The sequence below is a fragment of the Faecousia sp. genome (assembly GCF_048519415.1).
Taxonomy (GTDB): domain Bacteria; phylum Bacillota; class Clostridia; order Oscillospirales; family Oscillospiraceae; genus JAZOXB01.
Map to the genome: position 1 here is coordinate 1 of NZ_DBFZUT010000057.1, position 55,318 is coordinate 55,318.

Consider the following 55,318-nt stretch of genomic DNA (forward strand, 5'->3'; position numbering starts at 1 on the left):
TATTCCTCCTATTTGAACGGCAATATAAAAATAGCCGGGATGCCCCGGTCTGTCAACACACCCCAAGAGCAGATTTTACACCGCAAGGGCACACTTTTTAATTTTACCCATACCTTGTATCAAACTCGGTATGATTATTTCAAGCACATCCCAATCATGTTCCGGCTTCATCATTTTTACCGCAAATTCGATAATGGGGCGAGGGGTAAAATACTGACCAAAGTCGCCCTTGAAAAAGCCGTCCATAAACTGCTCGAAGGCGACACCCTTCACATCGAGGTCGGTTTTATTCAGGTTTATAGACTCAAGGTGAGATACGACTGTACGGAGGACGCGGTCATCGACCTTGATTGAATCCGTGAATACTTCCGGGTCTTTGACTTTCTGCTCATTGTAAAGCGCGTTGATACGTTCCGCCAGCTTGGAAGAAGGCTCGTGCGTTTTGATCTGGAACTGATACGGTTCTCCTTTTTTCCGGGGCTTTTGCTCATCACTAATTTTGACAAATATCAGTTTGCAAAGCTCACCGAAGGCCGTCGGTGGTGACAGCCTGCCGCCGCCCCAAAGCGTATTGTGGCATTTCTTGATAGCAGTAATCAAATCTTCTCTGGCAACCGGCTGGATATCAGGGGCCTTCTTTTTCTTGCCGTCTACATCTGTATATTCTCCACCTCTGTAAAAGCGGAATGCTTGCGGTTTTCCATAGGCTTTTGGAAGATCGGCAATGATATTATTCTCTCGTTCGAGAATGCCGGTACTATCGTCCGAGAAATCCAACACCCGACGAGTAGCGCCAGCAATAATAACCACATAGCTTGCACGAAGCTTTACCCACGTTGCGTTGCCTACACCCTGCTCAATTGCCTGCAAGAACTCCGCATCTGTAACGCCATCTCGTTTGCACTCTACAACCGCATACGGTTTTTTGCATTCATCATCAGAGAAAATGACAATATCCGCACGGTCCGTCGGTACACGATCCGGGATCGTCACCTCAACCTTAATGCGATGTGCTGGGTAGTCGTATTCGTAGATCAGTTCCGCCCAGAATTCAGCCCGAACTTTTTCCTCGGGATCGTTATAGTTTTCTGTGTGATTATCAGACGTGACATAGATGATCTTCTGCTTATTTTCCGGGCCGGTAATAATGGCATATCCATCTTTAATTGCCCTATCAAGGTAAGTCATATTTGCTTCCTCCAAAATTCTCTGTATGTTGGTAGCGTATTAATTCATTTCTTGTTGCGTTGGCACATTTTCCAAAAACATCACATCATAAATCGGCAGATACGTGATCTTGCCGTTCGTCGTGATCTCGCGGGCGTTGGACAGAACATAGGCCTTTTTCACATGATAATCGTCGTTCTTTACGAAGGTATTCAGGGCGCTGTGGACGGTGTAGTCCTTACCGGACTTGACCTCGATGGGAACGGCGGATAGGCTGTCGTAATCGTCGATCAGATAATCCACCTCGCCCTTGCTGCGGTTATCGTAATAGAACAGCTTGAAGCCGTGCGCGACCAGCTCCTGGGCCACCACGCTTTCATACACGGAGCCGAGATTGATCCCCGTCTCATCGTCCAGGATCGCACGGATATTGCTGCCATACAAAACGTCCGTCAAAAGCCCTACGTCGTTCAAATAGAGCTTGAGCAGGTTTTTGCCGATGGACTGCGTAAGGGGAAAGACGGGGGTGGTAATCGCGTTGACGTCCAAGGCGATCCCAGCGGAGATCAGATATTCAAACTCATCCTGATAGTCGGAAAAACGCTTGCCGCGCTTGTCCTCGATGTCCTGAAAGACCACTCGTTTCTTCTTGCTCTCCAGATTGGAGGGGATCATATCGTAGATCCTGCGGATCTTCAGCTTCCTGCTGTTGTCCGCCTCGTACTTTGACGCGTCATCAGCATAGAACGCGCGGATATCCCGATGGATCGTCCGCACCTTGACGATATTGGTGTCTGCAATAAAGGAGTTTACAGCATCGGGCAGCCCGCCGATCAGCAGATACTTCTTGAAAAGATCCATTACCTTCTCATGCATGGCGGCATCCAGACTCTCACCGGTAAGGAACTTCTCATGCATCATATCGATGGCAAACCGATTAAACCCGTTTGCCAGCAGAAACTCCTCAAAATCCAGCGGGAACATGCGCTTGATCTCAATACTCCCGATGGGGATCGAGGTGGTCTTCTTCAAGGTCACGCCCAGCAGCGACCCGCTGGCAATATAGGTGTACCTGTCGTCCTGCTTCAAAAACTTGAGCATGGTCAGCAGGTGCGGATACGCCTGGATCTCATCAAGGAAAATCAGCGTGTTTTTCTTCTCTCCCATTCTCTCGCCGGCGATCGTGCTGACCTGAAAATAAAAGTCCTTGACGGTGCGGACCTGCTCAAACAGCCTGGGGCCGTTGTAATCCTCCGCAAAGTTCAGCTCGATATAGTTCTCAAAGAGCTGCTGCCCAACGTGGCGTATAATAAACGTCTTTCCGATCTGCCGCGCCCCGTCGATAATCAGCACCTTATTGGAATCGGATTTCAGATAGCTTTCAATATACGGCTGGATTTTTCGATATAACATTGCGCACCTCCGCACTTTTCAGCATAGTCAACGCGCCGGAAAACACATAATTCAATTGGTTGCACATCTCGTGATACACACATTTCAATATCTATTATACTCATAAAAACGCACAAATCAATAGCCGGTGCAAAATAAATATATCCCGTTGTCAAGACTGCAAATCCGATTATTGCACATTGGACTCTAGTGTAGCGCCGGGCTATCATATACGCGAAGGAAGACCAGAAACAATGCGTATATGAAGGAGGCGCGGTATGGAAAACAGGTTTGCTGCGGCGCGGAGGAGATATCTGCGCACACACATGGACGGGATCTACACAGGGATGCTGCTGACGGGGACTCTGGAGCCGCATCTGGAGGAGATCGGCGAGTCGGCACAGGCAATGCTCGACCGGATCGTGGAGCAAATGAAGAAGGCCGAAGGCGTCACCGAGCAGCTGAAGGCTGCGGATCAGATGGAATGGGTCGGACGGATGAACAGTATCCGCAGCCGCGCGGAGGAGGTTGTCTTTTCTGAGCTGGTTTATTGCTGAGGCGTGGTGATGTTCAAGTATAGAAGAAATCGAGTGTTAGCACTCTGCGCCGGCGAGCGACGGCTGCTGACAATGGCCCTGTTGTCCTTTCGGAACAAGCTGGTAGCAAGCGGCAAGCCCACCGAGGATATCAATGAGCTGCTGATCCGGCTGCTACGGTAAAAACTGAATACGAGAAATGAGCGTCTGCTTCTGAAAAGAGGCAGGCGCTTATTTTTATGGCATCAATTTTGCAGCCACACCGATGAAATCCGGAATGGACATGGCATCAATTTTGATGCCATAGACGAAAAATGGCTCCATTTCGGAGCCACGAGCAGTCCTGCATAGGAAAATGGCTCCAATTTGGAGCCAAAACAAAAGAATTTTTCAAGGGGGTTAATTTTTTGGCCTTCTCGCTGCCTACCAAGTGAGGGGAACTTTGAAAAAGCTCTGCACAAGCTCGGCTTTTTATAATTTACCAGCTCAAAAGAAAAAATTTTGAAAAGCAGCGGGAAAATCCGAAAAAAATTCGGCAAAGGGAAAGTGAGAGGAGCTTCTAAGCTTCCCCCGTGTACCTCGACAACTGAATAGCCGTTACCGAGACAGATATGACTGTGCGACGATCGCAAAAGAGCGAGCACGGCGACGCCGCGGAGGCCCCGGGGCAGGCATATAAAAACGATATCGGAAGAACGGCGCCAAACAAAAACACAGTTACCAGCGAAAGAAAGAAGGTGAAACACATGAACAAGCTACAACTGATCGATGCCGATACCCTGTATTATAAACCTCTTGCCCACCCCAAAATGCTCATCGACGGTGTTCTCTCCGACGGGCTCGCCATTTTAGCGGGAGACTCCAAGATCGGCAAGAGCTGGATGGTGCTGTGGCTGTGCCTGCAAATCAGCCGCGGCGAGGCGGTGTGGGGGCTGCCCACCAGAAAAACCGATGTGGTATATCTGGCCTTGGAGGACCGGGAATGGCGCGTTCAGCAGCGTATGCAGGAGCTGACGGATTCTCCGCCGGAGAATCTCCGCTTCGGCTTTTCCTGCGGCCGGCTGGGCACGGAGCTGGAGGGGCAGATCGAGGAGGCTCTGCGGGAATTTCCCTCCACGGGCCTGATATTCATCGATACCCTTCAAATGGTGCGGGACAATGTTTCCGCAAAGGTCAATGCCTATGCCCAGGACTACAAGGATCTGTCCGGCCTGAAAAAGCTCGCCGATGACCACGGCATTTGCATCTTCGTTGTCCATCACACCCGAAAGGAGCGGGACAGCAGCAATATCTTCAACGATATGACCGGCTCCACAGGCATTTTGAGCGTGGCGGATACGGGGATGATTCTCCGCAAGGATGACCGCTTCGGCGATTGCGCCACCCTCTGCATTACGGGCCGGGATGTGGAGGAGAAGAAGCTGAAAATGCAGATGCGGGGCGTCCGATGGGAGATTACCGAGGCGCTCAGCGCCGACGATTTGCGAAAGGAACGCATCCCGGACTTTGTTTTTCAGGTGGCGGATTTCCTTTTGGCGCACAGGCGCTTTCGGGGCACAGTGTCCCAGCTGCTTGCCGCCGTAGGTAATACGGAGCTGAAGCCCAATCTCGCCAGCAAGCATCTGACCCGTCATTACAGCGATGTACTGCTGCCCCTGGGAATCACCTGCGAGTATCGTAAAACGGCGGCTGCCCGGCTGGTGCTTTTGGAGCTGCATGACGGTGCTGACGGTCATGACGGTTCCTCCGGGAGCGAGAGACTTGCGTCACTGCGGAAACAGAATGACGGAACCTTCCGGCTTCCCCAAGCATCGTCACAAGCGTCATCTGCGTCATGGGAGGAGGCGGAGGGCGATGAGGAATTGCCGCTTTAAGGGGTACGGGGCTATACACCGCTTTTTTATCCGTAAGGATAACGAGCATGGGATTTGTGTAGCCATGCGGCACCCAATTCCCCCGTATCTGCCGATACGAAAGGGGCGCGCCCCTGTAACCCCGCTGAAAGGATGTGATATCTATGCGGACTCGAACAGAGGAAATCAATGTGCGGGTCTATAAAACCGAAAAGAATACCATTCGCAGAAAGGCAAAGAAATGCGGCATGAATATGTCGGAATATCTCCGAACCTTGGGAACCGGTGCAGCGGTGAGAGAGGCTCCGCGCTGGGAGCTGATGCTGGCGTATCAGAAGCTGACAACGCTCCACGATACCGTCCGCTACGAGCTTGCCATGAGGGACTTTGACGAGGCCCTGACCGAGATTGAGAGCCTGCTTCTGCGCGCCTATCACGGGAAGGAGGATGCCGATGGCGGTGACGAAGATCTGGGCGATTCATGACAGCGTCAGCCGTGTGGTGGACTACTGCACCAACCCCAGCAAGACCAAGCTGAGTGACCTGGAGCAGGTGCTGCTGTATGCTGCCGACAAAGAAAAAACCCTGGATGAGGGGGAGCAGCAATACGCCGTCACCGGAATTGGCTGCAGGACGGAGTCTGCCGCAAGGGAGATGGCTGCCGTGCAGAGGCGCTTCGGCAAAGCCGGCGGCAATGTGGCCTACCACGCTTACCAGTCCTTCAAGACCGGTGAGGTTACGGCGGAGGAATGCCATCGCATCGGCGTGGAGACGGCGCGGCGGCTTTGGGGGAACGACCGGCAGGTGCTTGTTGCCACCCACTTCAACACCGGCACTTATCACAACCACTTCGTTGTGAATCCGGTGAATATGTGGACAGGCAAAAAGCTGGAGGCAAAATACGAGGTCTACTACAAGCTGCGGGATATGTCTGACCGTGTCTGCAAGGAGCATGGCCTGTCGGTGGTGAAAAATCCCCAGCGGCATAAAACGGCGCGGTCGGTCTACTTTGCCGAAAAGGACGGCGAGCCCACCCGCTACAACCTCATGCGGCGGGCACTGGACGAGGCGCTGACGATATCGAGCAGCTGGACGGAGCTGGGCGCCGTGCTGCGGAAAAAGGGCTATGTGTTCGTGTGCGATCCCTACCGCAGGTACGCCACCATCCGCTCTCTAAGCGCTAAAAAGTGTATGCGCACTTTCCGGCTGGGAGCCGAATATGACAAGGAGGCGCTGCAGGACAGGCTGCTGGAGAACCAGCGGGACATCCGTGTGACCCGGCGCTATTTTGAATTCATGAGGCCCTACACACGGGAATATGCCAGGAAGAATCCGCCGACGGAAGAATACTACCGGCAGCGGGATTTTTATCTGCATTTGCCCCGCGTCAACGGGTATTTGAGCTTCTTCCGCTGTGTGGCAATCGTGCTGGGCGTTGCGCCGCTGTACGAAAAGGAATATCGGCAGCCCCTGTCGGCGGAGTGCCGGGAAGCTTGCCGCAGGCTGGATCGCTTCACCGCCGAGATAACGCTGGTGTGTCGGGAGCATTTGGACACGCCGGAGGATGTGCAGAGGTTTCTTGCACGAATGGACAAGGAGATGGATGCAATATCCGCTGCACGCAGCAAAATCCGCAATAAACAGCGAGGCTGCGCCGATCCTGTGGAGAGGGTCGAGCTGAAAAAGTCCTGCGCCGCCTGCACCGCAGAGCTTTCCCGGCTTCGGAAGCAAAAGCAAACCGCCTATAACATGATTGAGGATAACCCAAGGCTGAAAGACCTCTTGGCGTGTGAATTGGATGCGTGGGTGGAAAACGACCCCTACCTCTCCCCGCGGGAGAAGCAGGCGCTGCGAAATCAGCGGCTGTCCCAAGAGGAAAAGACGATTATGCGATGAAAGGAAGGATTCGATGAAGAACGACAGATTGATTGATTTGGGGCTGACCGGGTACGAGGAGCTTTTTATGAGCACGGAGGAACGGCTCGATGCGAAAAAGCCAAAGGTAGAGGCAATCCCGCTGGCTGCCCTCACACCCTTTCGAAATCACCCCTTCAAGGTGAAGGAGGACGAGGAAATGGCGCAGCTCATGCGGAGCATTGCCGATGCCGGCGTGCTCTCTCCGGCACTGGCAAGGCCGCTGCCTGACGGCGGCTATGAGCTGATCTCCGGCCACCGGCGGCTGGCAGCGTGCAAGGCGCTGGGGATGGGCACCATGCCGGTGATTATCCGTGACCTGACAGACGAGGAGGCTGTTATCACCATGGTGGACAGCAACCTGCAAAGGGAGCATATTCTCCCAAGCGAAAAGGCGTTCGCGTACAAGATGAAATACGATGCCATAAAACGCTCGCCGGGTCGAAAAGAAAATGGTGACCAACTTGGTCACCAAATCAAAAGTATTGATTCTCTTGCTGAAAATTCACCGGACAGCCGCAACCAAATCCAACGCTACATCCGCCTCACCAACCTAATCCCCGACATCCTGAAGCTGGTGGACGAGGGCAAGATCGCCCTGACTCCGGCGGTGGAGCTGTCCTATTTGCAGCCGTCCGAACAGGAGATGCTCTTCTCCGTGATGGACAGCGATGAGGTAACGCCGTCCTTGTCCCAGGCCCGGCGGCTGCGGCGCATGAGCGAGGCGCAGACTCTCACGGATGACGCGGTGCTGCAGCTTCTGTCCGAGGTTAAGGGCAATCAGGTGGAATATGTGAAGGTGCCGGTAGACAAGCTCCGCAGCTTTTTCCGCCCGGACACCTCCATGAAGCAGATGACCGAGACACTTGGATTTTTACAACAAACACTTGGCGCGGCAGCGCAAAGGCCGGGACGCCCGGTGAAAGGAGATTTTACAATGAAAGAAATCATAAAAGAAATCATTGAATTCGATTTGGACGAAGGAAGAATGGACTATCTGGATGATATGATTGACGTGTTTTCCAAAGACGGCTGTGAAATGGTGGATATCCTCTTCGACAGATTCCTAAAGAAATACTACGCTGATATTGATGTCAGCAACGAACGAATGACCATCAATCTCACTGACGAAGAAGGACATGTATTGTCCTTTAATCTGAGCCAAAGCGAGGTCCATTATGTGCTTCACATGGTCGAAAGAAGGCTCAACAGCTTTATGCGCGACGACGGAGGAGGTGGTTTCAGTGACGAAGACTGAGCTGCAGACCATGTATGAGGTGATGTTCACGGATTACCCCGACATTGTGAACGTTGCCCAGGTCCAGTCCATGCTGAAAATCAGCCGCCATCTGGCCTACGAGCTGATTGGCGACGGGTATATCCCCGGCATGAAAATCGGCAATGCATACCGCGTACCGAAAATCAATGTGATCCGCTACGCACTCTCGGCGGGAAATCCGCAGCCGGCGGCGTAGCCGGGATTTGAACCTGTATGGCACATTGGACGGGCATTCCCGCCGGGCGTATAATAAAAACGGTCCGAAAGGGTGCCCGTTCATGTGCTATCCGCAAAGGAGGTAGAGTTTATGATAGCAGGACACCTGCAAATAAAAAACGACAATTACTACATGGTGCTGAATTACACGGACGCCAACGGCAAGCGCAGGCAGCCGTGGATTCCCACAGGACTTCCCGCAAAGGGAAACAAGCGCCGCGCCGAGAAGCTGCTGCTGGACACCCGCCAGAGCTTTGTCCCGCCGGTTGTGAGCAAGGAGAACGAGGATATCTCCTCCGATATGCTGTTTGCCGACTACATGGAGCTGTGGCTGGAGATTATCCGCAGCTCGGTGGAAAAGACCACCTTTTCCTCTTACACGCAGATGGTAAAGGGAAAAATCGCACCGTACTTTCGGAAAACCGGCATCAAGCTGGGCGAGCTTCAAGCCAGGCATATTCAGAGCTTCTATCTGTACGAGCTGAAAACCGTGTCTGCCAGCACGGTCATCCACGAGCACGCCAATATTCACAAGGCTCTGAAATATGCCGTCAAGATGGACCTCATTCCGTACAACCCCGCCGACAAGGTGGAGCGTCCGAAGAAGCAGAAGTATATCGCGGATTACTACCGTTTGGAGGAGCTGGAGCAGCTCTTTGAGGCGACAAAGGATCACCCCTATTCTCTGCTGATCCAGATCACCGCGTTTTACGGGCTCCGGCGCAGCGAGGCTCTGGGCCTGAGATGGGACGCCATCGACTTTGAGCGCAATACCATCACCATCAGACACATCGTAACAAATGCCAAGATAGACGGCAAGTATGAGATCGTCCGCGAGGATCGCGCCAAGACGAAATCCAGTCTGCGCTCTCTTCCTCTGGTCGACAATATCCGGGAGAAGCTGCTGGCCTTGAAGGAGCAGCAGAAGGAAAACAAGAGGATCTGCGGCAACTGCTACAACCGGGAATACGACGGCTATGTGTTCGTGGATGTAATGGGGAACATTTTTAATCCCCGGAATCTCAGCAGCAATTTCAGCAAGCTGCTGGAATTGAAAGGTCTGCGGCATATCCGCTTCCACGATCTCCGGCACAGCTGCGCCTCGCTGCTGCTTGCCAACGACGTGCCCATGAAGCAGATCCAGGAATGGCTGGGCCACAGCGATATCAGCACCACGGCAAACATCTACAGCCACTTGGATTATAAGTCCAAGCTTACGTCCGCAAACGTAATGGACAACGTCCTGACCCTGCCGGAAACCGAGGCCGTCGGATGGCAGACATGACTTCTTGCCGAAAATCATGTGCAGCAATGGCAGATTAGCAAAAAGAAAAGCCCAGTCATATGGGCGCAAAGCCTTGATATGACTGGGTTTTTCGCTGGCGGAGGGCGTGGGATTCGAACCCACGGACGGTTTTTGGCCGTCAAACGATTTCGAGTCGTTCTCGTTATGACCTCTTCGATAGCCCTCCGTATATCTCAACTGTTTTCCGTGCGCTGAGAAAATGCAAGAAAAACACGCAAGAACAATATGAAATTTTGAAATTCGATCCGGCGAAAACCCTTATAAATCAAGGGTTTTCAGCGGAGAAAACGGCCAGAGCCAACGCGCATTTCGAGTGCTGCACCTTCGACCACTCGGACAACTCTCCGTGTCTATTTTCGTCCGGTTTTCTTTCCGGAAATTTGCTCAAAAATTCGGTGGGGAGAAAACAGGAGAGAAAGCAAAAAATATTCGATTTTGAGATTTTCGGTGTTGAGAAGCATCAAGGAGAATCGAGGGGACGAAAATCACAGATCCCGCCGAAATTTCGAGTCAGTCCCGTTATGACCACTTCGATACCGCTCCGTATTGCAGACGCAGCAAAGCTTCGCAAATATTATAACAGCAGGCAGGGCAAAAATCAAGTCCGGATTTTTCTCCTGCACAAATCTCTGGCTTGCCTAACTCCGTTTTTCGTGTTATAATAATTCTATTCATACGAAAGGGATGTTCAGGGCCTATGAAGATTCAGGAATCCGCCGAGAATTATCTGGAGACCATTCTGGTGCTCAAGGAGCGTAAGGGCCTTGTGCGTTCCATCGACATTGCAAATGAGCTGGAGTTTTCCAAGCCGAGCGTCAGCATCGCCATGCGCAACCTGCGTGAAAACGGCTATGTCTCCATGGACGCGGGCGGCTTTATCACGCTGCTTCCGGCCGGACAGGAGATTGCCGAGCGCATTTACGAGCGCCACCGCCTGCTGACGAAGTGGCTGACCGGCCTCGGGGTCGATCCTGCGATCGCCTCGGAGGACGCCTGCCGCATCGAGCATGTGATCAGCGCAGAGAGCTTTGCCGCCATCAAGGCGCATGTCCAGAAACACGACGCAGAATAATTCGGAAATACTAAAAACAGGGATCGGAGGCTTTCTCCGGTCCCTGCTTTTGCAGAACGCCCCACCGGCCCGGCCGGTGGGTATGATTTCAAAGAGCCTCGCAGAGTTCGCCGCCGCAGGCAGCAGAGTGCAATCTAGTCGTTTTGCAAACCCTGCGGGATTGTAAAACAGGAGCTTATTCTTTCAGCAGGCGGCGGCGGGCGAGGTTGATCGTGCCCTCCTGCATGTGGTTCATCCAGCTCAGGCTCTTGCCGCAGCCGTAGGCCGCGCAGGAATCCGCGTCGTCCGCGACAACGCACGTCATCTCCGTGCGCTCGCACAGCAGGCGGTCCATGCCGAAGAGCTGGCTGCCGCCGCCCGTCAGGACGATGCCATTGCGCGCAATGTCCGCCACGAGCTCCGGCGTGGTGCTCTCGAGCACATCGAGCACCTTGTCCATGATCTGACGGGCGGGGCGGCGCAGGACCTCCATGAGCTCCTCGGATGCCAGCGTGGCCTCGCGGGCAAGGCCGTTCTTGAGGTCACGGCCCTTGACGGTCATGGTCAGTGCCTCCGGACGGGGCGTGACGCAGCCGATGGACATCTTGATCTCCTCTGCAACGGTCGTGCCGATGAGCAGGCCGTAGCGGCGGCGCAGATGGCGGATGATGGCCTCGTCGAAGGCCGCGCCCGCCACCTTGAGCGAGGCGGACTGCGCAATGCCGTTCATGGTCAGTACGCCGATATCCGTCGTGCCGCCGCCGATGTCGACGACCATCCGGCCCTCGGGCGCGGTGATATCGAGCTGGGCGCCGAGGGCAGCAGCCAGCGGCGCTTCGATGAGGTAGACGCGGCGGGCGCCTGCCTCCATGGCAGCCTGAATGACGGCGCGCTCCTCGACCTCCGTGATGCCGCTGGGGACTGTGACGATCATGCGCGGCTTGACGATGGCGTGGCGGAGCACGCGGCGGAGCATCTCCGTCAGCATGCGGGCCGTGAGCTCATAGTCGGAGATGACGCCGTCCTGCAGCGGGTGCACGGCGACGACATTGCCGGGCGTGCGCCCGAGCATGCTCCGCGCGGCCGCGCCGACCTGCAGCACCTTGCCGCTGTTTTTATCGAGGGCGATGACGGACGGCTCGCGCAGCACGATGCCGCGCCCGGCCGTATAGATCAGCACGTTGGACGTGCCGAGATCGATCCCAAGGTCTCTGGAAAAGAATAACATAGTTTGCACCTACCTGTCTGCGGGTTTCTGCCCCGGCTCCGGCGTGGCGGCCAGAGCGGCGCAGACCACGGAGGACGCGCCCGCCGTGAGCAGCACGCGGCTGCATTCCGAGAGCGTTGCGCCCGTGGTCAGAATATCATCGATCAGCAGGACGCTGCGTCCTGCAAAGCGTTCGGGAGAAACGGCGCGGTAAGCGCCGAGCACATTGGCGCGCCGCGCGGCGGCGTCCCGCTGGGACGACTGCGCGGGATTGTGGCGAATTTTCTGCAGCGTCTGCGTGCAGGGAAGCTCCAGCTCCCTCGCCACGGCGTGCGCCAGCAGCTCCGTCTGGTCATAGCCGCGGGAGCGGCGGCGCTTCGCGCTGACCGGTACCCAGGACAGGATCTCAAACGGAGCGGTCCGGAGCAGGGGCGCGAGCATGCGGCCGAAGGATGCGGCATACTGCGACTGCCCGGAGAATTTGAAGCGGCGGAGCGATTCCGCCACAACGCCCTCATAGGGATACACGGCATAGCACTCTGTGTAGAACTGCCCGCGCCGCAGCGGGGCGGGGATCGGCTCGAGCTCGTGCGCGCAGCGGGCGCAGACGTCGTGCTCCTCCGGCCGCAGCAGGCGGCGGCAGAACACGCACTTCGGCGGATACAGCAGGTCGAGCAGCTGAGAGAACAGCGCCCTCATGCTTCGCCCTGCAGCCGGAAGCGCAGGCCGCTGTAGCGCTTGTTGCGGCGGTTGTTCTGCGTCATCTGGGCGATGAGCTCCTCGTTGCCGACGAGGAGGAGCAGCTCCCGCGCGCGGGTGATGGCCGTGTAGAGCACGCCGCGCGTCAGCAGCATCGGCGCGCCGCCGCCAATGGCGAAGATCACGGCGCGGTATTCGCTGCCCTGGCTCTTGTGCGCGGTGATGGCGTAGGCCAGCTCCAGCTCCGAGAGCATCTCGGGCTCATAGACGACCTCGCGGTCGTCAAAGAGGACGTGGATCTGGTCCTCCTTCGGGTCGATGGAGACGATCGTGCCGATGTCGCCGTTGAACACGCCCGTGCCGGACGAGCCGTTGGCGCGCTTCCACGGCAGATCGTAGTGATTGCGGATCTGCATGACGCGGTCGCCCTCGCGGAAGCACGAGCCGCCGCTGAGCTTCTCGCGCCTGCCGGGCTGCGGCGGGTTCAGCGCCGCCTGCAGGGCGCGGTTCAGATTGGCCGTCCCCGTCTCGCCCTTGCGGGTGGGGCTGATGACCTGAATTTCCCCGGCGGGGATATGCATATTCTGCGGCAGACGGCGCGCACAGAGCTCACAGACGGTCTGCACGAGCTGCGCGGGCGCGCGGCGGCGCAGGAAGAAGCAGTCGCGGTCCTTTGCGGTCAGAACGGGCAGCTCGCCGCGGTTGACGGCGTGGGCGTTCATGACGATGAGGCTCTGCCGGGCTTGCCGGAAAATTTCCGTCAGGCAGACGGACGGGACGATGCCGCTGCGGATGAGGTCGGAAAACAGGTTGCCCGCGCCGACGCTCGGCAGTTGGTCCGGGTCGCCGACGAGCACAAGGCAGGCCTCCTGCGGCAGCGCCTCGAGCAGACTGTGCATGAGCAGCACGTCGACCATGGACATCTCGTCCACGATGACGGCGTCGCATTCCAGCGGCTCGTCCTCATTGCGGGCGAAGAACATCTCGCCGTTTTCGGGCGAGACCTGCGCCTCGAGCAGGCGATGGACGGTCGCGGCGTCGCGGCCGGTCAGCTCGGACAGACGCTTGGCGGCGCGCCCGGTCGGCGCGGCCAGCAGCGTTTTGCGGCCGAGCTTGGAAAACAGGGTGAGGATGCCGGACAGCACCGTCGTTTTGCCGGTGCCGGGGCCGCCCGTCAGGATCATGATGCGGCGCTCGGCTGCCATGCGGATAGCATCGCGCTGGCGTTCGGCATAGGTGATGCCCTCAATGGCCTCGATGCCCTGCAGCACGCGCTCCGCATCGGGCAGCGGCGCGGGCGGGTGCTGGGCCATGGCACGGATGCGGGCGGCAATGGCCGTCTCCGCCTCGTAATATTCCGGCAGATAAACGGCTGCGATCCCGGCAATGGTGCTGTGCTCCACGCGGCCCAGCTCCGTCAGACGGTCGACGGCCGCGATCACGGGCTCCGCCTCGAGGCTCAGCAGCTGGGACGTTGCCGCAACGAGCTTGTCCTGCGGGAGAAAGGTATGTCCGTTTGTGAGATTGTGGCGCAGCTCAAAAATAACGCCCGCTTCGACGCGGCGGGCATCGTCACCGTCAAAGCCGAGCTCCAGCGCAAGCTGATCGGCTGCGCCGAAGCCTGCGCCGAACTGCGGCTGCGCCAGCAGGTAGGGGTCCTCCTGCACGCGCCCGAGCGACTGCGCACCGTAGACGCGGTACAGCCGCACGGCGACCTGCGCCGGGATGCGGTAGCCCGCAAGAAACTCGATGAGCCGCCGCACGGCGACCTGCTGCCGGAACGAGGCGCCGATCTCCAGCGCCTTTTTGCGCGAGATGCCGTCGATCTCCGTCAGCCGCTCCGGCGCGGCCTCGAGAATTTTCAGACTGTCCGTGCCGAAGGCAGCGACGATCTTTTCGGCCGTTTTCGGTCCGACGCCCCGCACGGCGCGGGAAGAGAGATAGGCGCGGATCTCCGCCGTGGAGTCCGGAAGCAGCCGCTCGAGAAACTCTGCCTCGAGCTGGCGGCCGTAGGTGGCGTGCGCCGTCCATTTTCCGGTGACGATGAGCCGCTCTCCGGCGGCCGGGGCGGGGATCGTCCCGACGACCGTGATCAGGCCGCCGTCGTCGCTGTCCAGCTTGACGACGGCATAGCCGTTTTCCGGATTTTCAAAGACCACAGCGGCAATCGTCCCGCTGACCAGCTCCTGCTCCAAGTGCCAGTTCTCCCATTCTGCCGGGGCGGCCGGGCTCAGGCCTCAAAGGCCCCCAGCCGCTCCAGATATTCTGCCGCCTGCCCGGCGGCGCAAAGCTGCTCGCCCGCCGCATCCCGCAGCAGGCGTGCGGCGGCCTCCTGCCCCTCCGGGGTCAGGCCGCGGTCGATCCAGATAATTTGTGCGCGCAGGCCGCGATGCTCGCGCATCCAGCGGCAGCCACGGATCTGCCGCTCCACCTCGGCCGCGCCGCCCTGCAGCGGCGCAACGAGCACGGCATCCTCGCGCGGCAGCGGAAGCAGCATGGCCTCCGCCACGGACCAGAGCAGGAGCAGCAGCCCGCAGGCCGCAAGCCCCGCCGTCAGGATCGTCAGCGCCATACCATCACCTCATGCCAGACTATGCAGGCCGCAGGCGATGGGTTCCTATCTAGGGCAGCACCGCACAATCCGGCGAAGGCCGAAGATGCAGCTGTGCGATGATGCTCTCACATATTTTACAGCAGAAACGGGAAAGACGCAAGCGGGAAATCCCGTCAGGCCCCCAGCACGAAGAAATTTAGGATGATGCACACGCAGCTCAGGACCAGAAAAATGATCCAGCCGGGCGTGCGGAAAAACAGCCGCCGCCATTTCGGGTCGATGGGGTCGCGCTCCCGCCGCGCGGCGAGCTTTTTCCGGAAGACGAGCGCCAGCACAAGGCAGACGGCCAGCGGCAGAAGGAACAGCGCGCCGCGGATCGCCTGCCAGTACCATGTGCCGCTCAGCGGCCGCAGCAGGGCGTCCAGCCCGAGGGCCAGAACGGCGTTGTTCAGGATATGCAGGCTCATGGACCAGAGTATGGAGTATTCCACGGCGACATAGCCCGCCAGCAGGCCGAAGCCGAAGGCAAACGGCGTCTGCGTCAGATTCTGGTGCACAAGGCCGAACAGCAGCGCCGAGCAGAAAATGGCAAAGCGCTTGCCATAGGGCTGCAGGCTGCGCAGCACGGCCCCGCGGAACAGCAGTTCTTCCGTGACGGGGGCGGCCACCGCGGTATAGAGCGCAAGCGATACGGTCGTCTCCGCCGTGCCGGACACGACCTTGGTTTTGGTGCGGAAAAATTCCATGGCCGGGGAGAGCAGGCTCTGCAGCAGACCGGCCGCGCCCTGCAGCGCCAACAGGCAGAGGACCCAGAGCAGGACCTCGCCCGCGTGCGGGACTCCCGAGCGGGCGAACATCACGTTCTGCCAGAACGGCCTGCGCTTCCAGATGAGCACCAGGCCGACGGTACCGCAGGCGGCCGCAAGGCGGCCGACCCCGGTGAGCCATGCAGGAATGTCCAATTGCAGGAAAGACAGGAGCACGACCCCGGTCGAGCTGAGCTGGCTGAACACGGCCAGCCAGATGAGAAGCATCAGGCACACGCGGTTCATGCGGCTGCGGGCGATGGCCCGCCTGCCAAGCTCCTGCCGCCATGCCAGCTTTTCCAAGCGGACGGACTCCGACGTCCAGAGCGGCGAGCTTGTCTGGTTTGGGAATTCCTGTGTCATGTCTTGTCCTCCGTTTGGGACAGCACGGCCTCGGCGCAGCGCATGCCGTCTACGGCAGCAGAGAGGATGCCGCCGGCGTAGCCCGCACCCTCGCCGCAGGGATACAGGCCCCGGAGCTCGCTCTGGCAGTCCTCGCCGCGCACGATGCGCACGGGAGAGGAGCTGCGCGTCTCCGGCGCGGTCAGCAGGGCGTCCGGCGCGTCAAAGCCGGGCAGCAGACCGGCAAGGCGGGGCATGGCTTGCTCCAGCGTGTCGGTCAGCTTTTTCGGCAGCGCGTCGTGCAGGTCGCACAGGCGAACGCCGGGACGGTAAGTCGGGCGGATACCGCCCTCAGCAGCGGAGGGGCGGTGCGCCAGAAAATCGCCGAGCAGCTGCGCAGGCGCGTGATAGTCCGCGCCGCCGAGGCGGAAGCAGGCCTGCTCGAGCTGCTCCTGCCAGAGCATGCCGCCGAGCGGGCCGGGCTCCGGGAAGTCCTCCGGTGTCACGGAGGCCAGCAGGGCAGAGTTGGCGTTTTCGCCGCCGCGCGCGGCATAGCTCATGCCGTTCGTGACGACGCCGCCGGGCTGCGAGGCCGCGGCGACCACATGGCCGCCCGGACACATGCAGAATGTATAGGCCGCGCCGCCGTCCGGAAGGTGCACGGCGAGCTTATAGTCGGCCGGGGGCAGCTCGCCGCGCGGCTTGCCGTACTGCGCGCGGTCGATGACGGCCTGCGGATGCTCGATGCGCACGCCCATGGCAAACGGCTTCGGCTGCATGGGGATCCCGGCTGCGTGGAGCCAGCGGAACGTATCGCGGGCGCTGTGGCCGATGGCGAGAATGACGTCCCGGCATGCAAACGACCGCTCCGCTCCGTCCTCAATCCAGCGGACACCCGTTATGCGGCCATCCTGCGTCTCAAGTCCCGTCAGGCGCGCACCGAAGCGGACTTCGCCGCCGAGGCGCAGCACCTCTTCCCGCAGGTTCTGAATGACGTGGAACAGCACATCTGTCCCGACGTGCGGTTTGGCGTCGTAGAGGATCTCCTCCTGCGCACCGAAGCGTACAAACTGCTGAAGCACCCAGCGGCCGCGCTCGTTCTTCGTGCCGGTGTTGAGCTTGCCGTCGGAAAACGCACCTGCGCCGCCCTCACCGAACTGGACGTTGCTCTCGGGGTCCAGCGGTCCGCCGCTCCAGAAGCGCTCAACCTTTTCCCGGCGCAGCGGTGCGGGGTCGCCGCGCTCGAGCACGAGGGGCCGCAGCCCCGCCTTCGCCAGCACGAGGGCGGCGAACATGCCTGCCGGGCCGAAGCCGACGACCACGGGCCGCTCCGCTGCGGTGCAGCGGGGAATGCGGTAGACATAGGGCACCTCGCGCGTGATCTTTGCGCTGCGGCAGCGGCGCAGCACGGCCCCCTCGCCGCTGCGGAGCGTGACGTCCACGGTGTAGACCCAGCGGAGGTCCGGCTTTTTGCGGGCGTCAAGGGAGCGGCGGAAAATGTGCAGCGCAGCGATGTCCGATGCGCGGACATGCAGGGCCTGCGCCGCATGATAATACAGCTCGGAGACATCGTGCGTCTCCGGCAGGATCAGGTCACGAATGCGAAGCATGGCGTTCCCTCCCGGTAAGCAGCTGCCCGGCCAGACGGCCGGAGGACCAGGCCCACTGCAGATTATAGCCGCCGCAGTCGCCGTCGATGTCCAGCACCTCGCCCGCGGCATACAGGCCGGGGCAGAGGCGGCTCTCCAGCGTCTGCGCGGAAAATTCGTCCGTGCGGATGCCGCCCGCCGTCACCTGCGCGGCGTCAAAGCCCATCGGGCCGAGCACGGGCAGAGCAAAGGTCTTGACGGTCCGGCAGATCTCCGGCAGCCTGTCCGCCGGGAGCGAGCCGCACGGCGCTTCGAGTGAGAGACCGCAGCGGCGCAGCACCGTCCGCCCGAGGCGGTTGTGGAGCATACCGGTCAGCAGGTCCTCCAGCGCAAGCTGCGGCAGGGCCGCCTGCCGCGCCTGCAGGAGCTGCGTCAGCTCTCCGGCGGGGACGTCCGGCAGCAGGTCGAGCAGCAGGAGCCCGCCCTGCGCGGCCGCGCGGGACAGTTCGAAGATCACGGGGCCGCTCACGCCGTAGTCCGTAAACTGCAGCTCGCCTGCGCGCTCCGTTCGGCCGCCGTCCGTCTTGAGCACGGCGCGCACCTCGCAGCGCACGCCCTTGAGCGAGCGCACCCACGTCGGCTCCGTGCGCAGCTGCACAAGGGAGGGCTGCAGCTTCGTCCGGCTGTGGCCGAGGGCCGTCAGCAGGCGGTAGCCGAGGTCCGTTCCGCCCAGCTTGCCGCCCGCCGCGCCGCCTGCGCAGACGATAACGCGGTCAAACAGGCAGCTTTCGTCCCCGAGGCGGACGGAAAAGCCGCCCTTCGTGCGGCGCAGCTCCGTGATCTCGCAGCCCGCGTGCAGCGTGACGTTCTGCCGCCCGGCCAGCGTCAGCCGCAGAACATCGGCCACGCTGTTGGCGCTGTCGCTTGCGGGATAGACGCGGCCGCCCGGCTCCGTTACGGTCAGAAGGCCCATGGAGCGGAACCACGCCAGCGTCTGCTCCACGCCGAAGGCTTCCAGCGCGGGCAGACAGAACTGCGGCGCCGTGCCGTGGTAGTGCGACAGATCCATGTCCCGATTCGTGAGATTGCAGCGGCCGTTTCCGGTCGCCAGCAGCTTGCGCGCGACGCGCGCCTGCCGTTCGGCGAGATGGACGTCGCTGTGCGGGTCCTCCGAGGCGGTCAGCGCCGCCGTCAGGCCGGATGCACCGCCGCCGATCACCAGTACTTTCATGCTCGTTCCTCCCTGTTTTCTATGTTCATTATATGCCATATACCCCCGCATGACAAGTGTATTCTTGACAGACGGGCGCGAAAAAGGTATGATGTTGTCATTGCGGCGGCAGACCGCCGCAGGCCAATTGGAGGTAATATCATGAAGAAACGTTGGATCGCGCTGCTGCTTGCCGCCGTTCTGCCCATTGGGGTTCTGGCAGGCTGCGGCAGCGAGGATATGCCGGAGCTTTCGCTTGACAGCATCACCGCTCCGGTCGCAGCCCACAATGAAATGGAGGTCCGCACGGCACTCGGCAATTACACCGGCATCTCGGAGGCTGCGCCGGATTCCGCGGACGGCGAAATGGCCACAGTGCAGTTCGCGGGCGATGCAAGCGCCACGACGGTCCTGCACGACGGCTATATCTATGTGCTGAGCAACAGTGAGCTGCGCATCCTGCGCGCCGCCGGGGCCAGCACGACGCAGCTCAATACGCTGGATATTTCATCGGGAACGTCCTCGGAGGATTCCTATGAATTCGCCAACGCCCTGCTCGTGGAGGGCGACCGGCTTGCCGTTGTGACGACGGCTTCGTCGATGGACAGTGACCTGAGCGGCAGCGACGTGTGCCATCTGCGGCTGTATGACATCTCGGAGCCGTCGACACCGACCCTGCTGCGCACGTTCTCGCAGGACGGCCTTTACGAGGGCATCGGCACGGCAAACGGCCTGCTGCTCCTCGTCTCCTCGGGCACGGCGGACCTTGACGAGGCAAGCGGGAGCGCAGCCTCCATGCCGCAGATCGGCGACAATGCCGAAAGCGAGGCTGTGCCCGCTGCGCAGTTCTATCTCTCCTCCGTGCTTGATGCGCCGACGTTCAGCATCGTGTCTGCCATTTCGCTGGCCGATGCACAGCGCAGCGGCGTGCGCGCCTTCACGGGAACGATCGACCATGTCTGCGTTTCGGAGCAGGGGGTGTTTCTTGCGCGCAGCATCCGCATGGAGTCGCACGGCGACGCCTATAAGAAAGACCACTATTCCGTCACGAACCACGCCATCAATGCCGCAACGGAGCTCCTGCGCCTGACGGCGGACGCCGATCTGACGATGCTGGCCTCGAAGCCGCTGGCGGGCGAGGTCGCGGCCTGGGAACTCAATGCACAGGCAAACGCACTGTATGTCGTGAGATCTCTGTCCTCGTCGCAGTATCAGCTCTTTGAGGACAAGACCTACGGCTGGACGAACCGCCTCGATCAGAGCCAGAATGGCGGTACAGCGCTGAACGTGCTGGACCTCTCCCTGCAGCAGATCGCAGACGGCAGCGGTCTCCTGCCGGATGCCTCGCTCAGCGCGGCGCGCTTCAGCGGCAATTACTGCCTGCTCGCAATGTTCGATGCGGACACACCGCTTGCGGCCATCGACCTCTCCAACCCGACGAAGCCCGCTTTGGCGGAGGTCTCCGGCCTGAGCGAACTGTTCAATGTGCTGCTCCCGGCCGAAGGCATGCTGATGGATCTGAGCGGCGCGAACGGCGCGAACGGTATGAGCCTTGCCATCTCCACCATGGCGATGGGCGGCGGGAGCGTCTCGGCTACGGGCCTTGTGAAGGAGCTGGGGACCTATGCGGGCGGCGCGGTCTACGCCGCCGTGTCGCAGGATGCCGCGTGGGCGCTCGTGTGCTATGACCACACGTCCCACCTGTTCCGGCTGGGCGACGCGATCACCGAGGTCTCGCGCCCGGAGATCAGCGTGCATTCCGGAACGGCCTTCTTCTTTGACGGAGACTATCTGTATGCCTGCGCGCCGGATGAGGTCAGCGCTGTTTCGCTGACGAGCGGAAGTGTGGACGCGCTGCTGTCATTCGCCGTGGGCTGAGAAGGGAGCAAATCGTATGGAAGAGCTTGTCAAGCGTATCAATGAGCTTGCCCAGAAGGCAAAGACGACCGGCCTCACGCCGGAGGAAACGGCGGAGCGCGACCTGCTGCGCCAGCAGTATATTGCAGCCGTTCGCCGCAACCTGACGGCGCAGCTGGAAAACACCTATATCGTAGAGCCGGACGGCACGAAGCATAAGTTAGGCCGCCGCGAAACGGAAGAAACGGAACAATAAAAAACTGTGCCGGAGAGGACCCAAGCGGTTCTCTCCGGCATGGTTTTCTCAGGAGACGGGGAAGACCGGGCGGTCATCCCGCAGGTCTACGCGTACCCGCTCCGGCGCGCGTGCTCCAAGCAGCAGGGCCGCAAGCGGGGCCTCCATCTCGTGGCGGACAAGGCGGCGGATCTCGCGCGCGCCGCCCCGGCCGTCCCGGCTGCGCAGGGCAAAGCTGCGGGCAAGGCCGTCCGGCAGCTCCAGCCGGACGTGCAGGCGCTCTGCACGCTGCTGCAGGGCTGTGAGCTGCTGCTGTGCGATCTGCTCAAGCGCTGCTGCATCAAGCGGCTGAAAGCGCGCCACGCAGTCGATGCGCCCGAGGAATTCCGGCGAAAAATGTTCCCGCAGGCTGCGCAGAGCGCCGTCCTCCGCCTGCGCGCCGAAGCCGAGCCCTCCGCCGCCGCGCACGCCGAGGTTCGAGGTCATCACGAGCATCGTGTTGCGGAAATCGATGCGCCGCCCGCCGGAATCCGTCAGGAAACCGTCCTCCATGACCTGCAGCAGCAGACCGCATACGTCCGGGTGCGCCTTTTCCAGCTCGTCGAACAGCACAAGACTGTAGGGCCTGCGGCGCACACGTTCGGACAGCTCGCCGCCCTCGTCGTGGCCGATGTAGCCCGGCGGCGCGCCGATAAGGCGCGAGACCGTGAATTTTTCCATATATTCCGACATGTCCACGCGGATCATGGCGTCCTCGCTGCCGTAAACGGCCTCAGCCAGCGCCTTGCACAGCTCCGTTTTGCCGACGCCCGTCGGCCCGAGGAACAGCATGGCCGCCGCGGGACGCTTCTGCTCGGCAAGGCCGCTGCGCCCGCGCCGCACGGCCTCTGCCGCGGCATGGACGGCTGCCTCCTGCCCGATGACGCGGGCGGAGAGCGTCTGCTCCAGCGTGCGCAGGCGCTGCCGCTCCGTCCGGGAGATCGTCCCGACGGGAATGCCCGTGCGGCTCGAAACGGCTGCGGCGATGTCCTGCACGGAGACCGTCCGGCCGGGCTGGCCGCGCCGCCGCAGACGGTCGCGCAGGGCGGCAGCCCGCTCATATTTTCCGGCGCGCACGGCGGCCTGCAGGGCCTGCTCCTCCTCCGGTGTGCGGCTGCCGAGCTGGCGCATGCGCGCACAGGCCGCGCCCTCGTCGAGCAGGTCCACGGCCTTGTCGGGCAGAAATTTATCCGTCAGATAGCGGCACGACAGCTCTACGGCGGCGGAAATAACCTCCTGCGGGATGGAAACGTGATGATGGGCCTCCAGACCGGGGCACAGCCCGGCCAGGATCTCGCGCGTCTCCTCCGGCGTCGGCTCGCGCACCTGCACCGCACGGAAGCGCCGCTCCAGCGCGGCGTCCTTTTCGATGCTGCTGCGGTATTCGCGCAGCGTCGTCGCGCCGATAAGCTGCAGCTCACCGCGGCCGAGTGCGGGCTTGAGCAGGTTGGCCGCATCGATGGCGCCCTCCGCCGCACCTGCCCCGACGAGGGTGTGCATCTCGTCGACAAACAGGATGACGTTCTGCACGCGCCGCACCTCGGCCAGAATGTCGCGCACGCGCTCCTCAAATTCGCCGCGGTACTTTGTGCCTGCGATGACGCTGGCCATGTCCAGCGCATAAAGGCGCTTGCCGCGCAGCGGCTCCGGCACGGTCCCGGCGGCGAGATACTGCGCCACGCCCTCCACGATGGCCGTCTTGCCGACGCCCGGCTCGCCGATGAGGGCGGGATTGTTTTTGTGCCGCCGCGAGAGGATCTGCAGGACGGTCTCGATCTCCTGCCTCCGGCCGATGACCGGCTCCTGCTTTCCGGCGCGCTCGAGCATATCCACGCCAAATTGATCCAGCAGTCTTGTGTTCTGCATGCTTCGCTCCTTCCGGGCAAGCTCGCCCTCGCATAGTTGGGTAAAAAGCTGCTGCGGACAGATGCCGCAGTGCTCCAGCAGGCGCACGGCAGAGTAGCCGCTCTCCCGCAGCAGTGCGGTCAGGAGTCGCTCCGGGCCGTTCAGCGCGCGGGAAACGGCGCGGCGCGCGGCCTGCGTCAGCCCCTGCGGCAGAACATCCGACGGTGCTCCGCGCCCGTGCAGGCGGAGGACGGCAGCAGCGATCTCCGGCCCGGTCAGACCGGCCCAGTGCAGCAGCCGCCCGTCGGCCCCCTGGGGCTGCATGGCGAGTGCCAGCAGCAGGTGCTCCGTGCCGACGCAGGCGTGCCCCAGCCGTGCAGCCAGTGCCCACGCCAGCCGGAGCGCGGCGGAAAGCTCCGGTGGCAGGTCCCGTTTTGCCAAATCGCTCCCTCCCCTCAACATTGGGATTCTAGCCCGCCTGTGCCCGGTTCAAACCCGTCGAAAAAAGTTTGCCTTTCCGAATTTCCCCATTGCATTTTCCCAAAAACATGATAAAATGGGGATACTACTTGTAATAGGAGGAGATACCCATGGCATACAAGATCACCGACAGCTGCCTGAAGTGCGGAACCTGCGCTGGCGAGTGCCCGATGAATGCGATCTCTGAGGGTGAGGACCAGTACGTCATCGATGCCGATACCTGCGTTGGCTGCGGCACCTGTGCAGATGCTTGCCCCGTTCAGGCTATTGTCGAGGAGTAAGAAGATCCTACACGATTACATCCGGCATACGGCGGAGCCCTTCCGCCGTATGCTCCACGGAAGCTCGTGCGGAACTGCGTAACGTTATTTACGGAACCGGCCTGTGCAGTCTTGCGCAGACCGGTTTTTAATTAGTAATTAGTAATTCGTAATTCGTGATGGGGGGGGCGACCATGGAACACGATCTGTGGAACGGGCTGCGGCTCCGCATCCCGGAGGGCGAGGTGCCGCTCGGCGCGGACTCTCTGCTGCTTGCGGACTTCCTGACGCTGCCGCCGCGGGCGCGTGTGGCCGATCTCGGCGCGGGCTGCGGCACGCTCGGTGTGCTTCTCTGCGCGCGCGATCCGTCCTGCACGGTCGCGGGCATCGAGCTGCGGCCGGAGGCCTGCCGCGCTGCGCAGGAGAATATCCGCATCAATGGGCTGGAGGAGCGGCTGACCGTTCTGGAGGGCGATGTGCGGCATATCCGCGCGCTCCTTCCGGCGGGGGATTTTTCCTGCGTGATCGCCAATCCGCCCTATTTTCCCGTGGGCAGCGGCAAGGCTGGCCGGAACAGCGCCGTGGCCCGCACGGAGCAGTGCCTGACGCTGGCGGAGCTGTGTGCGGCTGCCGCGTGGCTGCTGCCGCCCGGCGGGCGGTTTGCGCTGGTGCACCGGGCGGAGCGCCTGTGCGACCTGCTGTGCGCCCTGCGCGCGGCCGGGCTGGAGCCGAAGCGGGTGCAGCCGGTGCGGCACAATGCCGAAAGCCCCGTCAGTCTGCTGCTGCTCGAGGCAAGGCGGGGCGGGCGGCCCGGCCTGACGCTGCTGCCGGAGCTGCTGGAATATGAGACGGACGGAACGGAGCGCGAAGCCCTGCGCGCCGCCCGTCATGCGAAAGGAGACTGCCCATGAGCGCGATGCTCTATCTTGTGCCGACGCCGATCGGCAATCTGTCCGATATCTCCGAGCGCTGCCGCGAGGTGCTTGCGCAGGCGGATTTTATCGCGGCCGAGGACACGCGGGTGACGCTGCGGCTGCTGAACCATCTGGAGCTAAAAAAGCCGCTCGTCAGCTATTATGAGCACAACAAGGCGGCAAGCGGCCCGCGCATCGTCGAGCGCATTCTGGCGGGCGAGACGTGCGCGCTCGTGTCGGACGCCGGATCCCCGGCCATCTCCGACCCCGGCGAGGATCTGGTCCGCCTGTGCGCGGAGGCGGGCGTGACGGTCAGCGCCATCCCCGGCCCCTGCGCCGCCATCACGGCGCTGAGCATGTCCGGCCTGCCGACGGGGCGCTTCACGTTTGAGGGCTTCCTGTCCACGACGAAGAAGAACCGCGCCCAGCACCTGGATTCCCTGCGCGCAGAGCAGCGCACGATGATCTTCTACGAGGCCCCGCACAAGCTGTGCGCGACGCTGCGCGATCTGGCGGCGGCCTTCGGCGGGGAACGGCGTATTTCCCTGTGCCGCGAGCTCACAAAGCTGCATGAGGAGGTCCTGCGCCTGACGCTCGACGGCGCCGTCGCTTATTATGAGACCCAGCCGCCGCGCGGCGAGTATGTTCTGATCGTTGAGGGCGCGCCAAAGCAGCAGGAGAGCGGCCCCGTTTCGGAGGAGGAGGCACTTATGCGCGTGCAGGCGCTTCTGGCAGAGGGCCTGAGCCGCAAGGATGCCGTCCGGCAGGTCGCTGCGGAGACGGGCCTTGCCAAAAATCAGCTGTATGACGCCGCCCTGCGCGCGCAGCATACGGAAACGGAGTGAAAACACCATGTCTGTAGAGAAAGTAAAGGCCTATTTTGCCGGGTTCGGTATGGAGGACCGCGTGCTGGAGTTCCCGGTCTCCAGCGCAACGGTGGCGGAGGCCGCCGCGGCCCTGCATTGCGAGCCCTGCCATATTGCCAAGACGCTGGCGTTTCTGGTCTGCGAGACGCCGATGGTGATCGTCATGGCCGGAGACGCGCGCATCGACAATGCAAAGTATAAGGCTCGGTTTGCCAAGAAGGCGAAAATGCCGACGCCGGACGAGGTGCTGACGCTCATCGGCCACCCGGTCGGCGGCGTGTGCCCGTTTGCCGTGCCGGAGAACGTGAACGTCTATCTCGACGTCTCCCTGCGGCGGTTCGAGACGGTCTATCCCGCCTGCGGCAGCCCGAACAGCGCCATCGCCCTGACGCTGCCGGAGCTGGAGCAGTATTCCGGCTTCTCGGCGTGGGTGGATGTCTGCCGCGGCTGGGACGAGCGGGCGGAGGCATAACGGAAAACTTTTGGTTCTATAATAAATGCTTTTTTCGGCGGCGCGCAGCTTGTCAAAAAAGTCCCTTTGGACTTTTTCGCCAAGCTGCCTTCAGAATTGCAAAATAGAATTTTGCAATATTATTTTGAAATTCTGCCGCTGCGGCGGGTTATGGAACGCGAAAGGACACCCTGACGGTTTCCTTTCACACTTTTCTTCCCTCCGAAACTTTCGGCTGAGTATGTTCTTGACAGCCTGTTCGGCGGCGCGCAGCTCTGCACGCCGCCGTTTTCCTGCCGAAACGGCCTTGTTAAAATCGTGCAGGATGCCATATGAAAGTCGCTTAACGAATTCGTCAATTTGACGGGCGAGAAAATGAAAACTACAGAATCAAAACTTTTTCAAAAAAATATCAAGAAATTATTGACAAAATCAGGAAGGAGTGGTACTATTACGCCGACCAAAAAATTAGAAAGCTGGGAAATGAAAAATGGAATTCGTAGGAAAGATCCTTGTGCTGCTTGCACTGGCAGGCATTGCTGCCATTGAGGTTTATCATAAAGAGGAAAACACGGGTCTCATGAACCTGATCCTCGTGCTCATCGCCGCCGTCGTCGGCTGGCTGCTGCCGAAGAACGACCACGTTCTGTCCATGATCGCTGCTGTCGCTTCCTTCGCTGCCCTGTATCTCTCCGCTCATGCCGCCGGCCGTGCCGTGCGCCGTCATGACGAAGAGGAGGAGCGTCTCGCCCTTGTCCGCGCCCGCGCTTGAGCAGAAGCACCCCCTGAAAACCGAAAATCCTGCAGAGCCGATTTGGCTCTGCAGGATTTTTTTGCGTGTGCACCGAAAGCCGCGGGGGCTTTTCCGCCAGACTGTTTAGTTAGCCAGCGTGGCAGCGAGGACGGCCTTGATGGTGTGCATGCGGTTCTCGGCCTCGTCGAAGACGATGGAGCGCGGGCCCTCGAAGACCTCGTCCGTCACCTCCAGCGCCTCAAGATGGAACTGCTCGCCGATCTGGCGGCCGATGCCGGTGTTGAGGTCGTGGAACGCGGGCAGGCAGTGCATGAACACGGCCTTTTCTCCGGCGGCGTCCATGAGCTTCTGATTGACCTGATAGGGGAGCATCTTCTCCAGACGCTCGGCCCAGGCTTCCATCGGCTCGCCCATGGAGACCCAGACGTCGGTGTAGAGCACGTCCGCACCGGCGACGGCTTTTGCCGGGTCCGTCTCAAAGGCCAGCGTTGCGCCGGTCTCGGCGGCAATGGCCTCGCAGCGGGCGATGAGCGCGGGATCGGGGAAGTAGCCCTCCGGGCCGCTGGCCACGAAGTGCATGCCGAGCTTGGCACAGCCGATCATCAGGGAGTTTGCCATGTTGTAGCGGCAGTCGCCGAGGAACACGAGCTTGCGGCCCTTCAGGCTGCCGAAGTGCTCGCGGATCGTCAGCATATCCGCCAGGATCTGCGTGGGGTGGAATTCGTTCGTCAGGCCGTTCCAGACGGGGACGCCGGCGTATTTTGCCAGCTCTTCCACGATGCTCTGGCCGAAGCCGCGGTATTCGATGCCGTCATACAGGCGGCCGAGCACGCGGGCCGTGTCGGCAATGGATTCCTTTTTGCCGATCTGGGAGCCGGTCGGGTCGAGATAAGTAACGTGCATGCCGAGGTCGTGCGCGGCCACCTCAAAGGAGCAGCGCGTGCGGGTCGAGGTCTTCTCAAAGATCAGCGCGATGTTCTTCCCGCGGAGCGTGTCGTGCGGGACGCCGGCCTTCTTTTTGGCCTTCAGGGCGGCGGCGAGGTCGAGCAGACCGGTGATCTCGTCGGGGGTGAAGTCCAGCAGGGTCAGAAAGCTTTTACCGTTTAGATTCATGGGGTACCTCCTTATTCAGCCGCGCAGTGCACCAGTGCCTGGGCGGCAGTTTTCAACAGCTCCATGGGGATATTCAGCGCGGGCAGAAGACGGATCTTCTGCTTGGCGGTCGTGACGAGCACGCCTTCGCGCAGTGCGCGCTCCGCAAATTCGCGGGCGGGGATATCGATCTCCAGACCGAGCATCAGGCCCATACCGGTGACGCTGCGGATGCCGGGCGCGGCCTGCAGCGTGCGGCGGAGATAGTCCGAGCGCTCGCGCACGCCTTCGAGCAGCCTGTCGTCGATGCGGCTGAGGATGTTCACTGCGCCTGCGCAGCAGACGGGGTTGCCGCCGAACGTCGTGCCGTGGTCGCCGGGGTGGAAGACGTCTGCCACGCGCTCGCCGAACATGGTCACGCCGAGGGGCAGACCGCCGCCGATGCCCTTTGCCGTGGAGACGACGTCGGGCTGCAGACCGTAGTTCATATAGCCGTAGAGGCTGCCGCTGCGGCCGTTGCCGAGCTGGACCTCGTCTGCCATGAGCAGCAGGTCATGCTTGCGGCAGACCTCCTGCAGGCAGGAGGCGAATTCCTGCCCGATGGGGCGCACGCCGCCCTCGCCCTGCACGGCCTCAAAGAGGATCGCGGCGCAGGGGTGCTCTGCGGCAAGGCGCTCGAGGGCTTCGCATTCGCCGGGCTGCGCGTAGAGGAAGCCGCCGGGCAGCGGCTGATAGTCGCGGTGGAACACATCCTGCCCCGTCGCGGCCAGCGTGCCGAGCGTGCGGCCGTGGAAGCTGCCGCGCAGGGTGATGATGCTGCAGTATTCCGGGCCCTTGTGTTCGGCGGCCCATTTGCGGGCGGCCTTGATGGCGCATTCGTTGGATTCCGCGCCGGAGTTCGAGAAAAAGACCCGCTTCAGGCCGGTTCGCTCGCAGAGCATCTGTGCGAGCTTCGCGGCCGGTTCGGAGTAGTAGAGATTGGAGACATGCTGGAAGCGGCCGAGCTGCGCCGTAACGGCATCGCGCCATTCGTCGTCGTCCATGCCGAAGATATTCACGCCGATGCCGCTGCCGAGGTCGATGTACTCCCGCCCGTCCGCGCCGCGGAGGAGCGAGCCCTTGCCGCCGACGATCTCCAGCGGAAAACGGTTATAGGTGTGGGCAAGATATTGCTGATCGAGTGTTTGCGTAAGCATAATTAGCCTCCCGTCGGACCGCTCGGGTCCGTCCTGCGTCTATTATACAGCCTTGTATGCATATTGGTCAACCCCCGCATGGGAAAAAGTCCCTTTGGGCTTTTTCCCATGCGGGGGCAAAATTGCAAAACGAATTTTGTGGCACCGTTTTGCAATTTTGGCCGCCGGGCAGGTGAGAAAGTTCTCGGCATACGGCGCGTCTAGCTGCGCGATGTGCTGCAGCTGCAGCAGTAGGACCTCGCAGCGGCTGCGCAGCTCCGCTGCGTCGCCCACGGCGGAATAGGCCTGCAGCTCCGCAAAGCCCTGCTCAATGCCGTCGAGCTCGTCGTGGCTCAGCACGGCGCAGAGAAAGCGGCGATGGCGCTGCCAGTGCTGCCGGGCCTGTGTGCCGGCCTCCACGGCCTGTGCCGTCTCGTCCCGGTCCAGCGCCTCGAGGGCCTGCTCGAGTGCGGCGGCGGCGTCCCGTGTGCTGCGCTGCGTGAGCATGCCGCACAGAAGCGACAGCGCCAGCAGCGCGGCCAGAATACCGCAGCCAAGCCAGCACAGCTTCATGCCAGGTCCTCCTTCCGCACAAGATAGACCGTCCCCGCGGCATCGACCGTCAGCAGGAGCACCTGCTCCGCTGTGAGGCTCCGCCGCTTCAGCTCTGCCTCAAGCCAGCCGCCGTCCCGCCCTGCCAGATGCAGATTTTCCGCCAGAATGCGCCCGGCAGATATGATCGTGACGGGCAGCTCCGTCTCCCGCACGCGGATGCCCGCGTCGCGCGCCGAAGCGGGCTGCTCTTTGGCATACAGCAGGGTCGAGAGCTGGCCATTCGTCTCCAGAATGGCGAATTTCACGGTGCTGAGGTCGAAAATGCCCTTCTCCCGCAGGTGCATGGTCAGCTCGTCGAGGTTCACGCGTGTGCGCTGCAGATTCCGTTCGAGAATTTTCCCGTTCTGCATGAGAATGACGGGCTTGCCGCACAGCAGACGGCGCATCCGGATGGACTGCAGCGAAACGGCGGCGAGGATGAGCTCCAGCCCGAGGATGACGAGGATCGGCACGAGGCCGGACAGCAGGGGAATGGCGCTGTCCTGCATGGGGATGGCTGCCAAATTGGCCAGCAGCATGGTCACAACGAATTCCGCAGGCTCCATCTCGCCGATCTGCCGCTTGCCCATCAGGCGGACGGTCACGATGAGCAGCAGATATAGTACGACGGTGCGGAGAAAAGAGATCAGCATGGCTTCACACTCCTGCCGGTAGTATGGAGAGCAGAATGCAATTTATGCAGGAAAATTCCGCCGCTCCTGCATGCGAAAAAGTTTATATTGAAAAATCCACTGGAGAAATTGATAAAATTCATGGGAAAATGTCCAAATCTTGACTGCAAATAACTGCTGCGTTTGGGCACGCCTCTGAAATCGTGCCCGCCGCTGCAAAAACACTTGCAATTCCGGCCGGATTTCGTTACACTGAGACGGTAATTTGTGAGCGGCTACAGGCTGCGGCAAGAATCAGACAGGGAGGAATTCCAATGAAGGTATCCGAATATTTTGGGGAAAATGTATTCAGCAGAGCCGTCATGCAGGAGCGTCTGCCGAAGAAGGTCTATGCGGAGGTCATGAGCGTGGTCGAGCACGGCGGTCAGATCTCCATGGCCTCGGCGGATGTCGTGGCCAAGGCCATGATGGAATGGGCCATTGAGAAGGGCGCCACGCACTACACCCACTGGTTCCAGCCGCTCACGGGCGTCACGGCGGAGAAGCACGATTCGTTTCTCTCCGCGCCGGACGAGAACGGCAAGGAGATCCTGAACCTGACGGGCAAGCAGCTCATCATGGGCGAGCCGGATGCGTCCTCCTTCCCCTCCGGCGGTCTGCGCTCCACACATTATGCCCGCGGCTATACGGCCTGGGACATGACGTCCCCGGCCTTCGTGAAGGAAATGGCCTGCGGTACGATCCTGTGCATCCCGACGGTCTTTGTGGCCTATTCCGGCGAGGCGCTCGATAACAAGACCCCGCTGCTGCGCTCCATGCAGGCGCTGAGCCAGCAGGCCGTGCGCATCCTGCACCTGTTCGGCAACACGCAGGCCGAGCGCGTCATTCCGTCCGTCGGCGCGGAGCAGGAGTACTTTATTGTAGACCGTGAAAAGTATCTCAAGCGCCGCGACCTCATCTATACCGGCCGCACCCTGTTCGGCGCGCCCGCGCCCAAGGGGCAGGAGCTGGACGATCAGTATTTCGGCGTCATCCGGGAGCGCGTCGGCGCGTTCATGAAGGATCTGAACAAGGAGCTCTGGAAGATGGGCATCACTGCGACGACTCAGCACAACGAGGTCGCCCCGGCCCAGCACGAGTGCGCGCCGATCTATTGCACCTGCAACGTCGCCGTCGACCAGAACCAGCTCATGATGGAGACGATGAAGCGCGTTGCCACGCAGCACGGTCTTGTGTGCCTGCTGCACGAGAAGCCCTTCGCCGGTGTCAACGGCTCCGGCAAGCATAACAACTGGTCCATCACGAGCGACCTCGGCGAGAACCTGCTCGACCCCGGCAAGACGCCGAACGACAATCTGCAGTTCCTGCTGGTGCTCTCGTGCATCATCAAGGCCGTCGACCGCCATGCGGACCTCCTGCGCATGTCCACAGCCTGCGTCGGCAATGACCATCGCCTCGGCGCGAACGAGGCGCCTCCCGCCATTGTCTCCATCTTCCTCGGCAATCAGCTCGAGGATGTTGTGGAGCAGATCGTGAAGAACGGCACGGCCGCGGGCTGCATCGCGGGCGGCCAGCTCGATACCGGCGTTTCGACGCTGCCCGTCCTCAATAAGGATGCCACGGACCGCAACCGTACCTCGCCGTTTGCCTTTACCGGCAACAAGTTTGAATTCCGCATGGTCGGCTCGTCCGACTGCATCGCCACGGCGAACACCGTGCTCAATACCATCGTCGCCGAGGCCTTCTGCGAGGCGGCAGACGAGCTGGAGGGCAGCACGGACTTTACGGCGGACGCCAACCGCGTCATCGCCGAGAACCTGCGCAAGCACAGCCGCGTCATCTTCAACGGCAACGGCTACAGCGCCGAGTGGATCGCCGAGGCAGCGCGCCGCGGCCTGCCGAATCTGCCGAGCATGGTCTCCTCCGTGCCCAGCCTGACGACGGACAAGGCCGTGCAGCTGTTTGGCAAGTTCGGCGTGTTCACCCGCGCGGAGCTGGAGTCCCGCAGTGAGATCATGTATGAGACCTACACGAAGGTCATCTCCATCGAGGCGCGCACCATGCTGCACATGGCGGGCAAGCACTATATCCCCGCCGTCGTCCGCAACTGCACGCGGCTGGCCGACTCCGTCTGCAAGGTCCACACGGCCTGCCCGGCCGCGCCGACCGGCGTGCAGGAGACGCTGCTGTGCCAGACGAGCGAGCTGCTGACGAAGGCCGCCTCCGCCGAGCATCATCTCGAGGGACTGGTCGAGCAGCTCGGCCGCATGGACAATGTGCATGATATGGCGGTGTTCTGCCACGATATGATCATGCCCGCCATGCAGGACCTGCGTGCGCCGATCGACCAGCTGGAACTGATCGTGGACAAGGATATCTGGCCGGTGCCGACCTACGGCGACCTCATGTTCGAGGTGTAATAGTGTAATAGATAGAATAAACAAGTCCTGCACGGCTGCGCCGTGCAGCAGCTTGGCCCAAAAGTTCCTTCGGACTTTTCTGCCAAGCTGCTTCCAGAATTGCAAAATCAAATTTTGCAGCATGATTTTGCAATTCTGCCGCTGCGGCGGGTTATTTGACGCGAAAGGAAACCTTGACGGTTTCCTTTCACACGATCCTTCCCTCCGAAACCTTCGGCTGGACGGAATTCTCGACGGCCTGACAAGAAAAACGTCCTGCACGGCGCAGCCGTGCAGGACGTTTTTGTTATGGTTTTATTATGGAATTCAATTTTCCGCGGCTGCGCCGACGGGAACGCGCATCTGCTCCAGAAAATAGCGCATGATGGCGCGGCGGGTGACGATCCCGATAAAGTCCCCCTTGTCGTCCACGACGGGGACAAAGTTCTGATCCGTTGCCTTTACGAGCAGGTCCTGCATATCCGTGGAGACGGAGACCGGCAGATTGTCGCGCCGGTGGGCGATCTCCATGATGCTGTGCTCCTCCGTATCGCGGAAGTCCATACAGCAGAGCTTCTTCGTTGCCCAGAGCAGGTCGCCCTCGGTCAGCGTGCCGCAATAAGTACCCTCACGGGTCAGGATCGGCAGGGCCGAGTAGCCGGAGTGCTCCATGCGCTCCATGGCCTGCCGGAGCGTGTAGTCGGCATAGAGATAGCAGCAGGTCGCCTTCGGGGTCAGAAAGAACAGCAGATTCAAAAGGCATCTCCTTCTTTGAAACAGTTTTCCGCGCGCAGGCGCACGCGTCTTGACATCCTCATTATATCATATTTACCCGGCGATTTCTGTTAAGAAAACGTGAATGTCGCAAAAACGAAGTAGAAAAACAGGACAATATTTTGTGCAGAATCACAAGGAACGCGGCATAGACTGGCAGGGGAGGGGATGAAATGAAACGACATTGGCTCCTGACGGCGCTCGGCGCGATCCTGGCGGGCGCGGGGCTGCATTTCCTGTGGCAGGCGCTGCCGAATCCGCTGTTCGCCCTCATTTCACCGGTGAACGAGAGCGTCTGGGAGCACCTGAAGCTGCTGTACTGGCCCATGCTTGCCGCGGCGCTCGTGCTGGCGCGCGGGCCGCGGCGCATTGCCGTCTGGGCAGGCTTTTTCCCGGCCATCGTGCTGCAGCCGGTCTTCCTGCTGGCGCTCTATTACGGCCTGCGCGCGCTCGGCGTGCAGGGGCTTGCCGTCGACCTGACGCTGTATGTCCTGACCATGGCGGGCGGCTTCCTGCTTGCCGCGCGGCTCAGCCGCAGCGGGCCTGCGCGCAGGCTGACGGGCGTTTCGCTGCTGGCCGTCATGCTCTATGGCGCGGCGCTCGTCCTGTTCACGTTCGCGGCCCCGCCGCTCGGGATCTTTCGGCCCTGAGGGGCGCGCCGAAAAAAAATCGCTTCGGTCGGAAATAGGCCGAAGCGATTTTTGAATGTTTCTGCGCGAAAATGATCGATCAGGCGGCCTCGCGCACGACGGCGACGCCCTCGACGAGGTTCGCCATCACCAGCTCGCCATGGATGGCCATCTGGCGCTCCATCAGGTCGGTCAGGATGACCATATCGCCCTGGCACTCGATCTTCATGACGTTCTTCATGGCGACGGTCTCGGGCGTGACGGTGTTTTTGTAGACTGTGGACAGGCACATATGCGGTTCCTCCTTTATTTCAGAGAAGCGAGCACGGCGGACAGGCGCAGATTGCCCTTTTCAAACTCGGAAACGGCGGCAAGCACCTGCTCACCGGCCTCGCGGTTGCCAAGCTCCGTGAGCTTCCGGCCAAGCTGCGCCAGCTCGTTGGCATGGGCGGCGTTGTGGTTGACCATATACTGCAGCAGGGCAACGGTCTCCTGCATAGGGTCACAGGAGCCGCAGGCGGCACAGTCGTGCGGGTCACAGCCCTCGTGGCTGTGGGAATGGCCGTGCTCGTGCGGATGCGTATGCTCGCCATCCTCGTGATGGAAACGGAAGATCTCGTTCATGGTGGATCGCTCCTTTTATAATGATTGATCTTATTATACCGCGTATGGGCGGCGTTGTCAAATGGGGTTCAGGCGGGAAGCTCGGGAAGATCGCCGGTGAAGGTCAGCTCGGCCGGGCCGGTGAGATCGATGTCTTCGCCGTCCAGATCGACGCTGAGCAGGCCGCCGTCCGTCTGCACCTGCGTCCCGCCGCCGCTGACAAGGCCGAGCCGGGCCAGCGCCGCGACGGTTGCGCCCGTTCCGGTGCCGCAGGCGAGCGTGAAGTCCTCGACGCCGCGTTCGAACGTCAGCAGGCGGACCCGGTTTTCCCCGGTCACGGCACAGAGGTTGACGTTGGCCCCGCGCGGGAAGGCGGGGCTGCTGCGCAGGCGCGCGGCCAGCTCACGCAGCTCGGCGCGCGGACGGTCCAGCTCCGTCAGCACAACGGCGTGCGGGATGCCAGGCTCGCCCAGCTCCAGATAGGCGCAGCGCACGCCCTCCGCCTCAACGTGCAGGCGAACGACGCTCGGGCGGTTCAGGCGGATGCGGTAGCGGTCGGCCGTGATGCGCCTGCCCGTGACAAGCCCGGCGGGCGTTTCGATGCGCTGCACCGGCCCGGCTGCAAGGCCGCGGTCGTGGCAGTGGCGGCAGAGGCAGCGCGCGCCGTTGCCGCACATCTCGGCAGTCGACCCGTCGCGGTTATAAAAGCGCATGCGGCAGTCGCCGCCCTGCGCGGGCGGCTCGAGCACCATCAGCCCGTCCGCGCCGACGGAAAAATGTTCCCGGCACAGCGCCGCGGCCAGTGCGGCATAGCGCTCCGGCGCGATGGAGCCGTCGAAGTTCTCGAGGATCACAAAGTCGTTTCCGGCGCCGCAATATTTCCAGAAGTGCATGAGACCGCCTCCCTCAATCGGAATTTCAATGAAATTCTTGCGTTTTCGCAAAAGCTATGATATACTGCAAAGCAGAAAAATGCAAGAGCTTTTTCCGGAAGTTTCATGACTGTACTGTGCCGCGTACGGAGCGGCTGGAGAACGTCACGCTTGCCTGCGCCGTGCGGCGGGGCTGTGTGCGGCAGGCGCCGGAGCAGCAGCTGCTGCAGGCCGCCCTGCCTTCTTTTTTTGAACGCCGGATGCGGAAGGAGAGCGATTTCATGTTGTGGAGAGAGGACAGACCGATGCGCATCGCACTGCTGGGCTGCGGTACGGTGGGCGGCGGCGTTTATGAATTCGTGCAGGAGCGCACGGATATGGAGATCGCCTATGTGCTCAGCCGCAGGCCCCGCCCGGAGCTGAACTGCCCGGTCACGTCAGACTTCAGCCGGATCGTCTCGGATCCGACGGTGGATACCGCCATCGAGGTCATGGGTGGCCGTCAGCCTGCCTATGAATATATGTGCGCCGCGCTGCGTGCGGGCAAGAACGTCGTCACGGCGAACAAGCAGCTCATGTCGGAGCGTTATGGTGAGCTGGTGCAGCTTGCCAGGGAGAATCATGTCGCGCTGCGCTGCTCCGCGGCCGTCGGCGGCGGCATCCGCTGGCTGACGAATCTGGAGAGCACGCTCGATATGGAACCGGTGCTCCGTGTCAGCGGGATCATGAACGGAACGACGAATTACATTCTGGACACCATGACGACGTCCGGCCTGAAATTTGAAGATGCCCTGCGTCAGGCGCAGGCTCTCGGCTACGCCGAGGTCGACCCAACGGAGGACCTGAACGGCGCGGATGCGCGGCGCAAGCTTGTCATCTCCACGAACGTCGCTTTTGGCTGCGTCGTGCAGGAGCCGGAGGTCACAACGTTCGGCATCGCGGGCATCCGTGCCTGCGATATCGGCGCGGCGCGGAAGATGCACCGCGTCGTCAAGCTGATGGCAAGCGCCCGCCTGCTGGACAGCGGTGATGTGGCCTGCTATCTCGAGCCTGCGATGATGCCGCAGGGCATGCACGAGGCTGCCGTCCCGGAGAATTTCAACCTGATCTCCATCACGGGCATGCACATCGGCAAGCAGAGCTTCTATGGGCAGGGCGCGGGGCGCTTCCCAACGGCCTACAACGTCATGCAGGACTGCCTCGATATCCGCAACGGCCTGACGCGCTTCTACACGGACAAGCTCCGCCCGGCGCGCGTGGACAACAGCAGCATCATGCGGCCGTATTATGTCCGCGTCAACGGCATGGACCGCTGGCTGCAAACGCGTATTGACAAAATGCTCGACTGCGGTATAATAACAACGCCCGTGGCGGTCTCGGAGATCCACGCCTGGGCCAGAGAGAGAAAACTGACGGAAACCGGCGGCTTCCTGGCGTCGCTCCGTTAAGGATGGGGGAAAGCCATGCTGAAGGTTGCAAAATTCGGCGGGTCGTCCATGGCGGACGCCGGTCAGTATCAAAAGATCCGGGATATCATCCGGTCTGATCCCTCGCGGCGCGTGGTGGTCGTTTCGGCGGCGGGCAAGCGCAGCGCGGGGGACAATAAGATCACCGATCTGCTGTATCTGTGCTATGCGCACCTGCAGTACGGTGTGTCGTGCGACGGCATTTATCAGATGATCCGCGAGCGCTACGGCGACATCCACCGCGAGCTTGGCCTGCGGGTCGATCTCGAGGGCGTGCTCGACCGCCTGCGCAGTCAAATGGAGCAGGGTATTTCCCGCGATGAGCTCGTCTCGCGCGGCGAGTACCTTTCCGCGCTGCTTATGGCCGATTACCTCGGCTTTACGTTCGTGGACGCCGCGCAGTGGCTGTTCTTCCACTATGACGGCACCATTGATCAGGAGAAATCCTATGCCGCGCTGCGCGCGCTAGCCAGGGACAAGTGCGTCGTCATTCCGGGCTTCTATGGCCTGATGCCGGACGGCAAGCTCCGCACGCTCACGCGCGGCGGCTCGGATATCACGGGCGCGCTGGCCGCGGCGGCGCTGGATGCGGATGTCTACGAAAACTGGACGGATGTCTCCGGCATTCTGATGGCCGATCCCCGCATCGTCGATCATCCGCGCTCCATCGAGCGCGCGACCTACAGCGAACTGCGCCAGCTTTCCTACAGCGGCGCACAGGTGCTGCATGAAATGACGATCTTCCCGGTGCGCGAGAAGAATATCCCGCTCAACATCCGCAATACGAACGAGCCGGACCATCCCGGCACGCTCATCACGGAGAGCTTTGTCGAGGCCCCGAACCCGGAGCGCTTTGTGACCGGCATTGCGGGAAAGTGCGATTTTTCCATCGTCACCGTGTCGAAAAAGGGCCTTTCCGGCGCCGTGGGCACGCTGCGCGCCATTCTGGAGGTCTTTGAGAACAACAGCATTCCCGTGGCGCACACCCCGAGCGGCATCGACTGCATTTCGCTTGCCATGCCGACGGAGGCGCTCACGCCGAACCAGTACAGCCTGCTCGACGAGCTGCGCAGCGAGATCCGCCCGGACAGCATCCAGATCAACGATCACATTGCCGTCATCGCCGTCGTCGGCCGCAAGATGGCCTTCCGCGTCGGCACGTCCGGCAAGATCTTCGCCGCGCTCGGCAAGGCCGGCATCAACATCCGCATGATCTCGCAGGGACCGGACGAGCAGGCCATCATTCTGGGTGTCGATAACAAGGACTATGCGGATGCGATCCGCGTACTATATAATGCGTTTGTCAAATAAGCGCCTGGGGGGTTATTACCATGAAATTGTATAAAGTCGGTATTCTCGGCGCGACCGGTGCGGTCGGCCGCGAAATGATGAAGATCCTTGCGGAGCGTCAGTTCCCGATCTCGGAGCTGCGCCTGTTTGCCAGCAGCCGCAGCGCGGGCAAGGTCGTGGAGTGGAACGGCCGCCCCGTCATGATCCAGGAGCCGTCGGAGGAGAACTTCCGCGGCCTCGATATCGTGCTCGGTGCTGCCGAGAGCGATATTGCCCGTCTCTACGCGCCGGAGGTCGTGCGCGCGGGCGCGGTGTTTGTGGACAACTCGTCCGCCTACCGCATGGACGATGATGTGCCGCTTGTCATCCCGGAGGTCAATCCCGAGGATGTGAAGCTGCACCACGGCATCATCGCCAGCGCGAACTGCTCGACGATCATCACGGTCACGGCAGTGAATGCGCTCAACGCCATCAGTCCGATCCGCTCCATGGTCGCCTCGACGTATCAGGCTGTTTCCGGCGCAGGCGCGGGCGGCCCCGTGGAGCTGGCCGAGGAGGTCGAGGCGCTGCGCACCGGCAAGCCCGTGCAGCCGAAGGTCTTCTCGCACCAGATCGCCTATAACCTCATCCCGCAGATCGGCGGCGAGCAGTACGAGGGCTATACGAGCGAGGAAATGAAGATGCAGAACGAGGGCCGCAAGATCATGCACCTGCCGGACCTGCGCGTAACGTGTACCTGCGTCCGTGTACCGGTCGTGCGCAGCCACTCCATTTCCGTCACACTGCGCTTTGACAAGCCTGTGTCCGTCCGCGAGGCACGCCATGCCATTGCCGCTGCGCCGGGCTGCCGTCTGGTCGACGACCTCGGCAACCACGAGTATCCCATGCCGCTCGACACGTCCGATCAGGATCTTGTCTATGTCGGCCGCATCCGTCCGGACCTGACTGACGACAACGGCCTGACGCTCTGGTGCTGCGGCGATCAGATCCGCAAGGGCGCTGCGACGAATACCATTCAGGTTGCGGAGCTTCTGATTGAAAAATAAGCGATAATGAGCGAAAATTAGCCCCGGCAGCGCAGCTGCCGGGGCATTTTATAAGTATTTGCCGAGCGTCAGGGCGAGGCGGCCCTTCTTTGTCAGCCCGCCGAGGGCGAGCACGCGCAGCTTGCCGAGCCCGCGCACGGAGACGGTGTCGTTTTCCTGCACGGCGCGGTCGGGCTTCAGGCAGGGCAGGTCGTTGAGATTGACCCGCCCGGCCGCCACGGCGTCGGCCGCGCTGCCGCGGCTCAGATGGAATGCGGCGGAGATCACGCTGTCCAGCCGGGGCGAAGAGACCGTCACGCGCAGCTCCTGCAGGGTCTGCGGCGGGCGCTCCGCCTGCGAGGGGGCGATGCGCGTGAGCGTCAGGTGGGCCCGCCCGGCGGAGGTCAGGTTGTCGAGGAGATACGGTGCAAGCTCCGCCGTGACGAACAGGTCGCATTGACGCGGCTGCAGGCACAGGTCGCCGACGGCCTCGCGGCGGATGCCGCAGCCCATGAGCGCGCCGAGCATGTCGCGGTGTCCGACGGCATTTTCCTCAAAAAATGCGGCGCGCAGGCAGGCGACCGGCCCGTTTTCCCGGTAGTCGTCCTCGTCCTCATATTCAGGCAGCCAATAGGCCACGGCTCGCTCCGCGTCCGGTGTGCCGCCCCAGAAGCGGCACTGCGGCAGGAGCTGCCGCAGCAGGGCCTGCTCCCGCGGCGTCAGGAACACGGTCGCGGCGGGAATGCCGCGCTGCTCCGCCCTTGTCAGCCGTTCACAGGCCTGTGCCAGCAGCAGGCGCTCTCCTTCGTCGTCCGTCAGGGCGGCAATCTGTTTCTTTCGGTCCATTGCTGTTTCCTCCGGGAAGGGAATCGTCTTGACTCCCTTTTATGCTTCACCGCCCGATATGGCGGGAAAAATGCAGAATGATGACGCAAAATCCAATTGTTTGCAATTTTGACAGGCAGAGCATACCACACGGCGCGGAAAAACGCAAGTCCGGCTTTCTGCTCTGCAAAACCGACCTTACCGCAGGCAAGGACTGTCCACAACTCGCGGACAGAAAAGCGTGAAAAACCGGCGCCCCAACGGGACGCCGGTTCTGGCTTGCAGGTAAGATCAGCCGTTCTCGCGCATCTTTGCGAAGCACTCGCTGCAGTAGACCGGACGATCGGTCTTCGGCTCGAAGGGAACACGAGCTTCGCCGCCGCAGTTGGCGCAGACAGCAGTGAAGTACTCTCTCGGGCTGCGGGCAGCATTCTTGCGAGCGTCACGGCAGGCCTTGCAGCGCTGGGGCTCATTCTGGAAGCCTCTCTCCGCGTAGAACTCCTGCTCACCGGCGGTGAACACGAATTCGGCGCCGCATTCCTTGCAAACTAAAGTCTTGTCTTCGTACATGTTGGTAACCTCTCTTGAAAAAAATTGCCCTGACGCTTCGTCCATCAAAATTGCTGGTTTTCCTGATACAGGGTCGGTTGATACGTGCCGCCAAAGCAGGCGGCGCATCCCCGGAAATCTATATCCCGTGGACAGTGCCTATTATAAGCATCTTTCCGCCCTTTGTCAATAGTGGATGAAAAAATATTTTGTTAGAAAAAAACAATTGTGCGATTTCGACGAAAAGCCTCAAAATTTCCGTTCAAAGAGTCAATTGCTCTGCATTGTTATTTTGCAGATGGAGGTGGTCGTAGGCAAGCTGCGTAACACAACGCCCGCGGGGCGTGCGTGTCAGGAAGCCGATCTGCATCAGATAGGGCTCGTAGACGTCCTCCAGCGTGACGGCCTCCTCGCCGATGGTCGCCGCGAGCGTCTCCAGGCCGACGGGGCCGCCGTTATAGTAGCGGATGATGGCCGTGAGCATGCGGCGATCCGTCGCGTCGAGCCCGAGCTTGTCGACCTCAAGCTTGCCGAGCGCGTGGTCGGCCGCCTCGCGGGTGATGACGCCGTCGTAATACAGCTGGGCGAAGTCGCGCACGCGGCGGAGCATGCGGTTGGCGATGCGCGGCGTGCCGCGGCTGCGGGAGGCCAGCTCCATTGCGCCGTCTGCGTCGATGCGTATGCCCATGAGGGCGGCAGAGCGCGTGATGATGCGGCACAGCTCCTCCGGCGTATACAGCTCCAGCCGGAACGACACGCCGAAGCGGTCGCGCAGCGGGGCGGAGAGCTGCCCGGCGCGCGTTGTGGCGCCGATGAGCGTGAAACGCGGCAGATCGAGCCGGATGGAGTTGGCCGATGGCCCCTTGCCGACGATGATGTCGATGGCAAAGTCCTCCATGGCGGGGTAGAGGATCTCCTCCACGGCGGTGTTCAGGCGGTGGATCTCATCAATAAAGAGAATGTCGCCCTCGGAGAGGTTCGTCAGCAGCGCGGCCAGATCGCCCGCCTTTTCGATGGCGGGGCCGGACGTCACGCGGATATGCACGCCCATTTCGTTGGCGATAACGCCGGCGAGCGTCGTCTTGCCGAGGCCGGGAGGACCGTAGAGCAGCACATGGTCGAGCGGCTCGTTGCGGCGGCGTGCGGCCTCAATGTAAACAGACAGGTTTTCCTTGACCTTCTCCTGCCCGTTATATTCCGTCAGGCGCTTCGGCCGCAGCGAGAATTCGGACTCGTCTGCGGGCGTGAAGCTCGTTGTTACGAGCGGGGCCTCGTAGTCCTGTGAAAAATCGATGCTCATGTTCTTACCTCATCACCATGGCGCGCAGGCACTGCCGCACGATCTCTTCCGTCTTCATGCCCTCGGGGTCAAAGCTGCGCAGCGCCGCCGTGATCTCCTGCGGGCGGTAGCCGAGCTCGGCCAGTGCGGCCTGCGCCAGCGCCAGCGCGCTGCCGGAGGCGGCGGGCACATCCCCGGCCGGGAGCGAAATGCCGCCCTCTGCCGGTGCGGCGCCACCGAGCTTGTCCTTCAGCTCCAGCAGGATGCGCTGGGCCAGCTTTTTGCCGACGCCCGGCGCGGCCGTCAGGGCCTTCTCATCCTGCGAGAAGATGGCAAGCGCAAAGCGGTCCGGCGTGGTGGACGACAGAATGGCCAGCGCGGCCTTCGCGCCGACGCCGGTCACGCCGAGCAGCAGCTCAAAATTCCGCAGCTCCTCGCGCGTGCTGAAGCCGTAGATATCGAACGCATCCTCGCGGATGCTGCAGTAGGTATAGAGCCTCGCGCGCTCGCCCACATGCAGGCGCGAGAGCGTATAGGACGACGTCCGGCAGGCGTAGCCGACGCCGCTGCAGTCGATGACGGCCAGATTGCTCTCGAGGAGCGTGACCTCGCCGTTGAAATAATAAAACATTACGGTTTTCCTCCCATGAGCCGTGCCAGCTGCGACGTGGACGAGCGCGCATGGCACAGCGCGATGGCGATGGCGTCGGCCGCATCGTCCGGCCGGGGCATGCGATCCAGCCGGAGCAGGCGGCGCGTCATATCCATGACCTGATGCTTCTCCGCCTTGCCGTAGCCGACGACGGCCTGCTTGACCTGCATGGGCGTGTATTCAAACAGCGGCACGCCTGCCCGCTCGATGGCGAGCAGGATGACGCCGCGCCCGTGCGAAACGCCGATACCGGTCGTGATATTGTGGCCCCAGAACAGCTCCTCCACGGCGACGGCCTCGGGCTTTGTGACCTCCAGCAGCTGCGTCATGTCCTCAAACAGAATGTTCAGCCGCTGCGGGAACGGCAGCCCGACCGGGGTCGTGACCGTGCCGTAGCGCAGCAGGGCATAGGTCCCGCGCTCCGCCCGGATGAGGCCGAAGCCGGTCGTCGCATAGCCGGGATCAACCCCGAGTATAACCAAAGAGCTTCTCCGGCCATTCCGGCACGGCGATATTCAGCAGCCAGCTGGCGATGCCGAGCACGACGATGGCAAACAGCACCCACGCCAGCACGCGCTTCCACTTCGGGCTGGGCACAAATTCGGACTGCGGCGCCTCCGGCGTCTCCTGCACGGCGGGCATGTCCTTCTGATTTTCTTCCATGGATATCACCTCTGGAGTATCATATCATACTTTTCCGAATGGGGCAAGATAAAAACGAAAGTGGGATGCTTCCGGGGAATCCCCACTTGCAATGGGGCGGAAAGAATGATAAAATACTATACTGAATAAGAATCTCATGAATTGGGAGGAACTCCTCTTTTGGAAAAGAAAACGACTGTGATCTCTCCCGAGGCTCTGCAGCGGCAGGAGGGCTTCTGCGGACGGGTGCGCGAATACTGGCAGGCGCAGGGCATCACGCCTGTGGCCTTTGTGGAGACCTACGGCTGCCAGCAGAACGAGGCGGATTCCGAGCAGATCCGCGGCATGCTCGAGCACTGCGGCTACGGCCTGACGGACGGCCCTGAGGGCGCGGACCTCGTCATCTTCAATACCTGCGCCATCCGCGAGCACGCCGAGCAGCGCGTGTTCGGCAACGTCGGCGCGCTCGTGCATACCCGCCGCCGCCACCCGCGCCAGAAGATCTTTCTGTGCGGCTGTATGATGGGCCAGCCCGCCGTGGTCGAGCGCGTGCGCAAGTCCTATCCCTATGTGGACGGCGTGTTCTCCACACACCACCTGTGGGAGCTGCCGCAGCTGCTGCTCGGCGTGCTGACGACAGGCAAGCGCGTGTTCTCCGTGGAGGATTCTGCCGGAGCCATTGCCGAGGGCCTGCCCGTCGTGCGCGAGAATAAGCTCAAGGCGTGGGTTTCCGTCATGTACGGCTGCAACAATTTCTGCTCGTACTGCATCGTGCCCTATGTGCGCGGCCGCGAGCGCTCCCGCCAGCCGGAGGACATCCTGCAGGAGTGCCGCGCGCTGATCGCGCAGGGCTATAAGGAGATCACGCTGCTCGGCCAGAACGTCAATTCCTACGGCAAGGACCTCGGCCTTGGCGTGGATTTCGCCGACCTCATGGCGCAGATCGCGAGCCTGCCGGGCGATTTCCGCCTGCGCTTTATGACGTCCCATCCCAAGGATGCCAGTCATAAGCTGTTTGACACCATCGCGGCCTATCCGAAGATCTGCAAGCAGTTCCATCTGCCGTTCCAGTCCGGAAACGACCGCGTGCTCCACGCCATGAACCGCCGCTATACGAGCGCGCAGTATCTTGAGCTCGTGGATTACGGCCGCAGCCTCATGCCGGAGCTCGTGCTCACGTCCGATGTCATCGTCGGCTTCCCCGGCGAGACGGAGGAGGAATTTGAGGACACGCTGCGCCTGATCGAGCGTGTGCGCTATGACGCGCTGTTTACGTTTATTTTCTCGCCGCGCGGCGGCACGCCCGCGGCTTCCATGCCCGATCCCACGCCGAAGGAGGAGAAAAACCGCCGCTTCGACCGCCTCGTCGCCCTGCAGAACCGCATTTCGGAGGAAAAGCACCGTGCCTATATCGGCCGGACGTTCCGCGTGCTCATCGACGGACGCGACGGCGACCTGCTCACGGCCCGCACGGACGGCGGCCGCCTTGTGCGCCTGTCCGGCGGCGACGGGCTCATCGGCCAGTTCCGCGATGTGCGCATCACGGGCAGCACGACGTGGAGCCTGACGGGCGAGCTCGCCTGACGGCACAGACAGAAGGAGAAGAAGTATGGCTGAACTGACGCCGATGATGCGGCAGTATCTGGAGATCAAGGAACGGCACCCGGACTGCATCCTGTTTTTCCGTCTGGGCGATTTTTATGAAATGTTTGCCGACGATGCCAAGCTTGCTTCCCATGAGCTTGACCTGACGCTCACAACGCGGGACCGCGGCAAGGAGAAGTCCGAGCAGGTCCCCATGTGCGGCGTGCCGTATCACTCGGCAGAGAGCTATATCGCAAGGCTCGTTGCGCGCGGCTACAAGGTCGCCATCTGCGAGCAGATGGAGGACCCTGCGCTGGCCAAGGGCCTTGTCAAGCGGGATATCACCCGCATCGTCACGCCGGGCACGGTCATCGAAAGCTCCATGCTCGACGAGAGCCGCAACAATTATTTTGCCTGCGTCTTCGGCGAGGGCGGCCGCTACGGCCTGAGCTTCTGCGATATTTCGACCGGCGCGTTCTATGCCACGCAGGCCGAGGGCGCAGAGGCCATGGAGCGCGTCATCTCCGAGCTGGGGCGCTTTGCCCCGGCCGAGGTGCTGCGCGGCGGCGACGCGGCCAAAAGCGAGGAGCTGACCCGCACACTGCAGGAGCGGCTGAGCTGCTGCGCCGATCTCGGCGCGGACGAGCTGTTTGCTCCGCAGGAGACGGCGCAGCTCGTGGAAAAGCAGTTCGGCAAGCCGCTCGATGAGCTTGGCCTCACGGAGCGGCCGGAGGTCTGGCGCAGCGCGGGCGCGCTGCTGCGGACGCTCTGCGAGCTGCAGAAAACGGGCCTTTCCCATGTGCGGGAGCTGGAATTCTATGTCAGCGGCCGCTTCATGGAGCTGGACCTCAGTGCCCGGCGCAATCTGGAGCTGACGGAGACCATGCGCGCGGGGGAAAAGCGCGGCAGTCTCCTGTGGGTGCTGGACCATACCAAAACGGCCATGGGCAGCCGCATGCTGCGCAGCTGGCTGGAAAAGCCGCTGCTCAGCCCGAAGCGCATCAACGCGCGCCTCGACGCCGTGGAGGAGCTGACGAAAAACAGCATCGGCCGCGACGAGCTTGTGCACATGCTGCAGGACGTCTCGGACTATGAGCGCGTGACGGCCCGCATCGTCACAGGCGCGGCGAACTGCCGCGACCTGGTCTCGCTCGGAAACGGCTGCGAGCCGCTGCCGGAGCTACGCGCCGCCATCGGCGGGCTGCATGCCTCGCTGTTCGGCGTGCTGCTGGACGAATTGGACGATCTTTCCGACCTGCGGGACGAAATTCGGAACGCCATTGTGGACGAGCCCCCGTTTTCCGTGCGCGAGGGCGGCATGATCCGCGACGGCTACAGCGAAGAACTGGACCAGCTGCGTGACATCGTCTCGGGCGGCAAGGGAACGCTGGCCCGCATCGAAGCCGAGGAGCGCGAGAAGACCGGCATCAAGACCCTGCGCGTCGGCTACAACCGCGTGTTCGGCTATTATATCGAAGTCTCAAAGGGCCAGACGGCCCAGGTCCCGGAGACCTACATCCGCAAGCAGACGCTCACAACGGGCGAACGCTATATCACCCCGGAGCTCAAGGAGCTCGAGCGCACGATCCTGACGGCAAAGGACCGCATCACGGCGCTGGAATACGAGCTGTTCTCACAGGTGCGCCAGCATCTGGCCGACCAGTCCGCCCGCATCCAGCGCACGGCGCGCGCCGTGGCCGCGCTGGACGTGCTGACGAATTTTGCGGCGCTGGCCGCCCGGCAGAATTACTGCCGCCCGGAGATCGACCTCTCCGGCGAGCTGCATATCACAGACGGCCGCCATCCCGTCGTGGAGCAGGTGCTCAAGGATGCGCTGTTCGTCCCGAACGACACGGCGCTCGACTGCGGCGCGAACCGCGTTGCCATTCTGACCGGCCCGAATATGGCCGGTAAATCCACCTATATGCGGCAGGTCGCCCTCATTGTGCTGATGGCGCAGATGGGCTGCTTCGTCCCGGCGCGCACGGCGCGCATCGGCGTGGTGGATCGCATCTTCACACGCATCGGGGCTTCGGACGATCTGGCCTCCGGCCAGTCCACGTTCATGGTGGAGATGACGGAGGTCGCGGAGATCCTGAAGCACGCGACGTCGCACAGCCTGCTCATCCTCGATGAGATCGGCCGCGGCACGTCGACATTCGACGGCATGGCCATTGCCCGCGCCGTTCTCGAATATGCCGCCGACAAAAAGCGCATCGGCGCAAAGACGCTCTTTGCCACACACTATCACGAGCTGACGGACATCGAGCAGGAGATCGAGGGCGTGCGGAACTACAACATTGCCGTGCGCAAGCGCGGCGCGGACATCGTGTTCCTGCGCAAGATCGTCCCCGGCGCTGCCGACGATTCCTACGGCGTCGAGGTCGCGCGGCTGGCCGGTCTGCCGGATAAAGTCGTCTCCCGCGCGCGGGAGCTGCTGCGGGCGCTCGAGAGCGGCGCACCCGTGCGCACGGTGCGCGTGGCGGCGGACGACCAGATCTCCATCATGAGTATGGAGAACGACGCCCTGCGGCGGAAGCTCGAGTCGCTTGCGATCGAGACCATGACGCCGATCGAGGCCATGAACGCCCTGTTCGAGCTGAAGAAAATGCTCTGACGGAAAGGAGAAAATGCCGGATGAGCTGGATGTTTCCCCGCCGCAGCGGGATCCGGGCGCCCGAGCCGCGCGAATGGATCCTCGGCGCACTGTATCTGCCTGTTTTTCTCTTTTTTTTGAATTTTGCGATCCTTGCCTACTTTCCGGCACTCGGCTTTCCGCTGACGGAGCCGCGCAATTACTTTTTCGCGAATCTGCTCTATATGACCGTGAATTTTGCCGTCATGCTCCTGATCTTCCGCCGCACGCTTTGGCAGTCACTTCGGGAATTCGAGGGGAAAATGCTCCTGAGCGTGCTGATCGGCTTTGGCATGTGCTATGGCGCGAACCTTGTGCTGACGACGGCCTATACGGTATTGGATATCATGCCGGAGAACTACAATCAAGAGGCCGTCAACTCCCTGCTCGGCGGTTACCCGCTGGCCATGACGCTCTGCACCGTCGTGCTCGCGCCGCTGGCGGAGGAGTGCCTGTTCCGCGGCGTGCTGTTTGCGCCGCTGGCGCGCAGATGCCTCCCGGCTGCCTATGCGCTGTCCATGTTCCTGTTTGCGGGGATGCATGTGTTCCAATTCCTTGGCTCCATGACTGCGGCCAATACGATCCTGTGCCTGAGCCTCTATCTCCCGGCGAGCTTCTCGCTGTGCTGGGTCTATCAGAAGACGGGCAACATCTGGGCCGGTATTTTCCTGCATATGTTCATCAATTTCCAATCTGTGCTTGCGAGCCTTCTGCGCTCGCTGATGCAAGCGTTCCTGTGAGGTAGTTATGCCAAAGATCCAACAGCTTTCTCCCCATGTCGCCGACCTGATCGCCGCTGGCGAGGTCGTGGAGCGCCCGGCCAGCGCCGCAAAGGAGCTGGTCGAAAACGCCATCGACGCCGGGGCCCGTAAGGTCACGGTCGAGCTGCACGACGGGGGCATGACGTTCCTGCGCGTGACGGACGACGGCTGCGGCATGGCGGCGGAGGACGTGGAGACGGCCTTCCTGCGCCATGCCACGAGCAAGCTCCATGAGGCGGCCGATCTGGAGGCCATCCACACGCTCGGCTTCCGCGGCGAGGCGCTGGCGGCCATTTCCTCCGTCTCGCGCATCGACGTGCTGACGAAGACGGCGGACGCGCCCTTCGGCACGAGTCTGCATCTCGAGGCGGGCGTTGTGACGGAGCGCGGCGAGGCGGGCTGTCCGAACGGCACGACCATGCTCGTGCGTGACCTGTTTTACAATACACCTGCGCGCATGAAGTTCATGAAGCGAGACTCCGTGGAGGCCTCCGCCGTGCTCAGCACGGTGCAGCGCCTTGCGCTGGCTCATCCGGAGGTAGCCGTGCGCGTGCTGCGCGACGGACAGGAGCAGCTCTCCACGCCCGGCGACGGCGAGCTCCTCAGCGCGATCTATGCCGTCATGGGCCGCCAGACCGCGCAGGAGATGACCCCGGTGGACGGGAGCTGGGACAAGCTCTCCGTCACGGGCTTTGTGACCCGCCCGGCCGCGACGCGCGGCACGCGGGGCAGCCAGATCTTTTTTGTCAACGGGCGGCATGTCCGCTCCAAGCTCATGACGGCCGCGCTCGAGCAGGCCTACCGCAATCAGCTCCTGCAGGGTCGTTTCCCGGCCTGCGTGCTGCATCTGCACCTGCCGGAGCATCTTGTGGACGTCAATGTGCACCCCGCGAAGACGGAGGTGCGCTTCCTGCGCGAGCAGGAGGTGTTCGACTGCGTGCATTACGGCGTGCTCGGCGCGCTGGAGCAGGCCTCCGGCCGCGTGCAGATGAAGCTGAAGCCGCAGAACGACGGAAATTCTGCCTTCCGCACCATGTCGGCGGCGGAATACCGCGCCGCAGCGGCCGCCCTGCAGGACGGCCCGCGCCCGGCGGCCTCCCGCACGGTGCTCGAGCAGATCGGCTCGCTGACGGAGCGCCGCGACGGTGCGGCGCTTGCTTCGCCGAAGCCGGTGCAGCCTGTGACCCGTCCTGAACCGCCCTGCCCGGTCCCACAGCCTGCTGCGCCGGTGCAGCAGCGGAAAGCGCCCGTACAGATGCCGCCTCCGCAGTCTAAGCTGCAGACGCCCACGCAGCAGGAAGAGCCGCCGGTGAAGCACGATGAGCCGGTCCCTCCGGAACCAAAACAGGCGGAGGAGACGCAGCAGGAGCTCCCGCTGCCCAAGGTACCGGATTACCGCATCATCGGCGAGGCGCTGAACACCTACATCCTCGTTGAGCAGGCAGGGAGTCTGCTCCTCATCGACAAGCATGCCGCGCACGAGCGCATCCTGTTTGAAAAGCTCCGCGCCGACACGGAACCTGTGATGCCGCAGCTGCTGCTCACGCCCGTGCTGTGCGAGCCGGAGCGCGAGGAGGCGGCCGTGCTGCTGGAAAATGCCGAGCTGCTGGCGCAGTACGGCTATGAGATCTCGGATTACGGCGACGGCGTGCTCGCCATCCGCCAGATCCCCACGGAGATCGCGCCGGACGACGCCGCGCAGAGTCTGACCGCGCTGGCGGCCGAGCTTCTGACCGGGCGGCACGCCGACCCGACGGAGCTGCGCGACCGCCTGCTGCACACCATCGCCTGCAAGGCCGCCATCAAGGGCGGCTGGCACACCGACCCAAAGGAGTGGGAGGCCGTGGTGCACGAGGTGCTGACGCGCAATGACCTGAAATACTGCCCGCACGGCCGTCCCATCTGTCTGGAGCTGACGGCTTCGCAGCTTGAGCGGCAGTTCAAGAGGGCCTGACCATGGAGCAGCGAGACAATATGATCTGCATCGTCGGCCCGACGGCCTCCGGCAAGACGGCCCTGTCCGTCCGACTGGCGCAGGCGCTCGGCGGCGAGATCGTTTCGTTCGACTCCATGCAGGTCTACCGCCGCATGGATATCGGCACGGCAAAGCCCACGCCCGAGGAGCGCTGCGGCGTGCCGCACCACATGCTCGACGTGGCGGACCCGGCGGAGAATTACTCCGTCAGCCGCTATGTGCAGGAGGCGGACGCCTGCGTGCAGGACATCCTGTCGCGCGGGAAGCCCGTCATTCTGGTCGGCGGCACGGGGCTTTATATCGATTCTCTCATCGCGGGGCGGCAGTTTGCGCCGCTGCCGCAGACCGGCAGGCGCGAGGCTCTGGAGCGCCGCGCGGCCGAGGAGGGCGCACAGCCGCTTCTGGACGAGCTGCGCGCCGTGGACCCCGAGCGGGCGGCGCGGCTGTCCGTTTCGGACATAAAGCGCATCGTCCGCGCGCTGGAGATCTGGCAGGAGACCGGCAGGACCATGACGGACTTCGACCGGGAGAGCCGGGCGATCCCGCCGCGCTACCGGCCGCTGTGGCTCGGCCTGCACTTCCCGGAGCGCGCGCAGCTCTATGCCCGCATCGATCTGCGCGTGGAGCTGATGTATGCGCAGGGACTTGCGCAGGAGGTCCGCGCGTTGCTTGACAGCGGCGTGCCGGACCGGGCGACGAGCCTGCAGGCCATCGGCTATAAGCAGGTCGTGCAGGCGCTGGAGGAGGGCCTGCCGCCGGAGGCGGCGCTCGGGACCATCCAGCAGGCCACGCGGCGCTATGCCAAGCGCCAGATGACGTGGTTCCGCGCCAATCCCGCCGTGCAGTGGCTCGATGCCTCTGCGGGCGCAGACGAGATTTTCCGCGCGGCCCTGCAAAAAGCGGCCGATTTCGACAGCGGAATCTGATACAATCGTGGTATTCCAACACCGGCTGAGCCGGAAAACAAAGAAAAGGAGTACCACATATGGCAAACACGGAAAATTTGCAGGATCTGATCTTAAACGAGGTGCGCCGCGAGCACACGGCCGTGACCATGTTCCTCATGAACGGCTTCCAGCTCAAGGGCATCGTGACGGGCTTTGACAACTTCGTCGTTGTGCTCAGCTCGGACGGCAAGCAGCAGATGATCTACAAGCACGCCATCTCCACGCTTGTCCCGGCACAGCCCGTTCGTACCTGAAGACCCTGCTCCCGCGGGCCGCGGGCCGAGTGCCCCGGCCGGACAGGAGTACCCAGATGAAAAAGCAGGGAGACCTTTACCTGAAAATCGTATCCATCGTATTGGCAGGCATCGTGGTGGCCTATCTCGTGCTGTCGGTCCTTTTCGGCAGCGGCGGGAGCAGCTACACCCTCGAGACTGCCGTGCGCTGCGAAGCCGGCGACGGGCAGACCGTTTCCGGCTTTGTAGTGCGTGAGGAGGAGATCATCACGGCCTCACAGCCCGTTGTGGTCTGCGCCCTGACCGAGGGCGAGCGCGTCGGCAGCGGGCAGCGCGTGGCAGACGGCTATCAGACCTCTGCGGCGCGCGAAAAGCGCGACAGGCTCACGGCCCTGCAGGAACAGCTTTCGCAGCTGCGCTATGCGGCCTCCGGCACGGCAGGGGAGGACACGACCCAGACGGACGACGCCATCGAAAAGGCCCTCGGCGAGCTGGCTGCACTGACGGCCCGCCGCGATCTGACGGAGGCCGACGATGTGATGTCCGAGCTGCAGCCGCTCGTGCTGCGCCGCAGCGTGACGGCAGACGACGCCGCGCGCATGGAGGGCCGCATCGCCGAGCTCGAGTCGCAGATCTCCGCGCTCTCCGCCGAGACGGAGCAGAGCGCCGAGGCCGTGACGGTCGAGAGCGCCGGCTATTTTTCCGAGCAGACGGACGGCCTTGAGCGCGTGCTCACGCCGGAGAGCGTGCTGCAGATGAAGCCGAGCGAGCTGCGCGCCGCTGCGCAGCATGCGTCTGCCGTTCCGGGCAATGCCGTCGGCAGGCTCATCACGGGCCAGAAGTGGTATTTTGCAGCCGAGATCCCGGAGGCGCGCGCGGAGCAGACTGCCGCGGGCGAGACGCTGACCGTCAGCTTCGGACTGGAAAAGCTCTCCCAGATCAGAATGCAGGTCGAGGCCATCAGCGAGGCGGAGGACGGCGTTTGTACCATCGTGCTGTCCTGCGAGCGCGAGCCGCAGGAGGTCACGGCCCTGCGCCGCCAGAGCGCGGATATCATTTTCTCCTCTTATACCGGCCTGCGCGTGCCGAAGCAGGCGCTCTATATGGTCGATGGGCAGGCGGGCGTCTATGTGCTCGAGGGTGCACGCGCCCGCTGGAAGCCGGTGGAGATCCTTTATGCGTACGGAGACGGCTACGTTGTCGAGCTGGATCAGTCCAGCACGGGAAACCTCTGGCCGGGCGACGATATTATCCTGACCTCGGATGACATCGAGGACGGAAAGGTGATGGAAGCATGAGCATGATCACGGAAAACGTGGCGCAGATCCGCAGCCGGATCGCGGCTGCCGCCCGGGCTGCCGGGCGCGACCCGGCGGACATCCGCCTGTGCGCCGCAACAAAAATGAACGACAGTGCCGCCGTGCGCGAGGCCATTGCGGCCGGGGTGGACTGCTGCGGCGAGAACCGCGTGCAGGAGCTGGTCAAAAAGCTGGACGAGCATGCCTATGACGGCGCTCCGGTGCACTTCATCGGCGCGCTGCAGCGCAATAAGGTCCGGCAGGTCGTCGGGCAGGTCGATGTGATCGAGTCCGTGGACCGCCGCGAGCTGCTTGCGGATATCAATGCCGAGGCCGCCAAGCGCGGCATCGTGCAGGATATCCTGCTGGAGGTCAACGCCGGCGGCGAGAAGCAGAAGTCCGGCTTCCTGCTGAAGGAATTCCCCCGAATCGTGGAAGAAATGGCAGATTATCCCGCCGTTCGCGTGCGCGGATTGATGACGGTGCCGCCGATCGGCAGGAAAAAGGGCGATAATTGCAGATATTTTCAAAAAATTCGCAGAATTGCTGTTGACATAACAGCCCAAAAATACGATAATATTTTTATGGATTTTTTGTCGATGGGAATGACGGACGATTTCGAGGACGCCATTGCCTGCGGCAGCACCATGGTGCGCATCGGCACGGCCATTTTCGGGCCGCGGAACTATGCGCAGGCAAAGAGCGATTAACGATTATATCGAAACAATATTGGAGGACGAACCCATGGGATTTATGGACGAACTGAAGAAGCTGACTCACCCGTATTCCGAACCGGAAGAGGATGATTATGATGATTATGACGACGAGCCGCTGGACAACGATCCCGCTCCCGCGCCTCAGTCTTCCCGCCGCAGCTATAGCCGCAGCACCCCGGCCGCGCAGGATACGCAGACGACCCGCGGCGGCAACAAGGTCGTGAATATCAACGCCACCACCCAGCTGCAGGTCGTGCTGGTCAAGCCGGACCGCTTTGATCTGGTCTCCGACATCGCCGATCACCTGCGCGACAAGCAGGCCGTCGTGCTGAACCTCGAGTCCACGAACAAGGACGTCGCCCGCCGTCTGGTGGACTTCCTCTCCGGCTGCGCCTATGCGCTCGACGGCAAGATCAAGAAAATCGCCATTTCCACCTATCTCATCACGCCGTACAACGTGGATGTCGTTGGCGATCTCGTTGAGGAACTCGAAAATAACGGGATGTACTTCTAAGGTGCGTTCCATCCCACGCAAGACAGAGACAGGAGCTGAAGACGATGCTGACCCCGCAGCAGATCCAGGACATCAGCTTTGAGAAGGCGCTGTTCGGCGGATACGATATGGACTCCGTCGATGACATTCTCGAGCCGCTGACCGAGGACTATGTTACCCTCTATAAAGAAAATTCCGTGCTGAAGAGCAAGATGCGCATTCTTGTGGAAAAGCTGGAGGAATACCGCAAGCAGGAGGCTTCCATGCAGAACGCCCTGCTTGCCGCGCAGAAGACGTGCGACCAGATGGTCGCGGACGCCGAGAAAAAGTGCGCGCAGATGCTGCATGAGGCAGAGGATGCCGCCAGCGCTAAGACGAACAATGTCGACGCTCTCGTCGGCGAGGAGCAGGAGCGCCTCGATGCGGCCAAGGCCGCCACGTCGCAGTTTCTGGACGGCATGGAAAAGCGCCTGAAGCGCCAGCTCGAGCTTATCGACGAGCTGCGCAGGGAGACGCCGCTCACGCCCTCCCAGCCGGAGGAGCCGGAGCGCGTCCACCGCTTCACCCCGCCGGTGGAGCCGCAGACCCCCGTGCTGACCCCGAAGGAGCAGCCGAAGGAGCCGTCTCACAACCGCGCCTATGACTACGAGGCAGAGCAGTCTCATCCCTCCGCCGAGGAGAAGGCCGACGCCCTCATCGAGGAGATCGGCCAGCAGATCGAGCAGAGCCTCAGCGGCTCGACGCTCGGCGACATCGCGCAGGAGGATCACTCCGGCGATACGCGCAAGCTCGACACGCTGCACGGCTTCCCCGTGAGCAAAAAATTTGAAGATCTGCAGTTCGGGCGGAATTACGACCCGAAAAAGCGGTAAGAATCTCTGTACATTCGTACCGGAACCGAATACCGATCAAGCGACGAAGGGGACGGACCTGCGGACCCCGCGCGTTCAGAAAGCTGCCGGGGGATGCAAGGCAGACGCGCGCTGCAGGGCATCACCCCGGAGCTTTTCCCCGGAAGGGCCATGCGCCTGCGTAAGGGGAGACGGCCTGCGCCCGTTATCGCGCCCCAAGCGCCCCCTTCCGGGGGAACAGGAGTGGTACCGCAGAGAAATCCTCTGTCTCTTGATGAGACAGAGGATTTTTTGGGACAACACCGCACAATCGCTTCTTCGAACTTCGCCGGATATTTTTCGCCGATTGTTCTTGCTGAATTGTGCGGTGCCGTCCGGAAACAGATAATAACCTGTTACGAACGGTTAAAAGAAATAAATGGAGGCATTTATGGACTATAAGAACACCATCATCACCCCGAAGACGGACTTCCCGATGCGCGCGGGCCTGCCGCAGCGCGAGCCG

General features: G+C 61.9%; 55 protein-coding genes and 1 tRNA gene (1 of these 56 cut by a window edge). 31 read left to right on the forward strand and 25 right to left on the reverse strand.

The genetic code is table 11. The annotated features are described in order from the left end of the window. Positions 1 to 75 precede the first annotated feature (75 nt). Both ACMKFF_RS06015 and ACMKFF_RS06020 read right to left on the reverse strand, forming a co-directional pair. Positions 76 to 1,188 (reverse strand): type I restriction enzyme HsdR N-terminal domain-containing protein, encoded by a 1,113-nt coding sequence (locus tag ACMKFF_RS06015; protein ID WP_419496380.1) that lies wholly within the window; start codon positions 1,186 to 1,188, stop codon positions 76 to 78. 39 nt (positions 1,189 to 1,227) lie between these two features. After that, positions 1,228 to 2,580, reverse strand: coding sequence for an AAA family ATPase (locus tag ACMKFF_RS06020; RefSeq protein WP_177695380.1), 1,353 nt, complete (start codon positions 2,578 to 2,580; stop codon positions 1,228 to 1,230). 257 nt (positions 2,581 to 2,837) lie between these two features. On the opposite strand from ACMKFF_RS06020, the gene ACMKFF_RS06025 reads away from it, so the two are divergent. From ACMKFF_RS06025 to ACMKFF_RS06055, 7 genes are all read left to right on the forward strand, one after another. Further along, positions 2,838 to 3,116: a TnpV protein gene (locus ACMKFF_RS06025; protein WP_419496381.1), complete on the forward strand. Its 279-nt coding sequence runs from the start codon at positions 2,838 to 2,840 to the stop codon at positions 3,114 to 3,116. Positions 3,117 to 3,841: 725 nt separating this feature from the next. Beyond that, positions 3,842 to 4,969 (forward strand): AAA family ATPase, encoded by a 1,128-nt coding sequence (locus ACMKFF_RS06030; RefSeq protein WP_349191204.1) that lies wholly within the window; start codon positions 3,842 to 3,844, stop codon positions 4,967 to 4,969. A gap of 143 nt (positions 4,970 to 5,112) precedes the next feature. Further along, complete coding sequence (locus tag ACMKFF_RS06035; protein WP_349191203.1) at positions 5,113 to 5,433, forward strand: plasmid mobilization protein; 321 nt, start codon at positions 5,113 to 5,115, stop codon at positions 5,431 to 5,433. Continuing rightward, positions 5,402 to 6,844 carry a relaxase/mobilization nuclease domain-containing protein gene (locus tag ACMKFF_RS06040; protein WP_419496382.1) on the forward strand — a complete coding sequence of 481 codons (1,443 nt, stop codon included), beginning with the start codon at positions 5,402 to 5,404 and terminating at the stop codon, positions 6,842 to 6,844. Before ACMKFF_RS06035 ends, ACMKFF_RS06040 begins: the two co-directional genes overlap by 32 nt. 13 nt (positions 6,845 to 6,857) lie before the next feature. Further along, positions 6,858 to 8,120: a ParB/RepB/Spo0J family partition protein gene (locus ACMKFF_RS06045; RefSeq protein WP_419496383.1), complete on the forward strand. Its 1,263-nt coding sequence runs from the start codon at positions 6,858 to 6,860 to the stop codon at positions 8,118 to 8,120. Further along, positions 8,107 to 8,337: a helix-turn-helix domain-containing protein gene (locus tag ACMKFF_RS06050; RefSeq protein ID WP_419496384.1), complete on the forward strand. Its 231-nt coding sequence runs from the start codon at positions 8,107 to 8,109 to the stop codon at positions 8,335 to 8,337. The genes ACMKFF_RS06045 and ACMKFF_RS06050 overlap by 14 nt, the downstream gene beginning before the upstream one ends. Before the next feature lie 111 nt (positions 8,338 to 8,448). Beyond that, a complete protein-coding gene (locus ACMKFF_RS06055; protein ID WP_419496385.1) occupies positions 8,449 to 9,642 on the forward strand; it encodes a tyrosine-type recombinase/integrase in 1,194 nt (397 codons plus the stop codon). Positions 9,643 to 9,737: 95 nt separating this feature from the next. On the opposite strand, the gene ACMKFF_RS06060 is transcribed toward ACMKFF_RS06055, so the two are convergent. After that, a tRNA-Ser gene (locus ACMKFF_RS06060) sits at positions 9,738 to 9,829 on the reverse strand. A gap of 531 nt (positions 9,830 to 10,360) precedes the next feature. On the opposite strand from ACMKFF_RS06060, the gene ACMKFF_RS06065 reads away from it, so the two are divergent. Further along, positions 10,361 to 10,735: a metal-dependent transcriptional regulator gene (locus tag ACMKFF_RS06065; RefSeq protein WP_349136443.1), complete on the forward strand. Its 375-nt coding sequence runs from the start codon at positions 10,361 to 10,363 to the stop codon at positions 10,733 to 10,735. A 175-nt stretch (positions 10,736 to 10,910) separates the two neighbouring features. Here ACMKFF_RS06065 and ACMKFF_RS06070 read toward each other — a convergent pair whose 3' ends face one another. The 7 genes from ACMKFF_RS06070 to ACMKFF_RS06100 all read right to left on the reverse strand — a co-directional run bounded on the left by ACMKFF_RS06070 (position 10,911) and on the right by ACMKFF_RS06100 (position 19,142). Continuing rightward, complete coding sequence (locus ACMKFF_RS06070; RefSeq protein WP_419496386.1) at positions 10,911 to 11,942, reverse strand: rod shape-determining protein; 1,032 nt, start codon at positions 11,940 to 11,942, stop codon at positions 10,911 to 10,913. A gap of 9 nt (positions 11,943 to 11,951) precedes the next feature. Further along, positions 11,952 to 12,620 carry a ComF family protein gene (locus tag ACMKFF_RS06075; RefSeq protein ID WP_417325269.1) on the reverse strand — a complete coding sequence of 223 codons (669 nt, stop codon included), beginning with the start codon at positions 12,618 to 12,620 and terminating at the stop codon, positions 11,952 to 11,954. Then, positions 12,617 to 14,815, reverse strand: a complete 2,199-nt coding sequence (locus ACMKFF_RS06080; RefSeq protein ID WP_419496387.1) for an ATP-dependent RecD-like DNA helicase — start codon at positions 14,813 to 14,815, stop codon at positions 12,617 to 12,619. Before ACMKFF_RS06080 ends, ACMKFF_RS06075 begins: the two co-directional genes overlap by 4 nt. A gap of 35 nt (positions 14,816 to 14,850) precedes the next feature. Continuing rightward, positions 14,851 to 15,192: a hypothetical protein gene (locus ACMKFF_RS06085; RefSeq protein WP_349135093.1), complete on the reverse strand. Its 342-nt coding sequence runs from the start codon at positions 15,190 to 15,192 to the stop codon at positions 14,851 to 14,853. Between the two features lie 155 nt (positions 15,193 to 15,347). Then, positions 15,348 to 16,343, reverse strand: coding sequence for a CPBP family intramembrane glutamic endopeptidase (locus ACMKFF_RS06090; protein WP_419496388.1), 996 nt, complete (start codon positions 16,341 to 16,343; stop codon positions 15,348 to 15,350). Further along, positions 16,340 to 17,932, reverse strand: a complete 1,593-nt coding sequence (locus ACMKFF_RS06095; protein WP_419496389.1) for an NAD(P)/FAD-dependent oxidoreductase — start codon at positions 17,930 to 17,932, stop codon at positions 16,340 to 16,342. The genes ACMKFF_RS06090 and ACMKFF_RS06095 overlap by 4 nt, the downstream gene beginning before the upstream one ends. After that, positions 17,916 to 19,142 (reverse strand): aminoacetone oxidase family FAD-binding enzyme, encoded by a 1,227-nt coding sequence (locus ACMKFF_RS06100; RefSeq protein ID WP_418464037.1) that lies wholly within the window; start codon positions 19,140 to 19,142, stop codon positions 17,916 to 17,918. The genes ACMKFF_RS06095 and ACMKFF_RS06100 overlap by 17 nt, the downstream gene beginning before the upstream one ends. Before the next feature lie 141 nt (positions 19,143 to 19,283). Here ACMKFF_RS06100 and ACMKFF_RS06105 point away from each other — a divergent pair, with 141 nt between their 5' ends. Next, positions 19,284 to 20,999 carry a beta-propeller domain-containing protein gene (locus ACMKFF_RS06105; RefSeq protein WP_419496390.1) on the forward strand — a complete coding sequence of 572 codons (1,716 nt, stop codon included), beginning with the start codon at positions 19,284 to 19,286 and terminating at the stop codon, positions 20,997 to 20,999. Between the two features lie 16 nt (positions 21,000 to 21,015). Then, on the forward strand, positions 21,016 to 21,234 hold the full coding sequence (locus ACMKFF_RS06110; RefSeq protein ID WP_419496391.1) for a DUF896 domain-containing protein: 219 nt from the start codon (positions 21,016 to 21,018) through the stop codon (positions 21,232 to 21,234). Between the two features lie 48 nt (positions 21,235 to 21,282). Here ACMKFF_RS06110 and ACMKFF_RS06115 read toward each other — a convergent pair whose 3' ends face one another. After that, a complete protein-coding gene (locus ACMKFF_RS06115) occupies positions 21,283 to 23,538 on the reverse strand; it encodes an ATP-dependent Clp protease ATP-binding subunit (RefSeq protein ID WP_419496392.1) in 2,256 nt (751 codons plus the stop codon). 149 nt (positions 23,539 to 23,687) lie between these two features. Here ACMKFF_RS06115 and ACMKFF_RS06120 point away from each other — a divergent pair, with 149 nt between their 5' ends. The 5 genes from ACMKFF_RS06120 to ACMKFF_RS06140 all read left to right on the forward strand — a co-directional run bounded on the left by ACMKFF_RS06120 (position 23,688) and on the right by ACMKFF_RS06140 (position 26,840). Beyond that, entirely contained in the window at positions 23,688 to 23,858 is a 171-nt protein-coding gene (locus ACMKFF_RS06120) for a DUF362 domain-containing protein (RefSeq protein ID WP_349135086.1), read from the forward strand. Positions 23,859 to 24,031: 173 nt separating this feature from the next. Continuing rightward, positions 24,032 to 24,748, forward strand: coding sequence for a tRNA1(Val) (adenine(37)-N6)-methyltransferase (locus ACMKFF_RS06125; protein WP_419496393.1), 717 nt, complete (start codon positions 24,032 to 24,034; stop codon positions 24,746 to 24,748). Continuing rightward, complete coding sequence (gene rsmI / locus ACMKFF_RS06130) at positions 24,745 to 25,596, forward strand: 16S rRNA (cytidine(1402)-2'-O)-methyltransferase (RefSeq protein WP_349135084.1); 852 nt, start codon at positions 24,745 to 24,747, stop codon at positions 25,594 to 25,596. Before ACMKFF_RS06125 ends, rsmI begins: the two co-directional genes overlap by 4 nt. A gap of 7 nt (positions 25,597 to 25,603) precedes the next feature. Beyond that, positions 25,604 to 26,089 carry a YbaK/EbsC family protein gene (locus ACMKFF_RS06135; protein WP_417324886.1) on the forward strand — a complete coding sequence of 162 codons (486 nt, stop codon included), beginning with the start codon at positions 25,604 to 25,606 and terminating at the stop codon, positions 26,087 to 26,089. A gap of 469 nt (positions 26,090 to 26,558) precedes the next feature. Then, complete coding sequence (locus tag ACMKFF_RS06140) at positions 26,559 to 26,840, forward strand: hypothetical protein (RefSeq protein WP_349134370.1); 282 nt, start codon at positions 26,559 to 26,561, stop codon at positions 26,838 to 26,840. 105 nt (positions 26,841 to 26,945) lie between these two features. Here ACMKFF_RS06140 and argF read toward each other — a convergent pair whose 3' ends face one another. From argF to ACMKFF_RS06160, 4 genes are read right to left on the reverse strand one after another with little or no spacing between them, the layout of a single operon-like run. After that, positions 26,946 to 27,935, reverse strand: coding sequence for an ornithine carbamoyltransferase (argF, locus tag ACMKFF_RS06145; RefSeq protein WP_417325908.1), 990 nt, complete (start codon positions 27,933 to 27,935; stop codon positions 26,946 to 26,948). An 11-nt stretch (positions 27,936 to 27,946) separates the two neighbouring features. Further along, positions 27,947 to 29,110 (reverse strand): aminotransferase class III-fold pyridoxal phosphate-dependent enzyme, encoded by a 1,164-nt coding sequence (locus ACMKFF_RS06150; RefSeq protein ID WP_418487792.1) that lies wholly within the window; start codon positions 29,108 to 29,110, stop codon positions 27,947 to 27,949. 42 nt (positions 29,111 to 29,152) lie between these two features. After that, complete coding sequence (locus ACMKFF_RS06155; protein WP_419496394.1) at positions 29,153 to 29,662, reverse strand: DUF4363 family protein; 510 nt, start codon at positions 29,660 to 29,662, stop codon at positions 29,153 to 29,155. After that, positions 29,659 to 30,336 (reverse strand): DUF421 domain-containing protein, encoded by a 678-nt coding sequence (locus ACMKFF_RS06160; protein WP_418464044.1) that lies wholly within the window; start codon positions 30,334 to 30,336, stop codon positions 29,659 to 29,661. Before ACMKFF_RS06160 ends, ACMKFF_RS06155 begins: the two co-directional genes overlap by 4 nt. Before the next feature lie 293 nt (positions 30,337 to 30,629). Here ACMKFF_RS06160 and ACMKFF_RS06165 point away from each other — a divergent pair, with 293 nt between their 5' ends. After that, complete coding sequence (locus tag ACMKFF_RS06165) at positions 30,630 to 32,735, forward strand: glutamine synthetase III (protein ID WP_419496395.1); 2,106 nt, start codon at positions 30,630 to 30,632, stop codon at positions 32,733 to 32,735. 306 nt (positions 32,736 to 33,041) lie between these two features. Here the strand turns inward: ACMKFF_RS06165 and ACMKFF_RS06170 are convergent, their stop codons facing one another. Then, positions 33,042 to 33,470: a CBS domain-containing protein gene (locus ACMKFF_RS06170; RefSeq protein WP_349136706.1), complete on the reverse strand. Its 429-nt coding sequence runs from the start codon at positions 33,468 to 33,470 to the stop codon at positions 33,042 to 33,044. A 191-nt stretch (positions 33,471 to 33,661) separates the two neighbouring features. Between ACMKFF_RS06170 and ACMKFF_RS06175 the strand changes: the two genes are divergently transcribed. After that, positions 33,662 to 34,138, forward strand: coding sequence for a DUF6512 family protein (locus ACMKFF_RS06175; protein WP_418486888.1), 477 nt, complete (start codon positions 33,662 to 33,664; stop codon positions 34,136 to 34,138). Positions 34,139 to 34,217: 79 nt separating this feature from the next. Here ACMKFF_RS06175 and ACMKFF_RS06180 read toward each other — a convergent pair whose 3' ends face one another. The 3 genes from ACMKFF_RS06180 to dapF all read right to left on the reverse strand — a co-directional run bounded on the left by ACMKFF_RS06180 (position 34,218) and on the right by dapF (position 35,613). After that, positions 34,218 to 34,409 (reverse strand): CooT family nickel-binding protein, encoded by a 192-nt coding sequence (locus tag ACMKFF_RS06180; RefSeq protein ID WP_349136704.1) that lies wholly within the window; start codon positions 34,407 to 34,409, stop codon positions 34,218 to 34,220. A gap of 14 nt (positions 34,410 to 34,423) precedes the next feature. Beyond that, the gene (locus tag ACMKFF_RS06185; protein ID WP_349136703.1) at positions 34,424 to 34,741 is read right to left on the reverse strand and encodes a cobalt transporter; all 318 of its coding nucleotides are present in this window, start codon (positions 34,739 to 34,741) and stop codon (positions 34,424 to 34,426) included. A 68-nt stretch (positions 34,742 to 34,809) separates the two neighbouring features. Continuing rightward, on the reverse strand, positions 34,810 to 35,613 hold the full coding sequence (gene dapF, locus ACMKFF_RS06190) for a diaminopimelate epimerase (protein WP_419496396.1): 804 nt from the start codon (positions 35,611 to 35,613) through the stop codon (positions 34,810 to 34,812). Positions 35,614 to 35,873: 260 nt separating this feature from the next. On the opposite strand from dapF, the gene ACMKFF_RS06195 reads away from it, so the two are divergent. From ACMKFF_RS06195 to ACMKFF_RS06205, 3 genes are read left to right on the forward strand one after another with little or no spacing between them, the layout of a single operon-like run. Then, a complete protein-coding gene (locus ACMKFF_RS06195; protein ID WP_367927960.1) occupies positions 35,874 to 37,040 on the forward strand; it encodes a homoserine dehydrogenase in 1,167 nt (388 codons plus the stop codon). A gap of 15 nt (positions 37,041 to 37,055) precedes the next feature. Further along, positions 37,056 to 38,369: an aspartate kinase gene (locus ACMKFF_RS06200; RefSeq protein ID WP_349136700.1), complete on the forward strand. Its 1,314-nt coding sequence runs from the start codon at positions 37,056 to 37,058 to the stop codon at positions 38,367 to 38,369. A gap of 20 nt (positions 38,370 to 38,389) precedes the next feature. Continuing rightward, a complete protein-coding gene (locus ACMKFF_RS06205; RefSeq protein WP_349136699.1) occupies positions 38,390 to 39,394 on the forward strand; it encodes an aspartate-semialdehyde dehydrogenase in 1,005 nt (334 codons plus the stop codon). A 48-nt stretch (positions 39,395 to 39,442) separates the two neighbouring features. Here ACMKFF_RS06205 and ACMKFF_RS06210 read toward each other — a convergent pair whose 3' ends face one another. From ACMKFF_RS06210 to ACMKFF_RS06235, 6 genes are all read right to left on the reverse strand, one after another. Further along, positions 39,443 to 40,219: an RNA-binding protein gene (locus ACMKFF_RS06210; protein ID WP_419496397.1), complete on the reverse strand. Its 777-nt coding sequence runs from the start codon at positions 40,217 to 40,219 to the stop codon at positions 39,443 to 39,445. A 270-nt stretch (positions 40,220 to 40,489) separates the two neighbouring features. Then, a complete protein-coding gene (locus ACMKFF_RS06215) occupies positions 40,490 to 40,768 on the reverse strand; it encodes a zinc-ribbon domain containing protein (RefSeq protein WP_349136697.1) in 279 nt (92 codons plus the stop codon). A gap of 241 nt (positions 40,769 to 41,009) precedes the next feature. After that, a complete protein-coding gene (gene ruvB / locus ACMKFF_RS06220; RefSeq protein ID WP_419496398.1) occupies positions 41,010 to 42,047 on the reverse strand; it encodes a Holliday junction branch migration DNA helicase RuvB in 1,038 nt (345 codons plus the stop codon). 4 nt (positions 42,048 to 42,051) lie between these two features. Next, on the reverse strand, positions 42,052 to 42,657 hold the full coding sequence (ruvA, locus tag ACMKFF_RS06225; RefSeq protein WP_419496399.1) for a Holliday junction branch migration protein RuvA: 606 nt from the start codon (positions 42,655 to 42,657) through the stop codon (positions 42,052 to 42,054). After that, complete coding sequence (ruvC, locus tag ACMKFF_RS06230; protein ID WP_419496400.1) at positions 42,657 to 43,160, reverse strand: crossover junction endodeoxyribonuclease RuvC; 504 nt, start codon at positions 43,158 to 43,160, stop codon at positions 42,657 to 42,659. Before ruvC ends, ruvA begins: the two co-directional genes overlap by 1 nt. Further along, positions 43,141 to 43,341: a hypothetical protein gene (locus ACMKFF_RS06235; RefSeq protein WP_349136693.1), complete on the reverse strand. Its 201-nt coding sequence runs from the start codon at positions 43,339 to 43,341 to the stop codon at positions 43,141 to 43,143. The genes ruvC and ACMKFF_RS06235 overlap by 20 nt, the downstream gene beginning before the upstream one ends. Before the next feature lie 159 nt (positions 43,342 to 43,500). On the opposite strand from ACMKFF_RS06235, the gene miaB reads away from it, so the two are divergent. The 11 genes from miaB to ileS form a co-directional block, all read left to right on the forward strand. Continuing rightward, the gene (gene miaB, locus ACMKFF_RS06240) at positions 43,501 to 44,904 is read left to right on the forward strand and encodes a tRNA (N6-isopentenyl adenosine(37)-C2)-methylthiotransferase MiaB (protein ID WP_417325928.1); all 1,404 of its coding nucleotides are present in this window, start codon (positions 43,501 to 43,503) and stop codon (positions 44,902 to 44,904) included. 25 nt (positions 44,905 to 44,929) lie between these two features. After that, complete coding sequence (mutS, locus tag ACMKFF_RS06245) at positions 44,930 to 47,521, forward strand: DNA mismatch repair protein MutS (protein WP_419496401.1); 2,592 nt, start codon at positions 44,930 to 44,932, stop codon at positions 47,519 to 47,521. 20 nt (positions 47,522 to 47,541) lie between these two features. Beyond that, positions 47,542 to 48,279 carry a CPBP family intramembrane glutamic endopeptidase gene (locus ACMKFF_RS06250; protein WP_419496402.1) on the forward strand — a complete coding sequence of 246 codons (738 nt, stop codon included), beginning with the start codon at positions 47,542 to 47,544 and terminating at the stop codon, positions 48,277 to 48,279. A gap of 7 nt (positions 48,280 to 48,286) precedes the next feature. Then, positions 48,287 to 50,254 carry a DNA mismatch repair endonuclease MutL gene (gene mutL / locus ACMKFF_RS06255; protein ID WP_419496403.1) on the forward strand — a complete coding sequence of 656 codons (1,968 nt, stop codon included), beginning with the start codon at positions 48,287 to 48,289 and terminating at the stop codon, positions 50,252 to 50,254. Positions 50,255 to 50,256: 2 nt separating this feature from the next. Beyond that, a complete protein-coding gene (gene miaA / locus ACMKFF_RS06260) occupies positions 50,257 to 51,201 on the forward strand; it encodes a tRNA (adenosine(37)-N6)-dimethylallyltransferase MiaA (RefSeq protein ID WP_419496404.1) in 945 nt (314 codons plus the stop codon). Between the two features lie 59 nt (positions 51,202 to 51,260). After that, positions 51,261 to 51,476, forward strand: a complete 216-nt coding sequence (gene hfq / locus ACMKFF_RS06265; protein ID WP_349136687.1) for an RNA chaperone Hfq — start codon at positions 51,261 to 51,263, stop codon at positions 51,474 to 51,476. A 56-nt stretch (positions 51,477 to 51,532) separates the two neighbouring features. Further along, a complete protein-coding gene (locus ACMKFF_RS06270; RefSeq protein WP_418468113.1) occupies positions 51,533 to 52,753 on the forward strand; it encodes an HlyD family efflux transporter periplasmic adaptor subunit in 1,221 nt (406 codons plus the stop codon). Continuing rightward, positions 52,750 to 53,463, forward strand: coding sequence for a YggS family pyridoxal phosphate-dependent enzyme (locus ACMKFF_RS06275; protein ID WP_419496405.1), 714 nt, complete (start codon positions 52,750 to 52,752; stop codon positions 53,461 to 53,463). The genes ACMKFF_RS06270 and ACMKFF_RS06275 overlap by 4 nt, the downstream gene beginning before the upstream one ends. Positions 53,464 to 53,497: 34 nt before the next feature. Next, positions 53,498 to 53,983, forward strand: a complete 486-nt coding sequence (locus tag ACMKFF_RS06280; protein ID WP_349136684.1) for a cell division protein SepF — start codon at positions 53,498 to 53,500, stop codon at positions 53,981 to 53,983. 44 nt (positions 53,984 to 54,027) lie between these two features. After that, positions 54,028 to 54,834, forward strand: a complete 807-nt coding sequence (locus tag ACMKFF_RS06285) for a DivIVA domain-containing protein (protein WP_349136683.1) — start codon at positions 54,028 to 54,030, stop codon at positions 54,832 to 54,834. A 409-nt stretch (positions 54,835 to 55,243) separates the two neighbouring features. Then, positions 55,244 to 55,318, forward strand: the 5' end (the start) of a protein-coding gene (ileS, locus tag ACMKFF_RS06290) for an isoleucine--tRNA ligase (protein ID WP_419496406.1). The gene runs 2,724 nt beyond the window's last position; 75 of the gene's 2,799 nt are visible here — the first part of the coding sequence; the start codon lies at positions 55,244 to 55,246; its stop codon lies beyond the right edge, outside the window.

Bases quoted from the DNA above. Each gene is read 5' to 3' on its own strand.
- ACMKFF_RS06270 (WP_418468113.1), top strand. From the start codon at position 51,533: ATGAAAAAGCAGGGAGACCTTTACCTGAAAATCGTATCCATCGTATTG.
- ACMKFF_RS06055 (WP_419496385.1), top strand. From the start codon at position 8,449: ATGATAGCAGGACACCTGCAAATAAAAAACGACAATTACTACATGGTG.
- ACMKFF_RS06025 (WP_419496381.1), top strand. From the start codon at position 2,838: ATGGAAAACAGGTTTGCTGCGGCGCGGAGGAGATATCTGCGCACACAC.
- ACMKFF_RS06215 (WP_349136697.1), bottom strand. From the start codon at position 40,768: ATGTACGAAGACAAGACTTTAGTTTGCAAGGAATGCGGCGCCGAATTC.
- ACMKFF_RS06210 (WP_419496397.1), bottom strand. From the start codon at position 40,219: ATGGACCGAAAGAAACAGATTGCCGCCCTGACGGACGACGAAGGAGAG.
- ACMKFF_RS06165 (WP_419496395.1), top strand. From the start codon at position 30,630: ATGAAGGTATCCGAATATTTTGGGGAAAATGTATTCAGCAGAGCCGTC.
- ACMKFF_RS06180 (WP_349136704.1), bottom strand. From the start codon at position 34,409: ATGTGCCTGTCCACAGTCTACAAAAACACCGTCACGCCCGAGACCGTC.
- ruvA (WP_419496399.1), bottom strand. From the start codon at position 42,657: ATGTTTTATTATTTCAACGGCGAGGTCACGCTCCTCGAGAGCAATCTG.
- ACMKFF_RS06280 (WP_349136684.1), top strand. From the start codon at position 53,498: ATGGGATTTATGGACGAACTGAAGAAGCTGACTCACCCGTATTCCGAA.
- ACMKFF_RS06120 (WP_349135086.1), top strand. From the start codon at position 23,688: ATGGCATACAAGATCACCGACAGCTGCCTGAAGTGCGGAACCTGCGCT.
- miaA (WP_419496404.1), top strand. From the start codon at position 50,257: ATGGAGCAGCGAGACAATATGATCTGCATCGTCGGCCCGACGGCCTCC.
- ACMKFF_RS06015 (WP_419496380.1), bottom strand. From the start codon at position 1,188: ATGACTTACCTTGATAGGGCAATTAAAGATGGATATGCCATTATTACC.
- ACMKFF_RS06045 (WP_419496383.1), top strand. From the start codon at position 6,858: ATGAAGAACGACAGATTGATTGATTTGGGGCTGACCGGGTACGAGGAG.
- ACMKFF_RS06150 (WP_418487792.1), bottom strand. From the start codon at position 29,110: ATGCTTACGCAAACACTCGATCAGCAATATCTTGCCCACACCTATAAC.
- ACMKFF_RS06040 (WP_419496382.1), top strand. From the start codon at position 5,402: ATGGCGGTGACGAAGATCTGGGCGATTCATGACAGCGTCAGCCGTGTG.
- ACMKFF_RS06275 (WP_419496405.1), top strand. From the start codon at position 52,750: ATGAGCATGATCACGGAAAACGTGGCGCAGATCCGCAGCCGGATCGCG.
- ACMKFF_RS06195 (WP_367927960.1), top strand. From the start codon at position 35,874: ATGTTGTGGAGAGAGGACAGACCGATGCGCATCGCACTGCTGGGCTGC.
- ACMKFF_RS06105 (WP_419496390.1), top strand. From the start codon at position 19,284: ATGAAGAAACGTTGGATCGCGCTGCTGCTTGCCGCCGTTCTGCCCATT.
- mutL (WP_419496403.1), top strand. From the start codon at position 48,287: ATGCCAAAGATCCAACAGCTTTCTCCCCATGTCGCCGACCTGATCGCC.
- ACMKFF_RS06250 (WP_419496402.1), top strand. From the start codon at position 47,542: ATGAGCTGGATGTTTCCCCGCCGCAGCGGGATCCGGGCGCCCGAGCCG.
- ACMKFF_RS06175 (WP_418486888.1), top strand. From the start codon at position 33,662: ATGAAACGACATTGGCTCCTGACGGCGCTCGGCGCGATCCTGGCGGGC.
- ACMKFF_RS06235 (WP_349136693.1), bottom strand. From the start codon at position 43,341: ATGGAAGAAAATCAGAAGGACATGCCCGCCGTGCAGGAGACGCCGGAG.
- rsmI (WP_349135084.1), top strand. From the start codon at position 24,745: ATGAGCGCGATGCTCTATCTTGTGCCGACGCCGATCGGCAATCTGTCC.
- ruvB (WP_419496398.1), bottom strand. From the start codon at position 42,047: ATGAGCATCGATTTTTCACAGGACTACGAGGCCCCGCTCGTAACAACG.
- ACMKFF_RS06200 (WP_349136700.1), top strand. From the start codon at position 37,056: ATGCTGAAGGTTGCAAAATTCGGCGGGTCGTCCATGGCGGACGCCGGT.
- ACMKFF_RS06285 (WP_349136683.1), top strand. From the start codon at position 54,028: ATGCTGACCCCGCAGCAGATCCAGGACATCAGCTTTGAGAAGGCGCTG.
- hfq (WP_349136687.1), top strand. From the start codon at position 51,261: ATGGCAAACACGGAAAATTTGCAGGATCTGATCTTAAACGAGGTGCGC.
- ACMKFF_RS06090 (WP_419496388.1), bottom strand. From the start codon at position 16,343: ATGACACAGGAATTCCCAAACCAGACAAGCTCGCCGCTCTGGACGTCG.
- ACMKFF_RS06065 (WP_349136443.1), top strand. From the start codon at position 10,361: ATGAAGATTCAGGAATCCGCCGAGAATTATCTGGAGACCATTCTGGTG.
- ACMKFF_RS06075 (WP_417325269.1), bottom strand. From the start codon at position 12,620: ATGAGGGCGCTGTTCTCTCAGCTGCTCGACCTGCTGTATCCGCCGAAG.
- ACMKFF_RS06035 (WP_349191203.1), top strand. From the start codon at position 5,113: ATGCGGACTCGAACAGAGGAAATCAATGTGCGGGTCTATAAAACCGAA.
- argF (WP_417325908.1), bottom strand. From the start codon at position 27,935: ATGAATCTAAACGGTAAAAGCTTTCTGACCCTGCTGGACTTCACCCCC.
- mutS (WP_419496401.1), top strand. From the start codon at position 44,930: ATGGCTGAACTGACGCCGATGATGCGGCAGTATCTGGAGATCAAGGAA.
- ACMKFF_RS06125 (WP_419496393.1), top strand. From the start codon at position 24,032: ATGGAACACGATCTGTGGAACGGGCTGCGGCTCCGCATCCCGGAGGGC.
- ACMKFF_RS06070 (WP_419496386.1), bottom strand. From the start codon at position 11,942: ATGTTATTCTTTTCCAGAGACCTTGGGATCGATCTCGGCACGTCCAAC.
- ACMKFF_RS06030 (WP_349191204.1), top strand. From the start codon at position 3,842: ATGAACAAGCTACAACTGATCGATGCCGATACCCTGTATTATAAACCT.
- ACMKFF_RS06155 (WP_419496394.1), bottom strand. From the start codon at position 29,662: ATGAAGCTGTGCTGGCTTGGCTGCGGTATTCTGGCCGCGCTGCTGGCG.
- ACMKFF_RS06100 (WP_418464037.1), bottom strand. From the start codon at position 19,142: ATGAAAGTACTGGTGATCGGCGGCGGTGCATCCGGCCTGACGGCGGCG.
- ACMKFF_RS06020 (WP_177695380.1), bottom strand. From the start codon at position 2,580: ATGTTATATCGAAAAATCCAGCCGTATATTGAAAGCTATCTGAAATCC.
- ACMKFF_RS06160 (WP_418464044.1), bottom strand. From the start codon at position 30,336: ATGCTGATCTCTTTTCTCCGCACCGTCGTACTATATCTGCTGCTCATC.
- ACMKFF_RS06185 (WP_349136703.1), bottom strand. From the start codon at position 34,741: ATGAACGAGATCTTCCGTTTCCATCACGAGGATGGCGAGCATACGCAT.
- ACMKFF_RS06110 (WP_419496391.1), top strand. From the start codon at position 21,016: ATGGAAGAGCTTGTCAAGCGTATCAATGAGCTTGCCCAGAAGGCAAAG.
- ACMKFF_RS06140 (WP_349134370.1), top strand. From the start codon at position 26,559: ATGGAATTCGTAGGAAAGATCCTTGTGCTGCTTGCACTGGCAGGCATT.
- dapF (WP_419496396.1), bottom strand. From the start codon at position 35,613: ATGCACTTCTGGAAATATTGCGGCGCCGGAAACGACTTTGTGATCCTC.
- ACMKFF_RS06095 (WP_419496389.1), bottom strand. From the start codon at position 17,932: ATGCTTCGCATTCGTGACCTGATCCTGCCGGAGACGCACGATGTCTCC.
- ACMKFF_RS06205 (WP_349136699.1), top strand. From the start codon at position 38,390: ATGAAATTGTATAAAGTCGGTATTCTCGGCGCGACCGGTGCGGTCGGC.
- ACMKFF_RS06085 (WP_349135093.1), bottom strand. From the start codon at position 15,192: ATGGCGCTGACGATCCTGACGGCGGGGCTTGCGGCCTGCGGGCTGCTG.
- ACMKFF_RS06135 (WP_417324886.1), top strand. From the start codon at position 25,604: ATGTCTGTAGAGAAAGTAAAGGCCTATTTTGCCGGGTTCGGTATGGAG.